The following is a 55,730-nucleotide window of genomic DNA, read 5'->3' as shown; positions in this document are numbered from 1 at the left end:
GGTCGAACTCGCCCAGATTCTGGGAGATCAGCGTCACCATGCCGGTGTCGTGGGGGCGCGGCGAAAGTTCGGAGAAGATCACAGTGTCCCCGGTCACGAAGAACTCGACGCCGAAAATGCCATAGCCGCCCAGATTGTCGACGACGGCCCGGGCCATATCCTGCGCCGCTTTGAGCGCGCAGTCCGCCATTGGCGCGGGCTGCCAGCTTTCCTGATAATCGCCGCGCTCCTGGCGATGGCCGATCGGCGCGCAGAAACGCACGCCTTCGCGGCTCCGTACTGTGAGGAGGGTGATCTCATAGTCGAAAGCGATGAATTCCTCGACAATTACCCGGCTGCGATCGCCGCGCATATTCGCCACGGCATAGCTCCAGGCGCGCTCCAGTTCCCCCTCGGTTTGGACCGTACTCTGGCCCTTGCCGGAAGAGGACATGACCGGCTTGATGACACAGGGCAGGCCGGTATGCGCTGCGGCCGCGCGGACTTCCTCCAGGCTTTCGGCATAGCGATAGCGGGACGTCCGCAATCCAAGCTCGACTGCCGCCACTTCGCGGATGCGATCACGGTTCATGGTCATGATAGTGGCACGCGCTGAAGGCACGACGGTTGCGCCCTGGGCTTCCACGTCCGCCAGCACTTCGGTGCGGATCGCTTCGACTTCAGGAACGATATAGTCCGGCCGGTGCTTTTCGATCGCGTTGCGCAGCATGTCGGCGTCCAGCATCGAGAAGATCTCGTATCCGTCGGCGACCTGCATCGCCGGAGCGTCGGCATAGCTGTCGCAGGCAATAACCAGACACCCCAGGCGCTTGGCCGAGATAGTGAACTCGCGCCCCAGTTCGCCCGATCCGAGTAACAGGATTTTCGCCGTGAATGCCATGTGTCGTCCTTCGATTCGCTGGGCGCAGAGCCGATCTCGGTCAGCGGGCGTCAATTAGGCTTGGGTGGTGCGGGAACCTCATCCGAAGGCTGCGTCGGAACGACACGCGGCGGTGGCGCGCCCGCCGGCGGAGCCGGAGGCTCGTCATCGGGCGCATCGCCGATCGGCATCCGCAACTGATTGGGACCGATGTCGAGTGACATGCCGTTTCGATCGACACCGACGGTCATGTTGCCCAGACCCGCCTCGACCGTGACATTGGCGATCGCATTGACCAGGTCGCTATCCTTTTCTTCGGGCGGTATCTCGGCGGGCTCATTGATGGCGCCCGACATGAAGTTCCGCCAGATCCGGGCCGGAACGCCGCCACCCGCCGCTCCACCCGGAAGCGGTGTGTTATCGTCATTGCCGATCCAGACCGCGGTCACAAGACCGCCGGCATAGCCGACGAATATGGCATCGCGGCTGTCCTGCGTGGTGCCGGTCTTGCCGAAGGTGCTGGTCCGCAGGGCCGCGGCGCTGCCTGTGCCGCGGTTCGCGGCGGACGACAGCAGATCGCGCATCATGTCCAGTTGATCCTGGCTGAAATGACGCTGGCGGCTCAACAGCCTGGCAAACCAGCTCTGCTCCTCAGGCGGAAGGCCGTGAGCAAGCACCGGATAGGCGCCCGCTGCGATCGCGGCATAGGCCTCGGTCAGTTCCACCAGCGGTATTTCCGACGTGCCAAGCGCCAGGCTGAGATCCTCGTTCAGCGGCGCGGTCACGCCCAGATCGCGCGCCACCTTGATGACGTTGTCAACGCCCACTTTCTGCGTCAGCCGGACCGCCGCGACGTTGCTTGACGCGGCAAAAGCCTGGCGGAGGGTGATCCGACCGCGATATTTCCCACCATGATTGGCGGGGCGGTAGCTGCCGGTCGTGATCGGCGTATCCTCCACGAAATCTTCGGGTGTCATGCCGGCGCGGAAAGCCGCGAGATAAACGAAAAGCTTGAAGGTCGAGCCTGGCTGCCGTTTGGCCTGTACCGCGCGATTGAAGCTGCTCGCCCGATAGTCCTTGCCGCCCACCATCGCAACGACGCTGCCGTCCGGCTTCATTGCGACCAGCGCCGCTTCCGCTCCGCCCAACGGCGCGCGGCGGATGGCTGCCTCTGCCAGGCGCTGGATGCGCCAGTCTAGCGTCGTCGAGACCGTCTGCGCCCCGTAGACCGCTCCGGCGCGATCGCGCGCATCTGGCAGCACCCAGTCCGCGAAATAGGTGCCGGTGGTCGGATCGGGCCTCTGTTGCACGGTGAGCCGCGCTGGCGCCAAGCTGTTGCGCTGCGCCTTGCTGATATAGCCTGCCTCCACCATCGCCTGCATCACCAGCGTGGCGCGCTCCCGTGCGCCCTTGAGGTTGGTGGTGGGAGCGAGGCGCGACGGCGCCTTCAAAAGGCCGGCCAGCATGGCCGCCTGGGGTATGGACAGTCGCTCTGGCTGCCGGCCGAAATAGTGCAGGGCTGCCGCGCGCAACCCATAGACGTTGTCGCCGAAATAGACGTTGGAAAGATAGCGTTCGAAAATCTGGTCCTTGGTCAGCCACGCTTCCAGCCAGAAGGCGATGAGTGCCTCTCGCGCCTTGCGACCAAAGGTTCGGTCGCTCGACAGGAACACACCCTTGGCGAGTTGCTGCGTGATCGTGCTGCCGCCCTGTGAAGAGCCGTCGGACCACATATTATGCCAGGCCGCTCGAGCGATACCACGCGGGTCCACGCCCCAGTGGCTGTAGAAGCGTCGGTCCTCGATTGCCATGAAGGCCTGGGGCACATGGGCAGGCAGGTCCCTGATCGCTACCGGCTTGTCAATGATCGCCCCGCGCCGCGCAATCAGGTGGCCGTCGGCGGACATCAGGCTGATGCTGGGTGGCGCGATTGGTTTGAGAGATCGCGACAACGGCGCCGTGACGGCCAACCATGCGATCATGATCATCAGCAGTGCCATCAGTGCCGCGATGACCCAGCCTGCAACGTGCAATCGCCGCCTCCAGGGAGTCGCCGGGGCGAAGGCACTCGGCGGACCGGCCCCGAATTCACGGGATGGCGCAGGGTCGGGTGGGGGGACGGGCAGCGGATCTCTCATCGGTGCAGGCACGCTGTATTATTATCCTGATACAGTCAAGGTCGTCCCAGTGTGGGACGGGTGCCGGTTAACCATGAATGGGGATGGTCCAAAAGGTGAAGAAAGCGTTAACTGCCATCATGCGAACACGCCTTCTCATCCTGACAACTGAATCCGCCCGCCATCCTTTCCGCCAACGGCTGCCGCGCCATGTGCTTGAAGTGAAGCAGGCGGCCGCCGCGGCCGCGTCGGATGATAGCGACTGGAAATTGTTCGTTTTGAGCTTCTGCGCGTTTTTCACTGCCTTCTACAGCTTCATCTACTAAGGCTTCCCTCAATCGCAGGCCTTGTGCAGTTTCCAAGCAAGGCCAGCGCAGGGCAGGCAGAGCGTAGCCACCAGCAGCAGTTGGTTGACGACTGACAGCCCCATGAAGCTCAGCCCCAGCGCCGCCACCGAGCCCAGGACCATGGCGCCGGAATTGACGATGTTGTTCGCCGCGACCGTCCTTGCCGCTTCGCATTTCTCGACCGTCGTGGTCAAAAATGCATAAAGTGGGACGACGAACATGCCGCCGAAAGTCGCCACACCGAGAAGGCAGGCAGACAGCGGAATGGCAAGGGGATGAGCCAGAAATCCGCCCAGCGAAAGCATTTTTCCTTCTGGGGCCGGCGTCCACAGGTCGCAAACGATGTGGAACGCGACTATGCACAGGCCCATGCCGATCACTGCGGCGGGCGCGTATTTTGCCGACACGTGGCCCTTGAGCAGCCGGTTGATCGCGACCGATCCGATCGCGATGCCGATCGAGAAGATGGCAAGGAAGAGGCTGGCCACCGGCTTGTCAGCCGTCAGAACATTTTTCACCAGCGGCGGAAACTGGATGAACAGTACCGACCCGACCGCCCAGAAGAAGCTGATGGCCATAATGGCCAGATAGAGGCGGCGGATGTGCATGGTTCCCCGTACAAGTGCGACGGACGAACGGATGATGTGGAAATCGATCGGTTGTCGATCCAGTGACGAAGGCGCTGGCGGCACTTCCCGGCCCGCGACATAACCGAGCAGCGCGGTCAGGATGATGCCGCACGCCGCCACTTCCACCGGGATCACGCCGGCCAGGATGGTGCCGGCCAGAATCGCGATATAGGTTCCGGCCTCGACCAGTCCGGTCCCGCCCAACACTTCATCGTCATGCAGATGCTGCGGTAGGATTGCATATTTGATGGGGCCGAAAAATGTCGAATGGATGCCCATCGCGCACAGCGCCGCCAGCAGCAGCGGGATGGCGATCGTGTGGACGGCCATCCCGCTCCAGATCAGCGCAAGACCGGTCGCTCCCACGAGCATGATCGCGACTTCCGCCGCCTTCACGATCCGGATGATGGTCGCCTTGTCGCGCTGATCCGCCAATTGCCCCGAAAGCGCCGACAAAAGGAAGAAGGGCAGGATGAAAACCCCCGTCGCCAGTGCGCTGAACCAGGTTTCCGACCGTTCGTCGTTATAGACGCTGTAGACGACGAACAGCACCATCGCGTTCTTGAACAGATTGTCGTTGAAGGCGCCGAGCAACTGGGTGACGAAAAGCGGCAGGAAACGTCGCTTGTTAAGGAGCCTGAGTGAGGCTTGCATAAGGCGGGAAGATCTTCTTCGCTGTGGACGAGCGAGCGGGGTCTAGCCGCTGACAGCCGCTCTGTCCAACCTTCACCGATGCCATCATGCGCGGCTCTGTCGCGTCCGCTTGTGCGACGAGGCGGACTGTGGCAGTCCGCGCCCATGCTGACGCTGCCCAATGTGCTGACGCTTTCGCGCATCCTGACGGTGCCGCTGCTGGTCGCCCTGCTCTGGCCGGGGGAGGTCGGGGCGCGCTGGACGACGGGTTATGCCCTGGCTTTCGCGCTATACTGCCTGATGGGCATCACCGACTATTTCGACGGCTATCTTGCCCGCGCGCAGGGGACAGTGTCGAAGCTCGGCGTCTTTCTTGATCCCATTGCGGACAAGATCATGGTCGGCGCCGTCATCTTGATGCTGGCTGCGACGCGGGATATTGCGGGTATTCACATCGTCGCCGCGATGATCATCCTGCTGCGTGAGATCGCCGTTTCAGGTCTGCGCGAATTCCTTGCCGGCCTTCAGGTATCGGTGCCTGTCTCCCGCCTCGCCAAATGGAAGACCACCTGCCAGTTGATCGCGCTGGGGGCCTTGATTCTGGCTGGCGCGGTGCCGCACCTGGCCGTCGTCCAGATGATTGGCATCGCCACGCTCTGGGCCGCGGCAATCCTGACGCTGGTCACTGGCTGGGATTATCTGCGCGTCGGCATCAAGCATATGGATTGATGATGGCAGCGCTTACTATCCTCTATTTCGCCTGGGTGCGCGAAAGTATCGGCCGCGACGAGGAGCAGGTCGGTCGGCCCGATCCGGCTGAAACCGTCCAGGAATTGATCGTCTCACTGGCCTCGCGAGGCGGCGGTTATGCCGAGGCGCTGGCGGATCCGGCCAGACTGCGGGCTGCGCTCGATCAGCAGTTCGTTCCGCTCGACCGGCCTATCGGCGACGCGAAGGAACTGGCGATCTTCCCGCCGGTCACTGGCGGATGAGCCGTGTCTCGATCCAGGCGGAAGCATTTGACGTCGGCGAGGAACTGGCCGCGCTGGAGGCGGGCGGCGGCGGCGGTATTGCCAGCTTTACCGGAATTGTTCGGGCCGAAGGAGACCTCGTGGCGCTGGAACTGCATCATTATGAGGCGATGACGCGGCCGCAGGTCGAACGGATCGTTGATGAGGCCATGGCGCGCTGGCCCTTGCAGGACGCGCGGGTAATCCACCGCTTTGGGCGGCTCGCTCCGGGCGAGCAGATCGTCTTCGTGGGCACGGCGGCGCGCCATCGCACCGCCGCGCTAGAGGCGTGCGCCTTTCTCATCGACTGGTTGAAGTCGCAGGCGCCATTCTGGAAGAAAGAATATTTTGCCGACGGCTCCATGTCGTGGGTGGAATCGCGCTCCGAGGATGAGGCGAGGGCGCGCGGTTGGCTAAGGCAGATTTGAGAGCGTGGAGAGGGCAGTGTCAGGCTGAGCCGCGATGGCGTTGAGTGGGCCTTCGGCTGCCTCGCGCAGCAACTCCGCCAGCAACCGAAATTCCTTTTCCCGCGGGCTGTTCTTGCGCCAGACCAGAGCGATGTCGCGATAGGAGCGATCCGACCGCAGCGGTCGCGTGGTGATCCGGGTATGATCCAATATCCCGCCGGCGATCGCCATTTCCGGCATGATCGTCATGCCCAGCCCGTTGTCGACCATCTGCACCAGTGTATGCAGTGACGTTCCCATCATCATCGCGCTCGCGCGGATTTCGGGACGATTACAGGCCGCCAGCGCATGATCCTTCAGGCAATGGCCGTCTTCCAGCAGCAGCAGCTTGGTTTCGTCGATCATCTCCGGCGCAATCCATTCTGGTGGGTCGCTGGGGTCATCCTGCGGAAAGGCGACATATAGCCGGTCCTGAAACAGCAGTTCGCTGTCCAGTTCACCGGTGGCGAAGGGCAGGGCGAGCAGCACGCAATCGACGTTGCCGTGGCGGAGCGATTCTATCGCCGCCTGGCTCGTCTCCTCGCGCAGATAGAGTTTAAGTTCTGGTCGATCCGCCCGCAGCCTGGGCAGCAGCCGGGGCAGAAGGAAGGGCGCGATGGTCGGGATGACGCTCATCCGCAGTTCGCCGGTCAATGGCTTGCCTGACGCTTCCGCAATAGCAGCCAGTTCCTCCGCTTCGCGCAGCACGCGGTGCGCTTTTTCGACGATGCGATCGCCTAGGGCCGTGAAACGGACGACTCGGCGAGTCCGCTCCACCAGCGTCACGCCGATAAGTGATTCCAGTTCGCGGATGCCCGCCGACAAGGTGGATTGCGTCACGTAACAACTGTCCGCCGCCTTACCGAAATGCCCGTGCTCCTTGAGCGCAACGAGATATTGCAGCTGTTTGAGCGTGGGCATGTAATTGGACATTGATTGCCTTCCTCGATCAATGGAGGAAATATAAGCGGATTATCCAATATATCCAAGCCATTTGGCGATGCCGAACAGCGATGTGAGGGAAAGGATCGTGCCCACAGCTGTGAACAGCACGTGCGGCGCGACATGTCGCGCCAGCATGGCGCCGAAGGGGGCGGCGATGACCCCGCCGATCAGCAAACCCATCGTGTAGGTGGTGAACGCCTGCGATCCCAGATGAAGGATGAAGGTCAGGCTGATGGCCAGCGTTAGGGCGAATTCCACCGTGTTGACCGTGCCGATCGTATGGCGTGGGCTGGCTCCTTGGATCAGCAGGTTGGACGTGACGATGGGTCCCCAGCCGCCGCCACCGGTCGCGTCCATGAAGCCTCCCACTAAGCCCAGTGGCGCCACCCATTTGGGATCACGTGCGTGATGAGGAAAATGAAAGCCACGCCAGATCAGATAGAGGCCGATGCCGCTCAGATATATCTGCACGAACGGCTTGATGATGGAGCCGTCGATGTTGGACAGGATATAGGCGCCGGCGATTCCGCCGAGCACGCCCGGTATGATGAGACGCGCGAACAGGCGCCAGTCGACATTGCGGTGCGCGATATGACTTAGGGCAGAGACGGCAGTGGTGAATGTTTCCGCTGCATGGACGCTGGCGGAGGCGCGGCTTGGCGGTACGCCCAGCGTCAACAACAGCGTGCTGGATATCACGCCATAGGCCATGCCCAGCGCACCGTCGATCATCTGTGCCCCGAAACCGATGAGAATGAACGGCAATAATTCGCTGAACTGGGCGATAAATATGTCCGACATTCACGGGCCTCTGGGATGATTGTCTACCGCATTGGTGGGTCTATCATGGCGGGCCAAGAAATTTTCTATTTTATCGGGCGAAGGCGAAATAGCCACGCATCTGGAAAACTTATCCCTTTGCGCCTATGTCTGTCGCTGTTCGGCTTTCAGGGGCGGTTCATGCTGCGCAATCTCATTGCTTATCTGGATTCGGTCAAATCGCGTGACCCGGCCCCGCGTTCGCGAGCTGAAATCCTTCTTTATCCCGGCGTTTGGTCACTTGCCTTCCATCGCGTGGCGCATGGGCTTTATGGCGTCCGGCTGTATTTTCTTGCTCGCGCTGTCAACCATCTGTCCCGGTTCCTGACCGGAAATGACATTCATCCCGGCGCGCGGATCGGCAAGCGTTTCTTCATCGATCATGGCTTCACCGTAATCGGCGAGACGGCGGAGATCGGCGATGATGTGACTCTCTACCAGAATGTGACGCTGGGCGGAACGGATCCTGCCAATGGCATTGCGGGCAAGAGGCACCCGACGCTTTACGACGGCGTTATCGTCGGCTCCGGCGCGCAGATTTTGGGACCTGTCCGGGTCGGCGCCCGGGCCCGCATTGGAGCGAATGCCGTAGTGACGAAGGAGGTGCCCGAAGGGGCGACCATGGTCGGCATTCCGGCCCGGCAGATGTTGGTCGATGTCACTGCTTACCAGCGCGAATTCCTTCCCTATGGCACGCCCTGTTCGGATTGTTACGATCCTGAAAAGCAGAAGCTGGAACTGCTGCAGTGTGAGATCGAACAGCTTCAGAAGCGCGTTGCCGCGTTGATGGAAGAACGCGATCGTACGGAGCCGGCCGCATCAGCCGACGATGACATTCCGTTGTTCAGGGAACGCGGTCGCGCCTGATGAACAATGTGACGCCGTTCCCGTCGCAGCAGGGTGCGAAGGGCGGGCAGATCGGCTTCGATCGTCTTGAACTACAGAAGATCATGGATCTGTACGGGCGCATGGTGTCGGCCGGTCATTGGCGCGACTATGCGATCGATCTGGGCAGAGACGCAGCGATCTTTTCGGCTTTCCGCCGTGCCGCCGAGCGACCGGAATTTCGCATCGAAAAGCGCCCCGCACTGCGCCACCGCCAAGGCATGTGGACATTGATTGGCGAGGCTGGACATATATTGAAGCGCGGGCAGGAGTTGCAGGGTATACTTGCGCCTGTTGAACGTAAATTGCTCCGCATCGTCGGGGAATGATATGTCTTACCGATGTGGGCCTGCGCCGATGAACAAGAGCGGTTTGCTGTCCGGCTGATCGCTGCTAACCGTCGCATCGCCTCATCGGAGAAATTTCCATGACCCTGCCGGCACTGCTGGAAAAACGTCTATCTCTGCCGGTCATCGGATCACCGATGTTCATCATCTCCCAGCCCGATCTCGTTATTGCGCAATGCCGCGCTGGCATCGTCGGATCTTTCCCTTCGCTCAATGCCCGGCCGAGTGGGGTGCTGGAACAATGGTTGCAGCGGCTGACCGAGGAACTGACCGATCAGGATGCACCCTTCGCGGTGAACCTGATCGTTCACAAGACCAATTCCCGACTGGAGGAGGATCTCGCTCTGTGCGCTCGCTACCGCGTGCCTATCGTCATCACATCGCTGGGGGCTCGGCCGGAGGTAAACGATGCCGTGCACGGTTATGGTGGTATCGTCCTGCATGATGTCATCAACGACCAGTTCGCCAGGAAGGCGATCGACAAGGGCGCTGACGGCCTGATCGCCGTTGCGGCCGGGGCAGGCGGGCATGCCGGCACGCTTTCGCCTTTCGCGCTGGTCGAAGAGATACGCAGCTGGTTCGACGGCCCGGTCGTATTGTCGGGGGCGATCGCCACCGGACGTTCGATCGCGGCGGCGCAGATGATGGGCGCTGACCTGGCCTATATGGGATCGGCTTTCATCGCGACGTCCGAAGCCAATGCGGAGCAGGCGTACAAGCAGATGATCGTGGAGAGCGGCGCGGGCGATATCGTCTACTCGGACTATTTCACCGGCGTTCATGGCAATTATCTTCGCCCCAGCGTCAGGGCTGCCGGGCTTGACCCGGATCGACTGCCCAAGGCGGGTGGAATGGATTTTTCCAGTGTGGCTGCCGGCGACAAGAAGGCGTGGCGAGACGTGTGGGGGGCGGGGCAGGGAATCGGCGCCGTGCGGCAGGTCCAATCGGCCGCGGCGTTCATTCGACAGCTTCAGGACGAATATCGCACCGCGGTCGCGGCATTCAATTCATAGGAAGCTCATAGAAAGACTCGCAGTTCGGTTATGAATCGTTGGAACTGGTCGTGGTGCACCCAATGCCCTGCGTCCGCGAATTCGACCAGCCGCGCATCCCGGAAATGCGCAGCGCGTCCATCCGCGACGGGGTTTGACGCCCAGCTGTCGAGGCCCAAACAAAGCAGGACTGGGCAGGCGATCCGGCTCCAGAACTCCGGCAAATTTGCATCGTCCGCCGCATGCGGTGGCATGTCCCGGACATAGGGATCGAATTTCCAGCCGAAACTGCCATCTTCATTGCGGTTGACGCCATGCGCTGTCAGGTGGAGCGCCTGTTCGGCGGACAGATGATCGTTGCGCTCCCGCATGCGCGCGACGGCGGATTCCAGCGTGGGATAGCGCGGAGGCGCCTGCCTGGCGCGGGCGCGCCGCTTGTCGATCCAGTCGCGCCATTCATCTGGCGCAGCGCGGGTCACATGTTCCTTCAGCCGCTCGGGCGACAGTCCCAGCCCTTCGATCGCGACGAGTTTTTCGACCTGTTCCGGAAATAGCCCCGCGTAGCGCAGCGCTATCGAACCACCCAGCGAATGACCGATCAACGTCGCCTTCTCGCGCCCGATCTGATCCACAAGTTGGGCGAGGTCATAGACGAAGTCGGCCATCAGATATGTCCCTTCGGCCGACCAGGCGCTGTCGCCATGCCCCCGCAGATCCGGGGCGATTACATGATAATCCCGTGAGAGTGTTCGCGCTGTCCAGTCCCAGCTGCGTGCATGATCGCGGCCGCCGTGGACGAGGATCAGCATCGGTGCCGATCGATTCCCCCAATCGAGATAGTGAAGGCGCGTACGAAGAGAAGTGAAGAAATGGGATGTTGGACCGGTCGTAATGCCATTATCCCAGCGGTCCTGCGGGGTTGCCGAAAAGTTGGAAGGGATATTCATGTCGTTTCGGCGAACTCCGGACTGGAACGAGGCAACGCGATGTGCCTGTTATAGCAGCCACTTCCGGGGCGCTGTCGAGCATATTGCGCCGCCATTCGTGCCAAAACGGGAGACGAACGGGGACTGGCCCGTCACACGCCGCTGGAAGGCTCCGTCAAATGAAAGAGCGCCTCGCTCGGCAGCTCCCGTCGGGCGATCGACACCATCCGTGCAAGGTCGCTCTGCTTGAACGGCTTGTCCAGCCGCAGTCGCTTGGTGGCATGAGGCGGCAGCTCGGCGAAGCCCGTTATGATTACAACTGGAAGGCCAGGGTGGCTCGCTTCCAACGCATTAGCGAGTTCTGCGCCGGTCATCCGGGGCATAGCGTGGTCCGTGATGACAAGATCGACTTTGCCCTCCTGCAGCATCCTCAAGGCATCGGCGGCTGATCCAGCCTGGAACACTGTATGCCCCAGCTCCTCCAGCATGCCGGCGGTGTTCATGAGGACGAGATCGTCGTCATCGACAGCCAAGATTACCAGCGGCGGATCATCGAGGCCAAAGTCGATGTCGGCCGCTGGCTCTCGCTCGGCCACCGCGGCTTCGGTCGTTTCGGTTGCCAGCGGCAACCACAGGGACACGGTCGTGCCGTTCCCCGCTTCGCTCGATATGGCCAGGGACCCGCCACATTGCTGGGCGAAACCATGTACCATCGACAGGCCGAGGCCTGTACCCTTGCCCACGCCCTTGGTCGTGAAGAAGGGCTCTCTTGCTCTGCTCAGCGTGGCCGCATCCATGCCTTCACCCTCGTCGATGACTGACAACCGGACATAGCGGCCCGTCTCCAGGTCCGGCCTCCGGTCTGACAGTACATCGACCTCGGCGCCTTCGATGATCAGCCTGCCACCGTTAGGCATGGCGTCCCGTGCGTTGACCGCCAGGTTCAGTAGCGCCAGTTCCAATTGGGCCGGGTCGGCGTGGGCAGCGCTGAGCGATAGCGGGAAACGGGTTTCTATACTGACGCTGGTGCCCAGAGTGGACTTGAGAAGATCAGCCATATTGCGAACCAGCTGGACGCAATCCACATTGGCGAGCCGCAGCTCCTGCTTGCGGGCGAAGGCAAGCATCCGTTGGGTCAGCGTCGCGCCACGCTCGGCTGCCGTCATCGCATTGTCGATGTAACGAGAGACGTCGGCGCCCGTTGCGAGGCGCTGCCGCGCCAGGTCCAGGCTGCCCACGATCACCGCCAGCAGATTGTTGAAGTCATGCGCGACGCCTCCGGTCAGCTTGCCGATGGCGTCCATCTTCTGCGCCTGGAATATTGCCTCGCGCGCTTCCTCCAGCGCCAGTTGCGCCTCTCGGCGTTCCGTAAGGTCGCGGGTGATCTTGGCAAAGCCGATCAGCCTGCCCATCGGGTCGCGGATGGAATCGATGACCACATTAGCCCAGAATCGGGTGCCGTCCTTGCGAATACGCCAGCCCTCCGCCTCGAACCGGTTTTCGCGCTCAGCCGTTTCCAGCGCACGCGAAGGCACGCCGGCCATGCGGTCCTCCTCGGAATAGAAGCGAGAGAAATTCTGGCCGAGTATCTCGTCGGCGGTATAGCCCTTGAACCGCTCGGCGCCGGCATTCCAACTGGTGATGCATCCGACCGGGTCCAGCATGTAGATGGCATAGTCGGTCACGCTCTGGACTAGCAGGCGGAATCGTTCCTCGCTCGCCCGCAGCGCTTCCTGTGCGGCCCGTCGCTCCGTCAGGTCGCGAGTGACCTTGGCAAAGCCGACCAGCGTGCCATTCGAATCGTGGATGGGGTCGATGACCACATTGGCCCAGAATCGAGTGCCATCCTTGCGAATGCGCCATCCTTCGGCTTCGAACCGACCCTCATGCTCGGCAGTGTACAATGCAAGTGCGGGGATCCCCGCCGCCTGATCCTCCGGCGAATAGAAGCGGGAAAAATGCTCGCCGATGATCTCGTCGGCCTCATAGCCCTTGAACCGGCGCGCTCCTGCATTCCAGCTGATGATATTGCCGTTGGTCGAGAGCATGAAAATGGCGTAATCGGTTACGCTCTGGACAAGCAACTCGAAGCGGTTTCCAGACGCGTCCGGTGCCGCTGTGTTCATAAAATCCCCGCAAATCATTCCATCTTGGCGTAACTTGCAACCCGCCGGCGTGGCGAACGTTCCGGATCCCTCTGCTAATTCTTCGCACAGGGCGGCATGTCATTGAGAGTGCGACATGATTTCTTCCTGACGCCGGCTATCGGGAAGATCGACGGCGCTTACACTACACAGGATAGAACATGCGTTAACCTGCCTTAACGACGGCAGAGTGAGGGGGCGGGCTGACGGGAGTTTGGAGCGGGTGAAGGGAATCGAACCCTCGTCGTAAGCTTGGGAAGCTTCTGCTCTACCATTGAGCTACACCCGCATCGCCGCGCACGGATTAGCGTTAGTGCCGCATCGCGTCAACGCCATCGAGGGCAGTCGGTCGGGCGTCAGTCGCGGTCGCTTCGTTCAACGACATAGTGATCGCCATGTTCGGGCGTGACTGTCAGCCGCGCCGTCCACGGGTGATACGCGTCGATCGATGCGCGGCTCAGGACGACGGGCGCTTGCCCCGGATTGATGGTGGCGCGGGCGGAGGTGTGCAGCTTGGATCCGCCCTGGACATCCAGGACCACAGTGACCGTCGCCGGTTGATCCGACGCGGCCAGGATTGCGATGACCGCCTGCTGCCCCTCCTCGCGTACCTCCATCCAGACGGGGTGAAGCTGCGCGGGTTCGCTGATGGCGGACTGGCTCATGAAGATCCCTGCGAGAAAGAGGAAGAGGGGGTGAGGGCGCATCGTTTGCGTTCAACTTCCGGGATTGGCAGGCAGGATGATGACCGCGCCTTCGCCGCCCTGTGGGATTGGTGTGTGCGCAGTTCCTTCTTCCTTCGGCGCGCTGTAGCTGTCCAGGGCGGAGGGGTCCTGATCCAGGAAGGCGGCAAGTGCGTCTGGCCCGATTTCACGGGCGAGCGCCTCGGGTGTCGGCTGTTGTCCGCGCTGTCGCATCAGTTCCGCGGCTCGGGCGACCTCGGCTGCCAGCGTCTTGCGCTCGTCGCCACGGATGAGCGTGTCTTCGCCCTTGCCATGCTCGGAAGGGGCGTCAAGCGTCGGCGGCAATTGCTGTACCAACGCGGGGTTGGTGCCTTTCGCAGCGGGCGCGACATTGGGAACGACCAGATCGGAGGGAGTTCCGAGCGGCCTGCTGAGCTGCTCTACCTCGGCGCCCTGGGCCCCCGCCGCGCTCTCCGCGGCGCCCTGCAGCAAAAAGACGAAAGCCAGGATTGAAGTCGGCATCATGTCCTCAAGGCGCCGTTTGGGTAACGCTGATGGAGGCGCCGCCCCATTGTGTCAGGGACAGGCCGAGGCCGGTCCCGTTCTGGCTGAGTGTGGCCGAATTGCTGTCGCCATTCTGGGTCAGCGACAGACTGTTGTTGTCACCATTCTGGGCCAGCCCGGCGAAATTGTCATTGCCATTTTGCTGGAGGTAGAGGCTGTTGGCACCGGCAAGAGCGGTCTGCGTGACCTGCGCGCTGTTTCTATCGCCCCATTGGCCGATCGTCATGACATTGCTTCCGCCCGCGAACGCGGACTGGTCGAGGTTGCTGCTGTTGGCGTTGCCTTCGACCCATAGTGCCAGGCTGTTGTCGCCGGGCCCCTGCTGGACCGCCTGGACCTGGTGACCAGCGCCTTCAAGGCGCATGCTCCCGCGCTGGCCTCCGGCGATTTGCTGCAGCGTAATCATATTATTGTCACCGACCTGGTCGATGTCGACCTGCGCGCCATTCGCGGCCGACTGGTCGATCAGGATACGGTTGTAATCGCCCCGACTATCAGCGCTGGCGGCCGATTGCGCCTGCCCGGTCGCAGGCATTGCGGCCATCAGGATCAACGCAGCGATAATCTTTTTCATGGGCGCACCTATTTCAAAGCCTGTAGACAGGCCGAATGGCGGCAGGATGCAAACCATCCCGCCGCCACCCGTGGGGTGATTACTGGCTGACGCTGGCGAAATTGCCGGTGCCGCTTTGCGCGATAACGGAAATGTTCGAGTCGGTGGCCTGCAGCACGACGGCTTCGTTAAGGCTGCCGGACTGGCTGATCAGAGAGCTGTTGGCGTCGCCATTCTGGGTGACGGTGGCCTTCAGGCTCAAACCATCCTGATAGATGGTCGACTGGTTCATTGACCCATCAACAGTCAAGGAAGCGAGGTTGGCGCCGCCTTCCTGTCCAATGGTCGAGGCATTGCCGTTACCAACCATCGCGACATTGGCGACATTGTCGCTGCCGATCTGCTGGATGAACGAGCTGTTGCCATTGCCAGTCTCAGCAACATAGGCACGCTGATCCAGACCACTCTGACCGATCGTCGAGCCATTGTCATTGCCGATCTGATCGACGTTGACGACGCTGAACTGTGTGTCGAAGTCAAGTGCACTCGCCTGACCCACCGTGGACCGATTGCGATCACCCTTCTGATTGATATCGACCAAAGCGGTGGCACCGACCTGGCCCACCTGCGACTGGTTCCGCGCGCCGTCCTGCGTTACGAACACGGCCGCCGCAGCGCCGATCTCCTGCGCGTCGGACGCATTGTCATCGCCCTTCTGGTTGACGTCCACCAGCACGCCGCCACCGGCCTGTCCGACCGTCGCGCTGTTGCGCTTGCCGTCCTGCTTCACATTGACGAGTCCGCCCACAGTCAACTGGCCGACATTGGCATAGTTGGCTTCGCCATCCTGATCGACGGCAACAGCGGAAAGGCCCGCAATCTCGGTCACGAAGGAGCGGTTGTCCTTGCCGTTCTGGTCGATGGCGACCTGCGACGCGGCCGACGCCTGGAGGACCTGGGATCCGTTGCCCTGACCATTCTGCTTCACGTCGACGCCGCTCGATCCGAATGCGGTCTGCCGCACGTCCGAATAGTTGCTGCTGCCGCTTTGATTGACCTTCACGGTCCCGCCGACACCATCCTGGCGGACGGACGATCCGTTGCCGGCGCCGTTCTGGGCGACATCTGCATTGTTGAAGCTGCCATTCTGATCGACCGACGAATAGCTACCATTGCCAGATGTGCCGGGGCCAGACTGCTGATAGACGGTGGCGACATTGCTGGCGCCCGACTGGGTGATGTTGGAGCCGTTATCCTCGCCAAACTGGATCGAAGACGCCGTCGAACCATCTGCCCCGGCCGTCTGCACGATATAGGACGAGCCCCCCTCGCCATTCTGGTCGATCGTCGCGCTTGCGGCACCAGCATCCTGGTCGATCGAAGCGGTATTAAGGCGGTTGGCGGCGCCTACCGTCGGCCGGTTGGCGTTGAGCTGGTTCACGGTAGCCGTCGAACCTGCGCCGGACTGGTCGACATAGGCGGCGTTGCCTTCGCCTGTCTGAGTCACGCCGGCGGCGGCGGCGGCGGACTGCGTTACATGGGCGGCGTTGGTCGGATCGTTGCTCGTCGGCGCGTCGATGCTGCTGTCCTGCCTGACAGCCGCCTTTGCGCCATTTGCCGATTGGGCAATGCTCGACAGGTTATCGGCGCCCTTCTGCACGAGCGTCGCCTTGTTGTTGGCGTTGCTCTGGACGATGGTGGAATCAGAACTGGTCGCTGCCGACTGCGTCACATTCGCGTTCTGGCTGCTGCCGCTCTGGGTGATGCTGCTGGTCGAGGTGTCGGCGTGCGCGCCGCTGGCAAGAGCCATGGCCGACACGGCACACAGAAGTAGCTTTTTCATGGTAACTTACCTTTGAAAGCGTGTCCGGGCCCCGCGGGGAGGCCCGGACTGCACGACTTACTGGGCCACGTATGCGGCGTTGGCGCTTCCCGTCTGGTCGATGAACGAGCTGTTGCCATCGGTGGTCTGGCTGACATTCGCGTAGTTGTTCGACCCGCCCTGCAGGATGGTCGATGCGTTGAGATCGCCCGCCTGGTACGTCACGGCGTCGTTGTTGGTGCCATACTGGTTGACGAACGCGTCGTTATCCTTGCCGGTCTGATCCAGATCGGAATTGCCGCTGTATCCGCCCTGCAGGACGGTCGCGGAGTTGCCCGAGCTGGACTGATTGACGTCCGAATAGCTGCTGCGGTTGATCTGCTCGACATAGGCAATCTGCGTCGAACCCGACTGGGTCACGTAGGACGTGTTGCCAAAGCTGGTGTCCGAGTTGCCCGATTGGGCAACGCCCTGGACGACAGATGCGGAGCTATTGTCGGCCGACTGGTTGACGTTCGAATACTGCCAGTCGTCCTTCTGAGCCACGCTGACGCTGCTGTGGTCGCCGGACTGGTCGACCGTTGAGACGTTGGGAATGATGAAGGTCTGCGCGTTCTGATCGACATAGACGTTGCTGCTGTTGCCCGACTGCGTGATGGTCGAGCGGTTCAGCGGAGGGGTGGAACCATTGCCGTCGTCCGTCTGGTTCACGGAGGCGCCGTTGTTGTTGCCCAGCTGGGTGATGGTCGAGGTGCTGCCCTTGACGCCGCCCTGGGTGGTGTAGGCGCGGTTGCCACCGCCGACCTGATCGATCCACGACGTATTGTCTGCGCCGCTCTGAACCGTGCCGGCAACGTTGTTGTCGCCGCTCTGCTTCACATCGGCAGCCTGGTTGCTGCCGTCCTGGTTCACATAGCTGGTGTTGCGGAAGCCGGTCTGCGAAACAGTCGCTTCATGGCTGCCGGTGCCGCCCTGATAGATGGTCGAGCTGTTTTCATAGCTGGTGTCGCCCGAATTGGCCAAGCCCTGCGAGACCGTGGCGGTGTTACCGTTGCTGGCCTGCTCGATCGACGAGGACTGGCCGTCGTCATTCTGGGTCACATTAGCCACGTTGTTGTCGGCTGACTGCAGGACGGTCGACGCGTTTTTGGTCGAGGGCGGATAGCTGTAGGACGTCTGCAGGGTCTGGTTAACGGTCGCTGCGTTGTTCGATCCCGTCTGCTGAATGTTCGACGTCTGGACCGGCGTGGCACCCGTTCCATCATCTTTCTGGGTCAGCTTGGCATAGTTCGTCGATCCAGTCTGATTGATCGTCGAGGCGCCACCGGTCGAAGCGCCGACCTGATCGACATAAGCCTGGTTGTTCGTGCTTCCCTGGGTGATCGAGCTCGTCGAGCTGTCCGCATGTGCGGCGGTGCTCATCGCAAGGGCCGATACGGCCGTCAAAAGAATCTTCTTCATCCCACATTCTCCCTTAGGGGCGTGACAGCCCCAAATGCCCCCGGAGTGGCGGCACCCTGTTACGGCCGGAAATTGCGGCTGCTCTGCCCGGCCTCAGGGGCAGCCGGCGGAAAAAGGGATGTGGGAGGCAATCCGTCGCGCGCAGCCGGGATTCCAGCCAGAGGCCGATTGCCTCTGCGCGCGCATCTGTGCCACTATCGTGGCGTGGGTTGCTACTCACGATCCGGACGGGTTTTCCGCAAACCTGTCCACCTGGTCCGTCGGCGTCTTGACGCCAATCACTGCCGCTGGCGGACCAGCCCGATTTCTAGTGCATCTTCATCCTCACATTCCTGACTGCGTATGCACGATCCGCGCGTGCAACGTGGGCGTTCCCGCCGGGGCGGGGCTCGCCAGGATCCGGGTATTGATGGTCGCGGTTGCCTGCTGGGGTGACGCGACCCGGCATGCACCGGTCACCTTGGCTCCATCAGCGCGGGTGGGGAGCACAACCTGCTCGGGCTTGATCGAATCGCGCTCGGCCACATAGTCGCGCAGCAGCTTTTCACCATATTCCTCGGTCGTGCCGAAGCACCACAGGTCCTGCAGTGCCCCTTCAGCGATCAGCGCGTAGACCGCCTTTTCCACGGCTTGCTGCACTGCCAGCTGGTCGGGCTCATTATAGGTGACGCCCGCTTCCAGTTCGAGCAGGTCCTTGAAGCCGACATAGCGAAAGGCATTGGCGCCCAGCGCAACCGAAGCGATCGACTTGCGGACATTGACCGACGTCAGGACCTCTCCTGTCTTCACGCTCACTGCGCGCAGATACAACGTTACGGTATCCTCCCGATACTGGCCATTGCCTCCAATGCCCAGAAAGCGCGCACCGGCGCCGCCCGTTTTGACGTTGGAATCATAGCCGATGATCCCGCCTTCGAGCAGTAGTCCCGCGAAGAGCAGGGGAGGCAGCGCCTGCGGATTGACCTGTTTTTCACCGAGATAAGAGGCGCGCATTTCCCGGATCACGGCGCGTTCGCGCAGCACATTGTCCAACCGCTCGCGCTCGATAACCTGGAAGAATTGCCGGTTCCCCGCGTCCTGCAACGCCTTGACCAGGATCGACGTGGCCCCCTGTGTGACCGCGCGCGAAAGCGTCTGGACATTGTCGGTCGGCTTGAACTGGCCGGTCTGGTCGGTAAAGCCATAGACCGCCACCGCGACGCGCTTGCCACTGGAAGGAAGGGCGAGCAGCCTGCTCTGGATCTGCGATGGCTTGGCCATGGCCGGCGGTGTCCAGCTTTTCGCGCTGTAGGCCGCGCAGCTCGACAGCCCCGTCGCGGCCATCATCAGGCCGACGGACCGGAGCAACAATGACAGGGGCATTAGCCGGCTCCCTGAAGGAGGGGGACCACAATCTCGCTCACCGACCCGCTCGCCAGATCGCTGATCGTCAGTGTCACCGAATCAGCGCCACGGACGAAACTGATTTCCTGGTCGCCGAACTTGATGAGACCGGTGTCCTGGGCATGTTCGCCAAAGATGACATCGGTAATCTGGGTTGCCAGTGTTGACAGCAGTCGGCTCTGCAGCGTGCGCAGAAACTGAGCCGCCGGATCGGAACTGGTGGCGGACGCTGGATCCTTATATTTGTTGATCGCGTTCGCAACGCCCAGAAGATGGGCTGAATTGAAAGGGTTTCCGCCAAAGGACGGGTTGTTGGGCGTGTAAACTAGGTCGGATGCCCATGCATTGCCGAAGCCGCCGGTCACCGCGATCGCCGTTGTTATGGCCTTCGCGATTGCCTTCTTCCTTGCTGTTGGCATTGTCCCTCCGTAATCGGCCAAAAAAACTGCGATGCGACCCGCAATTGAGGCTTCGTCAGGACTGGATGATGGTTCTTACTCAGCGATTTGCTCTGAGTTAAGTTCTTCGCCCGTCAAGCTAATCTTCTTAACATTTTGTTCATTTTGTTGTTGGGTGCCTATTACGACCGGCATATATCGATTCGCATCACCAAAATTGGTGAGCCGAGAAGATTTCAGTCGATTAACTATTTTGGGAGAGCGATGGGGGCAGGGGCGGCAGCGAGTTGTTCTAAAATGGGACAGTAAGTTGCCGAAACCTTGCTTTCCGCTGTGGGGGCAAGTTTGGAACTGAGTATTGAAGCGCTGCAACATGCTGCGCTGGAATGGCTGGGCGCGGGGACAACGGCTCGGCTTATCTTCGATTCGGATTTGCGTATCCGCTGGGCGAACCAGCCGGCGCGAGAGGCTCTAGAGGGCCGCGGCTGGATCGAAAGCAAGGATGGCATCCTGACGGTTGTTCAAGGTCCCGGCGCGCCGGCGCTTGGCGCTGAAGTCGCGCGGCTGGGAGGCGGAGACATTTTCGTCGGCTCCTATGCCTCGCCGGTCGACGGGGGTCAGGTGGTCATGGTTGTACGCCAGCTGCCTTCCGGGAATGACGGGCATCGGCTTTACGGTCTGGAACTGCGCCGCCGCAGCGATATCGAATCGGTGCGATACACAGGCTACCGGTCCTGGTTCGGCATCACGCAAGCCGAAGATCGCGTGCTGCAGCAATTGCTCAAGGGGCATAATGTCGAAAAATGTGCCACGAATCTGGACATCAGCGTCGACACGGTGCGCAGCCATGTGCGCCAACTCTACACAAAGATGAACGTGTCCTCTCGCGAGGCGCTCTTCCACGCCATCATGCCGTTCCGCGTGCCCTGACGGAAAGGCGCCGCTCAGCCGACCTGTCGTTTCGCGAGCTTGCGGGCCAGTGTTCGGCGATGCATCCCGAGGCGCCGGGCGGCTTCTGAAATGTTGAAGTCGCTGTCTTTCAGAACCTCGTGAATATGCTCCCATTCCAGCGTTTTGATGGATGTCGGGCGCGGCGCGAGCGGTGCGGAGGGATCGCCGGCGGAGCGCGCGAAGGCGGCCTCGATATCGTCGGTGTTGGATGGCTTGGCCAGATAATGGGATGCGCCCAGCTTGATCGCCTCTACCGCCGTCGCGATGCTGGCGAAGCCGGTCAGCACGACGATCAGGATCGCCGGGTCATGGGCGTGCAGGGTTTGCACGCACACCAGACCTGATTCTGCGCCCAGCTTCAGGTCGACCACGGCATAGCCCGGATCATGGTCGACCAGCAGCGCTTCCAACGCCGCGTGGCTGCCGGCGGACAGCACGTTATAGCCGCGCCGCTCGAATGACCGCTTCAGTGTCCGGGCGAAGGCTTCATCATCCTCAACCAGCACCAGCAGCTTGCCGTCGCTCATCGGCCGGTCCCTTCAAGCGCGAGTGTTCCCAACGGCAATCGCAACAGGATCATCGCGCCGCCATCCGCGCCATTGCTCGCCGACACGCTGCCGCCCAGCTTGCGTACGACATTGACTACCAGGAACAGGCCCAGCCCATGGCCCTCCTTGCCCTTGCTCGATCGATAGGGTTTTCCGAAATCGGCCAGCATCTGCTCGGAAAAGCCGCTGCCATTGTCGCGCACCGCGATATTGATGGAATGGCTGTCGCGCCCTACCAGCAGGTCGACATAGCTGGCGCCCGCCTCCCGCGCATTGTCGAGCAGGTTGCCGATGGCCTGGCGGATCACCGGGTCTGCGATGATGGGCGGATAGTCGTACGGCCCGAACTCGCAGCGCAGCGGCATGCCGGGATTGGCCGCCCGCCAGTTGGCGGCGATGCCGTCGATGAAGTCGCGCAGAGTGGTGACTTCGGGTGCTTCGCCGCGCGCTTCGCCCGCCGACAGAAGGATACCGGTGACGATGCTCTTGCATCGGCGCACCGCCGCCTGCATCTCCTCCACCTCCTCCACCAGGGAGGCGTGGTCAGTGATTTCGGGCATGCGCCGCCAGTCGCCCAGCACAACCGCAAGCTGCGAAAGCGGCGTGCCCAGCTCATGCGCGGCGCCCGACGCGAGCAGGCCCATTCGGACGATATGCTCCTCCTCCGCCGCCTGTTGCCGTAGACGCGCAAGATAGGCTTCGCGCTCCTGCAGGTTGCGGTTGACGCGCCCCATGAACAGAACCAGCAGCACGGCAATCATCGTGAGGCAAATCCATGTGCCCACGATATGCAGGTCGAACAGATGGCCTTCCAGCGCGTCGGTGAGGCCCAGCGGTCGATAGACGAAAGACAGCATTGCCGCACACAGCGCCGACATCGTGACGACGCCCCAAATGCTCCAGCGGTCGAGCAGCACGGCGCCCAGCGCTACCTGCAACAGATAGAGCGAGATGAACGGATTGGTCGCCCCGCCGCTGAGATAAAGTTGTGCAGTCAGCAGCAGCACATCGAACAGAAGCGCCAGCAACAACTCGGCATGGGCGATGTCGGTGCGATAGCGCAAGGCTGCGAAGGTGATGATGTTCACAGCCGCCGCGACGCTTGCCACCAGAAGCATCGCCGCGATCGGAAGGTTGATGCCCATGCCCCAGTGCACGAACAAAATGGTGACAACCTGGCCCGCGATGGCGATCCAGCGCAACTGGACCAGCAGCGCCATGTTCTTGCGCCCCGCCGCGTCAGCCGGCCATTGGCTCGGCAGCCACCGTGCGCTGATCGGGAGACCGCACTTCATAGCCGGCGTTCTTTCCACTCGTAACGCATCAGCATCATGTAGGCGCCTGCGACCATCGCTGCCAGCGCGAACCATGTGAGCGCATAGGAGAGATGATTGTTGGGAAAGGAAAGAACGGTCAGCCCCCCGACCGGCAGTGCGGCGGGCGGGCCGGATTGTTCGGCATCGATGAAATAGTCTGCCAATCCGCCGTCCAGTCGTCTCGCCCGTGCGATGGCGGCCACGTCGCGCGAATACCATCGGTCGGCGGAGGGATCGTTGGCCCGCAGGAGCCCGCCCCTGGGCTCGCTCAGGCGCACGAGGCCGGTTATCTGAACCTTGCCTTCCGGGCGGCCATAGCTCGCTTTCGCCTCAGGGGGCACGAAGCCGCGGTTGATGATCACGGTGAAGCCGCGGTCGGTAGCCAGCGGCGTCATCACCCAATATCCCGCACCCTTGACGGTGGAGGCCTGAACCAGCGTCGCGCGGCTGTTCAGAAAGCGGCCGCTCGCCACGACGCGAAGGTAGGCGGACTTGCCGTCCACGGCGCGCGGGGCGGCTACGGGTGCGGCGTGAACGCGGCTCTCGACCCTGGCGATCAGCGCGCGTTTCCAGGCGAGCCGATGCACTTGCCACATGCCCAGGCTGGCAAAGCCCGTCACCAGCAGCGCCGCTACCATTGAGAGGCTGATCAGGAACCCCGCCGACCGCTGGCGGGGCGTGCCTTGCGTCACGGCATCTGGCTCATGTCATGCGCGCTCATCGCCTGCATCTGCGGCATCATGTTGTGGTTGAGATGATACATGACCCACATCGAACCCGACAGGGTGATGACGACCAGAACGATGGTGAAGATGGCCGCCATCATGGTCCAGCCATTTTCCGACCGGGTGTTCATGTGCAGGAAGAAGATCATGTGGACCACGATCTGCGCGACAGCAAAGCCCATTATGGTGAAGGCGGTCAGTTGTGGATCATGCAGCACACCAGTCATCACCAGCCAGAAGGGAATGGCCGTCAGTATGACCGACAGGCCAAATCCGATCATGTAGCTGCCCATGCTCCCATGCGCGGGCGCTCCGCCATGATGCTCGCCGTGATGACCGTGATTGTCGTGGCTGTGCGCGCTCATCGCAGCATCCCCATGAGATAGACGAAGGTGAAGACGCCGATCCAGACGACATCAAGGAAGTGCCAGAACATGCTGAGGCACATCAACCGCCGCTGATTGGCGAGAATGAGCCCCTTCCTGGCGACCTGCACCATAAGCGTCACCAGCCAGATCGTGCCGAAGGTGACGTGCAGCCCGTGCGTGCCGACCAGTGTGAAGAAGGCTGACAGGAATCCCGACCGCATCGGCGTTGCGCCCTCATGGATGAGGTGCGCGAACTCGTAGAGCTCGATCGACAGGAAGGCGAGGCCGAAAAGGCCTGTGACCGCCAGCCAGCCCTGCGTGGCGCCGACCTTGTTTCTTTCCATCGCCAGCATGGCGAAGCCATAGGTGATGGACGAGAAGAGCAGCATAGCGGTGTTCAACGCCACCAGCGGCAGATCGAAAAGATCCTTGGGACCAGGACCCGCCGCATAGTTGCCGCCCAGCACCGCATAGGTCGCGAACAGCGACGCGAAGATCAGGCAGTCGCTCATCAGGTACAGCCAGAAGCCCAGCGTGGTGCTGGATCCTTCCGGATGATGCGGCTCCTGGTCGAGGTGGAACAGCGGCTTGCCGTCCTTGTCCAGGAAGGCGGGGTCAATGGAAGGTGCGCTAGCCATGATGGTTCAGCCCTGCACTGCGAGCAGGCGGGTGCGCTCGCTTTCGGTGCGTTCGACCACATCCTTGGGAATATGGAAGTCGCGTTTGTAGTTGAAGGTATGGCCGATCGCCACGGCAATGATGCCAACGAAGCTCAGCCCGGCCAGCCACCACATGTACCAGATCATCGCGATGCCAAAGGCCGTCGCCAGTCCCGCCAGGATAATCCCGGTTCCCGTATTGCTGGGCATGTGGATCGGCTGGTAGCCGCCGGTCGGGCGCTGATAACCGCGCTTTTTCATGTCCGCCCACGCGTCGCCGTCATGGATGACGGGGGTGAAGGCGAAATTATAGTCCGGCGGCGGCGAACTGGTGGACCATTCCAGCGTGCGGCCGTCCCACGGATCGCCGGTGAGGTCGCGCAGCTTGTCCCGGTTGAGGATGCTGACGCCGAACTGGATGAACATGCACAGGATCCCGAGCGCGATCAGCACGGCGCCCATCGCCGCGATCACGAACCAGATCTGCAGGCTGGGATCGTCGAACACCCGCATCCGGCGCGTCACGCCCATGAGGCCCAGTATGTAGAGCGGCATGAAGGCGACCCAGAAACCCACGACCCACAGCCAGAAGCTGCGCAGGCCCCAGGTGCGGTCCAGCCTGAAGCCGAACGCCTTGGGCCACCAATAGTTGATCGCCGCAAACATGCCGAACAACACGCCGCCGATGATCACGTTATGGAAATGTGCGATCAGGAACAGCGAGTTGTGCAGCACGAAGTCCGCCGGAGGAACGGCGAGCAGAACGCCGGTCATGCCGCCGACCACGAAGGTCAGCATGAACGCGACCGTCCACATCATCGGCAGTTCAAAACGGATGCGCCCGCGATACATGGTGAACAGCCAGTTGAAGAGCTTTGCGCCCGTGGGAATGGAGATGACCATCGTCGTGATGCCGAAGAAGCTGTTGACGCTGGCGCCCGATCCCATGGTGAAGAAATGATGCAGCCAGACGATATAGCTCAGGATCGCGATCACCACCGTCGCATAGACCATCGACGAATAGCCGAAGAGCCGCTTGCTGGAGAAGGTGGAGGTGACTTCGCTGAACACGCCGAAAAGCGGCAGGATGAGGATATAGACCTCGGGGTGCCCCCAAATCCAGATGAGGTTCACGTACATCATCGGATTGCCGCCGAAATCATTCGTGAAGAAGGCGGTGCCCACATAGCGGTCAAGGCTGAGCAGCGCCAGAACGGCCGTCAGCACAGGGAAGGCGGCGACGATCAGGACGTTGGACAGCAGCGACGTCCATACGAAGATCGGCAGCTTCATCATCGACATGCCGGGCGCGCGCATCTTCACGATGGTCGCTATCAGGTTGATCCCAGACAAGGTGGTGCCGACGCCCGCGACCTGCAGGCCCCAGATATAGTAATCCACGCCGACCCCCGGGCTATAGGCGATGCCGGACAATGGGGGATAGGCGAGCCAGCCGGTCCGCGCGAACTCGCCGACAAACAGGGACATCATGACGATGACCGCACCTGCTGTCGTCATCCAGAAGCTGAAATTGTTGAGGAAAGGAAAGCTGACGTCGCGGGCGCCGATCTGCAACGGCACCATATAGTTCATGATGCCCGTGATCATCGGCATGGCTACGAAGAAGATCATGATGACGCCATGGGCGGTAAAGATCTGGTCATAATGATGGGCGTTCAGATAGCCTTCCGATCCGTTGAACGCCCAAGCCTGCTGCAATCGCATCATCAACGCGTCGGCGAAGCCGCGCACGAACATGATGAGGCCGAGGATCATGTACATGATGCCGATGCGCTTGTGGTCCACCGTCGTGAACCATTCTGTCCACAGATAGCCCCAGAGGCGATATTTGGTGACCACTGCCAGCACGGCGAGGCCGCCGACCACCACCGCCAGAAAGGTGCCGACAACGATCGGCTCGTGGACCGGGACCGCGCTCCAGTCGAGCCGACCAAAGATCAGCTTCCAGATGCCGCTATTTTCGGATGCGGGGGAGGGGGACATGGGAGAAGCCTTCAGCCGAAAGGATAGGAAGTGGGCAGGGACAAACAAAGACCGTCATGCTGAACCTGTTTCAGCGTCCATTTCGCCCTCGGAATCGGAGCCGCTTGGGGATGGACGGACGCTGAAACACCGTCCGGATGACGCGTCAGGAAAGGGATCGTCATCACATCCCCTCATGCCTGGTGTGGACGCCATTTTGAGCAGCCGGCGTCTTCTGTGCCGCCGGAGTCATTCCCGCCGACTGGGCGATTTCGCCCTTCTTCCCCGGCTCGGCCGGATGGAAGCCACCCACATCGATGGTGCCATCATGACGCAAGCCTTCGGTTTCCCGCGCCGATTCCTTGCCAGCGCCGCCCTGCATGTCGGTCATCATGACCTCATCCATGCACCGCTTGCCCGGCTGCACGCACATGTTGAGCGCGGCGTGAAACAATCGCGGCTCGACGCCGGCGAAATACATGGGCGCCACCTTCTCGCTCGGCCGCTCGAGCTTCGCATAGGCCGCCCGGTCCAGCGTCGCGCCGCTCACCTTTACCTTGGTTACCCAGCGGTCGAATCCAGCCTTGTCCATCGCATGGAAGCGGAAGCGCATGTGGGAAAAGCCAGCGCCTGAATAATTGGCGGAAAAGCCTTCGTAATCACCCGGCTTGTTGGCAACGGCGTGCAATACCGTCTGCATGCCCGGCATCGCATAGATCTGCCCGGCAAGGGCCGGCACGAAGAAGCTGTTCATCAGCGAGGCGGAAGTGATCTTGAATTCGATCGGCTGGTCGACGGGCGCGGCCAGTTCATTCACGGTCGCGATGCCCAGTTCCGGGTAGATGAACAGCCATTTCCAGTCCAGCGCCACGACTTCGACCTGCAGTCGCTTGGCCGCAGGCTCGACTTTCCGTTTGGAATCGACGCGCTCGATCGGGCGATAGGGGTCGAGCAGATGGGTGCTGCTCCAGGTGATCGCCCCAAGCATGATGATGATCAGCAGCGGCGCCGACCAGATCAGCAGTTCCAAGCTGGTCGAATGATCCCAATCGGGGTCATAATCCTTCGCCTGCGCTTTTTCCCGATATCGCCACGCAAACCATATCGTCATTGCCATGACCGGCAGGATGATGAGCAGCATCAGCAACGTTGAAACCAGGATCAGGTCGCGTTGCTGCATCGCCACATCGCCCGCAGGCGACATCACCACCCAATTGCAGGCGCTCAGCGGCAACAGCAACAGGGGCGCGAATCGACGCATAGGCGCGGCTGGAGGAAGGGGCAGGCGTAGGTTCATGCCGCAGGAATAAGAGCGCTTCACCGGTATCGACATTGGACCTTTTGTCCTATCCCCTCGCAGATGCGAAATAGGGCATTGGTCTTTCGACCACCGGGACGAATCGCTATGCTGCAACGATGTTGGACATGGCCCGTTCCGCAGCATGAAGGCTAGCCAGACCCGATGAACGCCGCGACCACCACGCCATCCTCGACGTCGCTCGAGCGCGACGCGCGCACTATCACCGCGCGCGACCATCGCATCGCTCCGGCGGAGATCGCGATCGGCGTCATCATCGGTCGCACGTCCGAATTTTTCGACTTCTTCGTCTATGCGATCGCGTCTTGCATCGTCTTTCCAGCCCATGTCTTTCCCTTTCTGAGCCCGCTCGCCGGAACCCTTTGGTCCTTCGCCATTTTCGCGCTCGCATTCATCACGCGTCCCATTGGCTCGTTCATCTTCATGGCGGTGGATCGTGCCTATGGCCGCGGCGTCAAGCTCACCATCGCGCTATTCCTGCTGGGCGGGTCCACGGCCTTCATCGCATTCCTGCCGGGCTATGAGACGATCGGCATATGGTCGGCCGTGCTCCTCGCGATCTTCCGCGCTGGACAGGGCGTTGCGCTAGGCGGGACCTGGGACGGCCTCGCCTCGCTGCTCTCGCTCAACGCTCCGCAAAACAAGCGAGGCTGGTATGCGATGATGCCGCAGCTCGGAGCGCCGCTCGCTTTGCTGGTGGCCAGCGGGCTCTTCGCCTTCTTCCTGTCCTCGCTCTCGCACGCCGACTTTCTCGACTGGGGCTGGCGCTATCCTTTCTTCGTGGCCTTCGCGATCAACGTCGTCGCGCTTTTCGCCCGTTTGCGGATCGTCGTGACGCATGAATTCGAGCGGCTGTTTGAGGCGCGCGAGCTTCAGCCTTCGCCCGTCTTCGATACAATTCAGGCTGATGGTCGCAACATCATCATCGGCGCGTTCGCGCCGCTGGCCAGCTTCGCGCTATTTCATCTCGTGACGGTGTTTCCCCTGTCGTGGATCGCGCTCTTCACGAAGCAGCCGCTCGAACGCTTCCTGGTGATCGAGGCTATCGGCGCCTGTGTCGGAATCCTGGCCATCATCGTTTCAGGTTTCGTCGCCGACATGGTCGGGCGGCGCAAGTTGCTCGCCTGGTCGGCGGTCGGCATCGGCATCTTCAGCATCGCCGCGCCGCTGCTGCTGAACGGCGGGGAACTGGCGGAGATCGCCTTCATGATCCTGGGCTTCATCCTGTTGGGGCTGAGCTTCGGCCAGTCGTCCGGCGTCGTCGCCTCCAACTTCTCCACCGCCTATCGCTACACGGGGTCGGCCTTGACCTCGGATCTTGCGTGGCTTGTGGGCGCTGGTTTCGCGCCGCTGGTCGCACTGGCGCTTTCGGTCACTTTCGGTCTGGCTGCGTCGGGGGTCTATCTGCTCTCCGGCGCGATCGTCACCGGGCTGGCGCTGTTCATCAACAAGGAACTGGCAGGCAGGGATCGTTAATCGGCGGCCTGCCGCATCCGCCGGAGCGCCAGGCCGTCGAACCAGCCGGTCAGCCCGGGCCGCGGCGAAAAGCGGCTGATCCAGTCGGGATAGAGGTCCGCTATCCGGCCCGGCAAGCCGTCTGGCCCATCGCGCTTCATGATGTCCGATATGATACGATTCTGGAAGAAGCGCACCGAATAGTTGATCATCCGCCGATATTGCATCCGCCAACTGGAGGGTTTCCACAGGCGCACGGGCTCACAGAAAAACCCTGCACCTTCGCAGGCGATCACCCGGCGCCGGTCCCACGAATCGTCGGACTGGAGGTCGGTATGGGCCCAGGCCGCGACGAGGCCGTCGTCGCCGACCAGGTCCTCGGGAAGGCGCAAGCCCCGCGCCCTCATCCGCCCGACAAAGCCGCCTGACAGTGCATAAAGGTCGCCGAACAGCCCGCCATCCTCCCGCAACTGGCGTTGATAGCGCTCCGCCATCCGGCCGTTGAGCGGCATACCCGCCACCGCATTGACGCCGGGCTTGCCGGCCAGCGTAGCGGCCAGTGCATCGATCGATCCGGCCGCGATCTCGGCGTCTCCGTCCAGGAAGATGACGGCCTGCTCGCCGCCCGTCAGCAACCCGTGAACAAGATGATTCCACGTCCGCGATTTTCCGCCGGGTTGCAGGTCATGCACGACGACGTTCCGGCGACCCTGCGCCGCAGCGCGCGCGCGTGCCTCGGTGCGGTCACTCGAACCGTTCACCAGAACGTGGAAGACCGTATCTGCCCGGTCCAGCGGCAGCGATGCCAGACAGACGCCGATCCGCTGCTCCTCCTGATGCGCGAAGATACCGACAGCTATCATCGCGCTCAGCGGAAATCCCAGCTCTGCTGACCATGTTGCGATGCGTCCAGCCCGCCCGCTTCGTCCTGGGCTGTCGCCCGCATCGGCAGCACGACAGACAGCAGCAGCGCGATGATCGCCGACCCCAAGGTCGCCCAGATCGCGACTACGCCCACGCCGATCAATTGGCCGAGCACCGCGCCCCGCAGGCCGATCCCCGGATCGAAGCCCGCCCCGCCCAGCGCTGGCTGTACGAGCAGCGGCAGCAGCAGCGCGCCTGCGATCCCGCTCAGCCCGTGAATAACGAACAGGTCGGCCGCATCATCGATCCTCCCCTTCAGCAATGCCTTGCCCAACCGGCTGACGATCGCGCCGATCATGCCAGCCAGTATCGCGCCGCCCGGACCAACCATTCCTGCCGAAGCGGAGATTGCAACCAGTCCCGAAAGCCCGCCGGATATCAGGCCCGTCGCCTTGACGCGCCCGCCGATCAGGCGATCGCCCACCATCCAGGTGAGCACGCCCGCGCAGGCGGCGAAATGCGCATTCAGGATCGCGGTCGCGGCGCCGTCGGTCGCGCCAAGCGACCAACCTCCGACCATCCCCGCCCAGCCGAACCAGAGCATCACGCCGCCCGCCATTGCAAGCAGCGGCGCATGACCTGCCTGTGCCGGGCTTAGCCGTCGGCCCATGATCAGCACCAGCGCGAGCGCGGAGAAGCCGGCCGCGCCATGAATCACCAGCCCGCCCGCGAAATCGATGACGCCAAGATCCGCCAGCCAGCCACCGCCCCAAATCGCGCGCGCTATCGGCGCATAGACGATCAGCAGCCACAGCGGCGCGAAGGCCGCGATCCAGCCCATCCGCGCCCTTTCCGCGACAGCGCCGGGCAGCAGGCAAGCCGCGAAGATGGCAAGCATCATCTGGAACAGGACGAACCCGGATTCCGGCACCGTCAGTCCTTCGCGCACCGCGGCGAGCCGTTCCAGGAACAGGTTCGCCCCGCCGCCGAGCCAAGCGCTGCCCGGGGCATAAATGAGGCTGTAGCCGGCAATCGCCCATGCGAGGGAAACGGTTGCGGCCACCGCCAGGGTCTGCGCGGGCGCTGCCAAAGCACTGCGCGCGCTGACCAGTCCGGCATGCCGCAGCATCAGGCCCGGAAGGGCTGCGAACAGGATCAGCAGCGCACACAGCATCATCCAGCCGGTATCGCCGCTGTCAGCGACGGCTACCTGGGCATGGGCGGTCTGCGGCGCCGCGGCAAAAAGGAACAGGAGCAGCAGGCGAGCGAACATCGGCATATCCGGCAGTCAATATCGCTGCCTTCCTACCGCTCCTGCGGTAAACAACTCGATAAGCAATGGTGGGGAGGGGGGCTGCGCCCTTGAAGCCTGCGCGCCGCTAATAGGCCTCTCCACCACAGGAAATCCGCCCGGTGCCCCTATTGTCGACCTGGCATGCGGCCTTGCCGAGGATGGTCACGTCGCCCGATCCCGATGCGCTTAGCTTTGCGGTCACATCGGCTGTCAGCGTAATGTTGCCGGGTCCGTCATTGCTGACGCTGGCCTGACGCGCGTGCAGGAGTTCGGCCATGACCGCGCCCGGTCCGTTCACGCGCATCGTGGCGACGCCCGCCCGTCCGGCGAGCGTCGCGCGCCCCGCGCCGGCGAGGCCGATATTGAGCTGATCGACATCCACTGCACCCACTGCGACATCGCCATTTCCACCCAGGATGATTTCGCCGCGCAGGCCCTTGAGACGGCTTACCGATACAGATCCGCCCCCGGTCAGCACGATCCGCTGGAGCGCGCCTGTCGACAGGCGCAGCACTGCCCGGCCGCCCGATCTCTCGCCGGGGCGCGCGCGTTCCATAGTGACCGCCATCAGTCGGCCTGACACGTCGACCTTCAGCCGGTCAAGCAGCGCCTGGTCGCCTTCGGCCCGCGCCGACGCGCCCGCCCCGGTGGTGATGGCCACATCGATCGGCGCATCCACCCGGATCGCGTCGAAACTGGTGATGGTGAAACCGCGCGTCGCCGCGCTTGCCGGCGTGGCCATCGCCGCCATGATGAGCGCCGCGATACCCAATCCTGATTCACGCACCGTCCGCACTCACCTCTCCCCACAACCGGCGTTCCCGCCACGGTGATAGCGAGGGCTGTCGCTGCCGCAAGGGCGCGTCGGCAGATGGTGGATCGAAGCCTCTTGTTCGTCGCACCGGATCGGGCAAGAACATGTCCCTGAGTTCGTGAGGAATACCGCATGCGCATCTTCCTGTCGGCCCTGTCTTTCGCCGCTCTCGTCGGTACGGCAGCGCAGGGTGTGGCGCAGGACAGGGCCGCACGATGGTGGTCGCATGTCGAGGCGCTCGCCAGCGACGCCAATGAAGGGCGCGCCACTGGTTCTCCCGGCTATGATCGGGCCGCTGCCTATGTCACGGAGCAATTTCGCGCACTTGGCCTCACCCCGGCGGGCAGCGACGGCTATCGCCAGCCTGTCGCTTTCGTCGAGCAGGCGATCCTTGCCGAAGGCAGCAGCGCCACGCTGATTGGGCCGGAAGGAGGAACCCCGCTCTCAATCCCGGGCGATCTCATCATCTCCGGCAGCGGTGGGCCGATTCCCGCCAGCATTGACGCACCTTTGGTCTTTGCGGGCTACGGCTTGCACCTGCCGGAGATCGGGCATGATGATTTCGCCGGCCTCGACCTGAAGGGCAAGATCGTCGTCACGCTGTCGGGCGGGCCGGCGTCGATCTCGGGCGCGCTCAAATCCCATGCACGGTCGGAGCGAACGGCCTGGCTGGCGCGGCAGGGCGCGCTGGGCATCATCACCCTGGTGACGCCGGCACAGGTGGAAATTCCCTGGACTCGTCGTGTCGCCCTGGCCCCTGCGCCCGCGCTTTATTTCAAGGACGCGAGCCTGCGGGACAGCCGCAAGTCCTTTGTCATGGCGCAACTCGACCCCGCCCGGTCGGGACTGCTGTTTGCGGGGTCGGGCCATGATTTCGCGACCCTGGCCACAGCGGCCGATGCTTCTGCAGCCATACCGTCCTTTCCGCTCACGCTGCGGCTCAAGGCGACGATTGCGGCACGCCGGGCCGACCTTTCCTCCTCGAACGTCCTCGCCATGCTGCCGGGCAGCGATCCCCGGCTGCGGCATGAATATCTGGTCCTCTCCGCGCATCTCGACGGTTATGGGATCGGGTCGCCGATGAAAGGGGATGCGATCTACAATGGCGCTCTGGACAATGCTTCCGGCGTTGCCAGCCTCATCGAGATCGCCCGTGCCCTGCGCGCTGCCCAGATCCCGCCGCGGCGCTCCATCCTCTTCGCCGTTCTCACGGGCGAGGAAAAGGGCCTGCTTGGGTCCCGCTATTTCGTGCAACGCCCCACCGTTCCGCGCGGCTCGATCGTCGCCGACCTCAATTTCGACATGGCGCTTCCCCTCTTTCCACTGACCAGCGTGACCCCAATCGGCTACGATCAGAGCAGCCTGGGCGACGACGCCCGCGCGGTTAGCCGCGCCATGTCGTTGCCGATCACGCCCGATCCCTTTCCCGACCGGAATGTATTCATCCGCTCCGACCAGTATAGTTTCGTGCGGGCAGGCATTCCCGCGCTCTTCTTCAAATTCGGGTTCAAGGCCGGCACGCCCGAAGCGACCCTCGAAAAGGCATGGCGCGCCAATATCTACCATTCGCCCTTCGATGACGTGAAGCAGCCGGTGATGCCGGCCGAATCCGTGAAGCTCAACGACTATGTCGCGGCCGTGGTCCTGCACGTCGCCAACGCGCCGAACCGTCCGACCTGGAACAGCGACAGCTTTTTCCGCCGCTTCGACAAGTGAGGGGAATGAGCGGGGCGCCGACTCATGATAGATCAATGGTGCGAGCCTTGATCCCCGAAGGCCGGCCGCCTAAACCCCGTCCATGAGCTATGCCCCCTATCCGGCGCTTCGCCTGCGCCGCACCCGCGCTGCCGCCTGGAGCCGCGCGATGCACGCCGAAAACCGCCTCCACCCAAGCGACTTCCTCTGGCCGTTGTTCGTGACCGAGGGGCAGGGTGTGGAAGAACCCATCCCGTCGCTGCCAGGCGTGTCCCGGTGGTCAGTCGATGGCATTGTCGCCCGCGCGAAGGATGCGCGCGACGCCGGCATTCCCTGCATCGCGCTCTTCCCTAACACCCAGGCGGATCGGCGCAGCGACGATGGGGCGGAGGCGCTCAATGCCGACAATCTCATGTGCAGGGCCATTCGCGCCATCAAGGACGCGGTGCCCGATATCGGCGTCCTTACCGATGTCGCGCTGGACCCCTATACCGCGCACGGGCAGGACGGGCTGCTGGACCTGGCAGGCTATGTCCTCAACGATGCAACGATCGAGGTGCTGATCGGGCAGTCGCTGAACCAGGCCGCGGCCGGCGCGGACATCATCGCGCCCAGCGACATGATGGACGGCCGGGTCGGCGCGATCCGCGAGGCGCTGGAGGAGGAAGGCCATGCCAATGTGCAGATCATGGCCTATGCCGCCAAATATGCGAGCGCCTTTTACGGACCCTTCCGCGACGCGGTGGGATCGCGCGGCCTGTTGAAGGGCGACAAGAAAGGCTACCAGATGGACCCCGCCAATGGACAGGAAGCGCTCCGCGAGGTCGCGCTCGATCTTGCGGAAGGGGCCGACAGCGTGATGGTGAAGCCGGGGCTTGCCTATCTCGACATTGTCGCGCGGGTGAAAGATGCGTTCGACGTGCCGGTCTTTGCCTATCAGGTGTCGGGTGAATATGCGATGATCGAAGCTGCCGCCGCGGTCGGGGCAGGGGACAGGGACGCCTTGGTGCTGGAAACGCTGATGGCCTTCAAGCGCGCGGGCTGTTCCGGCGTCCTCACCTATCATGCCCTCCACGCCGCCCGACTGCTGGGAGCCTGACGCCATGTCCGATCACCCCCATTCCGCCCATGGCGACCATCCCGGCGCCACCATCCTGCCCTTCAATGGCAAGAACCCGGTCATCCATCCGAGCGCCTTCATCGCGCCGGGTTGCCGCATCATCGGCGACGTGGAAATCGGACCGGACGCCAGCATCTGGTATAATTGCGTGATCCGCGCCGACGTCAACCGCATCCGCATCGGCGCCCGCACCAACGTCCAGGATGGCACCGTCATCCATTGCGACAGTGCGGGCGATCGGGCGGACGGCCGGCCACTCGATGGCTGGCCCGCGATCATCGGCGAAGATGTGCTGATCGGCCATATGGCGATGATTCATGGGTGCGTTCTGAAAGACCGCGCCTTTGTCGGCCTGGGTGCCATTGTCATGAGCGGTTGCACGGTGGAAAGTGACGCCATGCTCGCGGCCGGCGCTCTGCTTTCGCCGGGCAAGACGGTACTTCATCGCCAGCTGTGGACCGGCCGCCCGGCCAAGTATGTCCGCGACCTCAGTGACGAGGCGCTGATCGACATGCGCGAGGGCGTCGACCACTATGTCCATACCGCCAAGGCGCATAAGGGCGCCGTCAGGGCAGCGGAATAGCTGCCGGATCATCGGCCGCCTTCAGGGCGTGGCAAGCCGGCCCTTGAGTGCGTCGATCCGGTCGTTTTGCGAATCCACCGTCGCCAGTACGCCAGCCCGCGCGGCATCGATCTGTTCCGCGCCACCTCTCGCCTGATCCTCAGCGATCGCCTTGTTCCGCTCGACATAGAGCACGTCCAGGCTCGCGAGCGCCGACACACTGTCGTTGCGCGCGCTTTCCAGCGCGCTCACTGCCTGTTGCGCAGTCACCCAGGCCTCGCTTGACACCGCCGATCCCTCGGCCGCACGGCTCGCGCGATCCGCGGCGGGCCAAGCCTTGTCGAACGCCGCGCTGCCCGCTTGCGCCTGGGCGACAAGCGTGTTGAGGTTCGCCTGCAGTGCCGGATCGCTTTCCACCGGGACAGGTGCTGCTGGCTGCCCGCCCATGGGCGCATTCTCGATCGGCCGTTTGGCGAGCGAGGGATAGCCGGTCAGTGTCCCCGCGCAGCCGGAGAGGAACAGGGCAAGGGAAGGCAGCAGGCGGCGCAACATCATAGAGAGCATCTAGGATGCCGCGACGCAACGCGCAATGGCGTCAGCGCACCCGCGTCACCGGGTGAGGGCCGCAGCCTGGCGTGCCAGCGCTTCGATCTTGGCGGGGTCGATCGGTCCCTTTGGCACGACCCAGCTGCCGCCGACGCATTTGACGAACGGTTCGGCGAGCCATGTGGGCGCGCTTTCCGCCGTGATCCCTCCCGTCGGGCAGAAGCGCGCCATGTGCAGCGGCGCGGCGAGAGCCCTGAGCGCAGGGAGTCCGCCCGATGTTTCAGCCGGAAAGAATTTGAAGTGGCCAAGGCCCATGTCCATGCCGCGCATGATGTCGCCCGCGGTCGCGGTTCCGGGCAGGAAGGCCACGTTCGCAGCGATCGCCGCTCTGCCCAGCGGCTCGGTCAGTCCGGGGCTGACGATGAAGCGCGCGCCCGCTTCCATCGCGGCGTCGAGTTGGGCGGGATTGAGCACGGTCCCGGCGCCGACCACCGCGCCTTCGACCTTGCTCATCTCCCGGATCACGTCCAGCGCGGCAGCCGTGCGCAGCGTGACTTCGAGCGCCGGAAGTCCGCCCTTGACCAACGCGAGCGCGATCGGCAGCGCGTCTTCCACCCGGTCGACGACCAGCACGGGGATGACCGGCGCCAGATCCATGACCTGTTCGACGTTCAACGACATTATTTCTTCTCCCGGAAAGCGGCGGCGGCGCCGTAGAGGCCGATCTCGTCATGCACGGCGATGCGGATGGGAATCGTCGCCATCAGACTTTCATACCGTCCCTTGGCGGTGAAGCGCCGATGGAAGCCGGACTGTGGCAGGAAATCGCGCATACGCTGCGTCAGTCCTCCCGCCAGCACCACCGCATGCGGCCCCTGGGCCAGTGCCAGGTCACCCGCGACCGAACCATAGGACAGGCAAAACCGCTCCAGCGCCGCGCGCGCGAAGCCGTCCGTGCCCTCGATCGCCGCCTGCCACAGTTCGGCATCTTCCATCAGCGTGACGCGATCATGACCGATGGTGGCCATCGCCTTGTAGATATTGTTGAGCCCCGGTCCGGACACGACCCGCTCGGTGGACACGCGCAGGAACTTGTCGCGCAGATAGGCGAGGATCTTTTCCTCGAGGGGGTCGAGCGGGGCGAAGTCCAGATGTCCGCCTTCGGTCGCGATGACGTGCGGCTCGCCATCGTCAAAGGCGATCATCGCGACACCCAGGCCCGTGCCCGGACCAAGGATGGTGACCCCGCCGTCACGCGGGAACGGCTTGTCCTCGCCGAACAGCAGGGGCAGATTTTCCCGGGGAAGGCGGGCCACGGCATGGCCCACCGCCTCGAAATCATTGACCAGTCGCAGCTGAGCGAGTCCCAGTTCTTCGTCCAGCGTATCGGGTCGGATCACCCAGCTGCTGTTGGTCAGCTTGATGACCTCCCGGCCAATGGCCGCGGCAAAGGCGATCGAGGCGGCTTGGGGCAGGGTGCCGCCTTCATCCTTGGCGAATGCCGCCCAGCAGGCTTGGAGGCTCGGATAGTCGGCCACCTTGTATTTGCGCACTGTGCCGAGTGTCGGAATGCCGTGCGTGTCCAGCGTCGCGCGGGTGAAGCGGGCATTGGTGCCGCCGATGTCGGCTGCGATAATGTCGGTCATGGAGGCCCTCTCCAAGGCTGTGCTTCTAGATTTCGCTTTCCATCGCAGCGAGGATGGGCGACGCCCCTTGTTCGGCAAGATCGCTATTATGGCGGAACAGGGCGAACAACTCGCGGCCGGTATCATAGGGGGCAGGCGGCGGTGCCGGATGCGCCCGCGCGTTCCATTCCGCCCCATCGACCAGCGCTTCGATCTGCCCGCTCTCGGCACAGATGCGAACCATGTCGCCGTCCCGCAGCTTGCCGATCGGTCCGCCGCCCAGTGCTTCGGGCGACAGATGGATCGCCGCCGGGACCTTGCCGGACGCGCCGGACATGCGCCCATCTGTCACCAAAGCGACGCGGAAGCCCCGATCCTGCAGCACGCCCAGCGCGGGCGTCAGCTTGTGCAGTTCGGGCATCCCGTTCGCGCGCGGCCCCTGGAACCGCACGACAACGACCACGTCGCGCTCCAGTTCGCCCGCCTTGAAGGCGCGCAGCACATCGTCCTGGTCGTGGAAAATCGCGGCCGGCGCCTCGATCGTCCAGCGATCGGGCTCCACTGCGCTCACCTTCATGACGCATCGGCCCAGATTGCCGGCCAGCAACTTCATGCCGCCGTCGGCGCTGAAGGCTTGTCCCACGGGCCGCAGGATCGATTCGTCGCGCGAGGCGGGAACGTCCTTCCAGGCCAGCGCCTCATGCTCCAGCACCGGCTCCGTGCCGTAACCGGTCAGCCCCTGCCGCGCGACCGTCAGGATGTCGCCATGCAGCAGACCATTGTCGAGCAGTTCGCGGATCACGAAGCCGATGCCACCTGCCGCATGGAAATTGTTCACATCACCCGCACCGTTCGGATAGACCCGCGCCAGCAACGGCACCACGTCGGAAATTTCCGCAAAGTCGGTCCAATCGATGGATATGCCAGCCGCTCGCGCGATGGCGGGTAGGTGGATGGCATGGTTTGTGGAACCGCCGGTCGCCATCAGGCCGATGATCGCGTTGACGATCGCCTTTTCATCGACGCAATGGCCCAGCGGCCGATAGTCGTCGCCATCCCAGCCGATGCGCGACAGCTGGTGGACCGCCGCCCGCGTCAGTTCCTGCCGTAGCTTCGTGCCCGGATGGACGAAGGCGGCGGCGGGCATGTGCAGGCCCATCACCTCCATCATCATCTGGTTCGAATTGGCCGTGCCATAGAAGGTGCAGGTGCCCGCGCCATGATAGCTGGCGCTTTCCGATTCCAGCAGTTCCTCCCTGCCGACCTTGCCCTCGGCATAAAGCTGGCGGATGCGGACCTTTTCCTTGTTGGCAAGGCCCGAAGGCATCGGCCCGCCGGGCACCAGGATGGTCGGCAGATGACCAAAGCGCAGCGCGCCGATCAGCAGTCCCGGCACGATCTTGTCGCAGATGCCCAGCAGCAGCGCGCCTTCAAACATGGCGTGGCTCAGCGCCACGGCGGTCCCTAGCGCGATGGTGTCGCGGGAAAAGAGGGACAGGTCCATGCCCGCCTGACCCTGGGTCACGCCATCGCACATCGCGGGGACGCCGCCCGCCACCTGCGCGGTGCAGCCTACCTCGCGCGCCGCGATCTTGATCTGCTCGGGGTAGCGGCCATAGGGCTGATGGGCCGACAGCATGTCGTTATAGGCGGTGACGATGCCGATGTTCATCGCGGCGCCGGCGCGGATCACCGGCTTATCCTCGCCGCTCGCGGCAAAACCATGGGCCAGGTTGCCGCAGCTCAGCTGCATACGGTTGGTGCCCGCGTCCCGGCCCCGCTCGATCAGGTCCAGATATTTGCGGCGCGAAGCCGCGCTCCGCTTCACGATACGGTCGGTGACCTTGGCGATCACCGGATGCAGATCAGTCATGCCAACTCGCTCCATCCCGTTCGATCAGGGCAATGGCCGAAGAGGGCCCCCAGTTCCCTGATGCGTAGGGGGAAGGCTTAACACCCGCCTCCTTCCAACCATCGATGATCGAATCGATCCAGGTCCACTGCGCTTCCACCTCGTCTCGCCGCACGAACAGAGTCTGGTCGCCGGCCAGCAGATCCAGGATCAGTCTTTCATAGGCGATGCGGCGGCGCTGTCCGGCGAAAGCCGCCGTCAGCGACACGTCCAGCGTCACTTCCTCCAGGTGCGTTTCACGTTCGAGCCCCGGTCTTTTGCTCATTATCAGCAGGCGGATATATTCTTCGGGCTGCAGGCGGATGATCATCGTATTGGGGTCCAGCCCCGAACCGCCATTTCGCCCGAAGATGGAATGGCGCACCGGCTTGAACTGGATCTGGATCTCCGACTGGCGTGTGGGCATCCGCTTGCCCGTACGCAGGTAAAAGGGAACGCCCTGCCAGCGCCAATTGTCGATATGGGCCTTGAGCGCCACGAACGTCTCGGTGTCGGAAGCTTTGCCCAGTTCGTCGGCATAACCGGCGACGATCTGGCCGCCCACAGCCCCGGGCGTATATTGGCCGCGCACGCTATGGGTCTTCACTGCCTCGGCGGTCATCGGCCGCAGCGAACGCAGCACCTTCACCTTCTCGTCGCGCACGAAGGTCGGGTCCATCCGGGCCGGAGGCTCCATCGCGATGATCGACAGGATCTGGAGGACATGGTTCTGCACCATATCGCGCAGCGCGCCGACGCCGTCATAATAGGATACGCGACCTTCCAGCCCGACCGTCTCGCCGACGGTTATCTGCACATGGTCGATCGCTGTCGCATTCCACAACGGTTCGAACATGACGTTGCCGAATCGCAGTGCCAGCAGGTTCTGGACGGTTTCCTTGCCCAGATAATGGTCCACGCGGAAAATCTGGCTCTCGTCGAAAAGGGCGCCGATGCCGTCGTTGACCTGCCTGGAAGATGCCAGGTCCTTGCCAATCGGCTTTTCCATGGCGATCCGCGCGGTTGGCGTGATGAGGCCTGCCTCGGCAAGCCCTTGAGCGGTCGGCGCGAACAGGGAAGGAGGAGTGGACAGATAGATGGACAGGCCGCGCTCGGTGCGCCCATCCAGCCTCTTCGCCAGTTTCCCGAACTGCGCCGAGTTGCCAGCTTCCACCGGCTCATAGCCGATCATGGCGCGCAGCCGGTCCGCCACCGCTGCCTCATAGCGGTCAGCGCCGATATATTTCTGCAACGCCTTCTCGATGTCCGCCCGGAATGCCTCGTCGGTCATCTGCGTCCGTCCCGACGCGACAATCATGAAATCGTCGGGCAGCAGGCCATCGGCCAGCAGATTGTAGAGCGAGGGGAAGATCATGCGGTGTGCCAGATCGCCCGTGGCCCCGAAGAGAAGGAATGTTGCAGATGGTTCGGCCAAAGAGAACCCTTTCCGGTGGCATTGTCAGGTCGGCGCGAAACCGGCCCGATGGCGTTCCGGTTTCGTTACGGATTGGCAAGCTATCGGTCCTGTCGCTGCACCGCAACCGGAACACAGGGCAAGCGCGACCGGCGATGCTGATTTTTGGCTGGACGCTGCGCCCCTATTTTGCCATTTGGCGCGGGCAACCATGCATGCGGGCGTGGTGAAACTGGTAGACGCGCCGGACTCAAAATCCGGTTCCGAAAGGAGTGTCGGTTCGATTCCGACCGCCCGCACCACTCATAGTATCAGTCTGGCTTCCTCAATTCGTTCGGCCTGGCTGGCGTTCAGCCCTGAACATGATGGTGTTGCCGCTGGAAAGGACCCGGCAGCCGAAGCCGCCGGGTCAGCAGGCTTCGGTCATTGGAAGCCTTCGGGTCGCAGGACCGCGCCTAACGGAAAATTCGGCGCGATCCACTGAAATGGAATGGTTCACTCCGAAATGGATCAGACAGCTGCGCTCATGCCGCTGTCGCTTGATCAGCGAACCACGGGACCATTCGCGCAATCGCATCTTCGACCCGGTCGGTCGACACGGCGAAACTGAAGCGGATGTGGCGGTGTCCGTCGATCGGATCGAAATCAATTCCTGGTGCCGTGGCTACCCCGGTCTCGCGCAGCAATTTCCGGCAGAAGGACAGGCTGTCGTCGGTAAGATGCCCGACATCGGCGTAGATGTAGAAGGCGCCATCGGGTGGCGCGATCTCTTTCAGGCCCAGGGCGGGCAGGGCGGCCAGCAGCAGTTCGCGATTCCGTCTGTAGGTCGCGACATGCCCCTCCAGTTCTTCGATGCTTTCGAACGCCTTGAGTCCCGCATGCTGCGCCAGCGCGGGGGGTGTCAGGAACAGATTGCCCATACGCGCCCGCGCCGCGTCGATCAGGTCGGCAGGCACCACGACCCACCCCAGGCGCCAACCTGCCATGGAGAAATATTTCGAAAAGCTGTTCACGATGACGGCATCGGCCGCGAACTCCAGCATGGAACGTGCCGGCTCGCCAAAACTCAGGCCGTGATAGATTTCGTCCGATACGATCCGTATCCCGCGTTCGGCGCAAATGTTGGCTATTCGCGCCATCTCGTCGGCCGGGATGATGGTCCCTGTAGGGTTGGCCGGGCTGGCGATGATCGCCCCATCGGGCGCCGGATCGATCGCCGCGAGCGCCGCCGCGCTGATCTGGTAGCGTTCCGCCGGCCCGCAGCCGATTTCGACCGGCTCTAGATACAGCGCCTTCAGCACATTACGATAGGCGACATAGCCTGGCCGCGCTGTCGTGACCCTTGCGCCGGGCGTGAACAGGCATGTCAGGCCCAGCACCAGCCCCGGCGAAGCGCCGCAGGTCAGCAATATACGTTCGGGATCAACTTCGACGCCGTAGCGCTCCCGGTAATGAAGGGCGATCCGCTCCTTGAGCGCCATGCTTTCCCAATAGCCCATCGGGTCCCTGTCGAGGACGTGATGCGCCTCGGCGATGGCGGCGACGGGCGCGCCCGTCGAAGGCTGGCCGAACTCCATGTGCAGGATGGATCGGCCCTCGGCCTCCAGCCTGTGCGCTTCGCGGCTGATGGCGATGGCGTGAAACGGTTCGATCTCGGCTATCATGGCCCTGCTCTTACGCCGGCCGCAACCTTGCCACAATTGCTGCGTTGGGCATATTCGTGAACGAAACCATTCTGGATGCCCTCCAATATTATGGCGCCGGAGCCGCGACAATCGCCGCTCTCGTCGTCTCCCTCAATCTGGGTCGCCGCATAACCGGCTGGGCCTTCGTGCTCTTCGTGACGTCCTCGGTTGCGCTCATCGCCTGGGGGTTCCTGTCGGGGGACGGTGAGGGCATCGGCTTCCAGAATGTGGCGTTGCTCCTCATCAATCTGCTCGGCGTCTGGCGCTACCTGATTTCCAGGCACAAGCCGCGCGGCTGACAGCTACTCCGAAATCCAGACCTCGACGGACACGCCATGCTGGCTCAGCGCCAGGCGGATCGGTAGCTCTTCGACCGGCCCGCCTTCCAGCGCCCGATCATAAACCGCTTTCTTTGCGGCACCGCCAATTTGCAGGAAGATGTGCCGGCTTTTGAGGATCGCCGACGCACTGAGCGACAGGCGTTGGTGCGGCGCTGCAGGCGGCGTGACCGCGATCGTCAGGGCCTTTGTAAAAAGCCCTTCGGCCAGTTCCGCGGCGCCGGGAAACAACGATGCGGTGTGTCCATCCTCGCCCATTCCCAGTATGATTATGTCCAACGGCCAGGGCAGCGTCGCATAGGCAGCTTCGCAGGCCGGCTGGCCGGCACAGGCATCGGCTGCATCATTCTTCATGCCCAGGAACCGTGCGGCGGCAGCCGGCCCCTGCAGCAGCGTCTCGCGCACGAGCCGTTCGTTGCTGTCGGCGTGGTCGGGTGAGACCCAGCGCTCGTCGACCAGGGTGACGACCACCTTGCTCCAGTCGAGCGCGGCGTGCGAAAGCGCCTTCAGCATCGGCCGGGGAGACCGTCCGCCCGAAAGCGCAATCGATCCTACGCCGCGTAGCTCGATCGCCTCTCCCAGGATGGCCGCTATGCGCCGCGCCATGTCCGCCGCCGCCAGCGTGTCATCTATAAAGAGATGTTCCGTCGGCATGGCGTTCAATCCTCTTGCGGAAGCGTGCAGATGTCGATCCAGCGGGCGGCGGTCAGTTCTGCTAGCCGCGCCGGCGTCAGTTCGACCGAACTCGTGCGGGATCCCGCCGCCGGAAATACCGTGTCAAAGTCCTTCAGCGAGACATCGCAATAGATGGGCAGGGGCGATGCCAGACCGAAAGGGCAGACGCCGCCGACCGGGTGACCCGTCACTTCCTCCACCTCATGCGCCCCGAGCATGCGGGGCTTGGCGCCCAGCGCCGCCTTCGCCTTGCCATTGTTCAACCGTGCGTCGCCCCGCGCGACCACCAGCGCCACCTCCGTGCCGATGCGAAGCGACAGCGTCTTGGCGATCCGGGCGGGGGCTACCCCCAGCGCGGCCGCGGCTTCATCCACCGTGGCCGTGCTCGCGCCCTGGTCGATAATCGGCACATCGGGCGCATGGGCAGCGAAGAAGGCGCGAACCGATTCGTGGCTCATTCCGGCCGGATTTCGCTCAGCTTGCGCTCCCATGCGAGCGCGTGGGTCACGATCTGGTCGAGGTCGGCATAGCGCGGCTGCCAGGGAAATTCCGCCATGATGGCGCGGTTGTCGGAGATCAGCGCATCCGGGTCCCCCGCGCGCCGCCCTTCCATTCGCCGGTCGATCTTGATGTTCGTGATCCGGTCGACCGCGTCCAGAACCTCCAGTACGGAAAAGCCCCGCCCATAGCCGCAATTGAGCAGGAAATTCATTTTCGGGTTCGCCATCAAGGCTTCGAGCGCCAACACATGCGCCGCCGCCAGATCGCTGACATGGATATAGTCGCGAACCCCTGTGCCGTCGGGCGTGTCGAAGTCCGTCCCGAACACCGCGACATGGCTGCGCTTGCCCAGTGCCGCCTCGACCGCGACCTTGATGAGGTGGGTCGCCCCCGCCGTCGACTGGCCGGTGCGCCCCTCGGGATCGGCGCCCGCGACATTGAAATAGCGCAGGGCGCAGAAATTCATGGCGTGGGCCGCGCTCACGTCGCGCAGCATATATTCGGTCATCAGCTTCGACATGCCATAGGGGTTGATCGGCCGCTGCGGCGTCGATTCCCGGACCGGGCTTTCCTCCGGAATGCCATAGGTTGCCGCGGTCGAGGAAAAGATGAAGTGCGGCACGCCGACGGTCACGACGCTTTCGATCAGGTCGCGCGTCTTGGCGCTGTTGTTGTGATAATATTTGAGCGGATTTTCGACCGATTCCGGAACCACCACCGAACCGGCGAAATGCATGACCGCCTTGACGTCATGCTCGCGCAACGTCCGTTGCACGAGCGGCTGGTCGGCAATATCGCCTTCGACAAAGGCAACGTCGGCGGGCACGGCCCACCGGAAACCCGTCACCAGATTGTCGATCACCACGACGCCATAGCCTGCGTCGCGCAGCGCCAGGACCGCATGGCTGCCGATATAGCCGGCGCCCCCCGTAACCAGAACCGTCGGCTTGTCGCTCATAGGCGGGATCTCCAGATAGATTTGCCTCACGCTCCCGGATTGTCCGAGGAAGGTGGGACGCTACTGCCATCAGGACTAGATCAGCTTTGCCGCGATTCCCACCCCATTCATGCCGCCTCGCGCGCCGGACGGGGGTGGTAGAAGGTCAGCCCGCTTGCAGCCATGTCCCGTAGCTGCACGGTCGGTTCGAACCGATCGCCATGCTTCGCCGTCAATCGCTCCAGCACAGCCACGACATGGCCGATGCCCACCGTGTCCATGTGGGAGAAGGGGCCTCCCGTCCACGGCGCGAAGCCCCAGCCGAAGATCGCGCCGACATCGCCATCCTCGGGCGTCTCCACCACGCCCTCTTCGAAGCAGCGCGCGCATTCCACCAACTGGCGATAGAGCAGCCGTTCCTTCACATCCTCGACATCAGGTTGCACGGCGGCGCGGGGGAACATCTCGGCAAGGCCGGGCCAGAGCTGCTTCTTTCCGCCTTCGGGATAGTCATACCATCCCTTCGCGCTCTTGCGGCCCAGCCGCCCCAGTTCGACCATGCGTGCCATCACCGCGTCCGACGGCTGCGCGACATAGGCGTCGCCCAGTTCCTTGCGGGCGGCCAGCATGATCTTGTAGCCAAGCTCGATCGACACCTCGTCGCCGACGGCCAGCGGCCCCACCGGCATGCCCAGCTGCCGCCCGGCATTTTCGATCAGTGCCGGATTGACCCCTTCGGCCACCATCTCGACGCCTTCGCGTACATAGGTCGCAAAACAGCGCGATGTGTAGAAACCGGGCGAGTCATTGACGACGATCGGCGTTTTCCGGATCTGCCCGACGAAATCCAGCGCCTTGGCAATGGCGGCAGGCCCGGTTTCCCTGCCCAATATGATCTCGACCAGCGGCATCTTCTCGACCGGCGAAAAGAAGTGGATGCCGATGAAATTGGCCGGCCTGCTCCATGCCGTTGCGAGCCGCGTTATCGGCAGCGTCGAGGTGTTGGAGCCAAAGATCACGTCGGGGCCCAGCACCTCCTCGACCTTCTTCGTCACTTCGGCCTTGATGCCCACATCCTCGAACACGGCCTCGATCACGAAGTCCGATCCGGCAAGCGCGAGATAGTCCGTCGTCGGCGTGACCCGCGCCAGCGTCTCCGCGACCTTATCCGCCGTCATGCCCTTTCCCAGGCGCTTCTTCAGCTGCTGTTCCACATGCGCCTTGCCCTTTTCGGCATAGGCTATGTCGCGGTCGAACAGCGCCACCGCCATGCCTGCCTGCGCCGCCACCGTGGCTATGCCCGCGCCCATCATTCCCGCGCCCAGCACGGCGAGCTTTCTCGTCGGCGCTCTGGGCTCGTCCTTGGGCCGCCGGGCTCCGCGCTCGGCGGCGTTTTTGTTGACGAACAGGCCGCGGATCATGTTTGCCGCCTGCGGATCGGCCGCCACCTTCGCGAAATATTTGCTCTCCACGCGGATCCCCCGGTCGAAAGGCAGTATCGCGCCCTCGTAGACGGCCGACAGCAGCGCGATGGGGGCGTTCATGTTCCGCTGTGTCTGCTTGAGCGTCATCGGCAGCGCGGCTGCCATGGTCTGGACAAAGCCGGGGTTGAACCCGCCCGCACCGCCGGGGAATTTGAAGCCCTTCTGATCCCACGGCTGCACGCAGGCGCTCGGATTGGCCTTTACCCACTCCCTCGCTTTCGCCAGCGCGGTGCCCTGCGGCACCACTTCATCGGCGACCTTCAGCATCGCCGCTTCGGCCGGGCGAAACAGCTTGCCCTGCAGCATGTACATCAAGGCCGCCTGGACGCCCATGATGCGCGGTAGCCGCTGTGATCCGCCACCGCCGGGGAACAGACCGATCAATATCTCCGGCAGGCCTAGTTGTGTCTTCGGATTGTCCCCGACTATGCGTCGATGACAGGCCAGCGCCAGTTCGAACCCACCGCCGACACAGGTGCCCTCGATGGCGCAGGCGACCGGCTTGCCGCATGTCTCCAGCCGACGGAACAGCTGGTTGAGCAGGAACAGCTTGTCGAAAATCGCCGCCGGGGCAGGCCGCTTGCCGCTTTCACTCGCCAGCATGGAACCGAAAAATTTCAGGTCCATCCCCGCCATGAAGCCGCTGTCCTTGCCGGAAGCGATCACCGCGCCCTTGATGCCGTCATGCCCGGCGATGCGGGTGATAGCACTGTCCAGGTCGGCGAGGAATTCGGGCCCGATGACGTTCATGGACTGGCCCGGCACGTCGATCGTCAGGGTGGCGATGCCGTCGCTGTCAGTCTCGAAATTGATGGTCTGCATTGTCGTGACCTTTGCTGTCCGTCTGTCCGCACGGGACCGGGTTCAAATCCGTTCGATGATGATCCCGGTTCCCATCCCCGCGCCCACGCAGAGATTGACCAGCGCCGTACCCTTGCCCGACCGCTCCAGTTCGTCGAGCGCGGTGCCCAGCACCATCGCGCCGGTCGCGCCAAGGGGATGGCCCATGGCGATCGCGCCGCCGTTCACGTTGATGCGGCCATGGTCCAGGTCCATTGCCTGCATGTAGCGCAGCACGACGCTCGCAAAAGCCTCGTTCAGTTCCCAAAGGTCGATATCCGCTTTCGTCATCCCGGCGCGGTCGAGCAGCTTGCCGGCGACGAATTCTGGCCCGGTCAGCATGATCAGCGGCTCCGACCCAATCGATGCCATCGCCCTGATCCGCGCTCGGGGAGTGAGGCCATATTTCTCGCCCATCTCCCGGTTGCCGACCAGCACGGCCGCCGCGCCATCGACGATGCCGCTGCTGTTGCCGGCATGGTGGATATGGTTGACCCGCTCCAGTTCCGGATAACGCAGCAGCGCGATGGTATCGAAGCCCGGCATCTCCTCGCCCAGCGTCGCGAAGCTCGGCTTCAGGCTGGCGAGCGACTGCATGGTTGCGTCCGGCCGCATATTCTCGTCATGATCCAGCGCAACCTCGTCCATGACATCCTTCACCGGCACGATCGAACGGGCGAAGCGTCCTTCGTCCCAGGCGGCCTTGGCTCGGCGCTGGCTTTCGACGGCATAGGCGTCGGCGTCCTCGCGGCTGATGCCGAACTTGGTGGCGATCACATCGGCGCCAATGCCCTGGGGCGCGAAATAGGTCTTGTAGGCGACGGAGGGATCCATCGCCCAGGCGCCGCCGTCCGACGCCATCGGCACGCGGCTCATGGATTCGACACCGCCACCGATGGCCAGCCCCGCTTCGCCCGAATAGACCTTGGCCGCCGCCATGTTCACCGCCTCTAGGCCGGACGCGCAGAAGCGGTTGACCTGCACCCCCGGCACGGTCTGCGCATAATCGGCATTCAGAACGGCGACCCGCGCGATGTCCGCACCCTGTTCGCCCACCGGGCTGACGCAGCCCAGGATGACGTCATCCACGTCGGCTGTGTCGATGGCGTTACGGTCCCGCACCGCCTGCAGCATCTGGGTTACAAGCTGGATAGGGGTGATCTCGTGCAGCGATCCGTCCGGCTTGCCGCGGCCGCGCGGCGTCCTGACGGCGTCGTAAATGAAGGCTTCCATTCCGCTGATCCTCTCCGCTGCTCGGCCCGCTAAATGTATTTACGTTTACGTAAAGTGCAAGCAACAAAGTGGGCGGTACTGAAACCGTCGTCAACCCCGTGCATTTGACGCTGTTCCCGAATTGAGCTTCATGGATTTCAGTGTCCGAAGCCGATTCCCTTCCGTCGACCGCTTCGCCTGTCGTGGCGTCGCCCATGAAGATTCCGATCTTCCGCGCCGTGTGGATGGCCAGCCTTGCTTCCAATTTCGGCGGGCTGATCCAGTCGGTTGGTGCGGCGTGGATGATGACGTCGCTTTCCGGTTCGCTCCAGATGGTGGCGCTGGTCCCGGCCTCGACTACGCTGCCGATCATGCTGCTTTCGCTTTGGGCCGGCGCGATAGCCGACAATATGGACCGGCAGTGGGTCATGCTGGCCTGCCAGCTCTTCATGCTGCTGGTCTCGGCTCTTCTCGCCCTGTTTGCCTGGTATGGCTGGCTGACACCCTGGTCCTTGCTGGCCTTCACCTTCCTCATCGGCTGCGCGACCGCCATAAACGGGCCCGCCTGGCAGGCTGCGGTGGGCGACATGGTGCCCCGCTCGGCTCTCCCCAGCGCGGTCTCGCTCAACAGCATGGGGTTCAACCTCGCCCGCAGCGTCGGCCCGGCGCTGGGCGGCGTCATTGTCGCAGCGGGTGGCGCGGCAACGGCATTCCTCGCCAATGCGCTCAGCTATGTCGGCTTAGCCTTCGTTCTTGCCCGATGGCGGCCAGAACTGGCGCCGCAACTTCTTCCCCGCGAGCGGCTGGCTGAGGCGATGCGCGCAGGTGTGCGCTATGTCGCCATGTCGCCGAAGATACAGCTTGTGCTGCTGCGCGGCGCGGCATTCGGCATCGGTGCGAGCGCGGTCTCGGCGTTGATGCCGCTGGTGGCTCGCGACGTGCTGGGCGGCGGCGCCCTGACCTTCGGGCTGCTCAGCGGCGCGTTCGGCGTTGGCGCTGTGCTGGGTGCCATGGCAACTGGCCGCCTGCGCCAGCGCTTTTCCATCGAAACCATCGTCCGATCCGCAGCGCTGGCGCTCGCATTGGGTACGATCATTACCGGATCGAGCAACTGGGCGGCGATGGCCGTTCTGGGCTATATGCTCTGTGGCGCTGGCTGGGTGCTGGCGCTTGCGACATTCAACGTGTCGGTCCAGATGTCAGCGCCGCGATGGGTCGTGGCACGTGCGGTATCGCTCTACCAGATGACCGCGTTCGGCGGAATGGCTCTGGGGGCCTGGCTTTTTGGCGCCCTGGCCGAACATCATGGGATCACTGTGGCGCTCCACGCTGCTGCCGGGGCTCAGCTTGCGGCGGCACTGATCGGCTATCTGCGCCCGCTGCCCCAAACCGGGGACGACAATCTCGACCTTCTGAACAGTTGGCGGGAACCCCAGACCGTGGTTCCTATCGAACCGCGCAGCGGTCCAGTGGTGGTGACGATAGAATATCGCATTCCCGCCGGTTCGGTCGTCCCTTTCCTGACCGCGATGAGCGAGCGACGCAGGATACGTCGGCGGGACGGAGCACATGGCTGGTCGCTTCTCCGCGATTTGAGTGATCCGGAACTTTGGATCGAACGCTATCATGTATCGACCTGGCTGGACTATGTTCGCCATAACAGCCGCCGGACGATGGCCGACACCGCCAATAGCGAAGCCATTCACGAACTGCACAGCGGCCCGCAACCGCCGGTGGTCCACCGGATGATAGAGCGGCAGACGGGATCGCTGCCCTTTGGCCGTGGGCCGGATCCGCTGACCATAGCTGATCCGATGACGGATCCCAATCGGTCGAACTGAGCGAACGGCCTATTCGCCGGCCAGATCCTCTACCGTGTCGATGTCTCTCAGAAAGCTGCCCATGGTTTCGATCTGAAGGCCCCGGCTAAGGAGGGCGCGGGCGCCTTGATCCCCGCGCAATGCCAGAAGTTCAGGGAAGTGCCCGCGCCCGATAAAGGCGGGAGGGGTGGAGGAGAAGCCGTCAGTGCTCGCGACGACCGATCTGACATCCTGCGCCGCCAGGCAGAGCCTGACATAGTGCGACTGCGGCACATAGGGCATATCAGCCAGGCAAATCAGCAGGCCGCGGCATTTCCTGTTCGGCAACAGGTGGCTGACGGCACGCACAATGCTGCCGGAAATACCTTCCTCCGGGCGGTCGTTCGTCAGGATGGTATAGCCGCGTCGCTCCAGCCTGCGATGAATGACCGGCGCCTCCACTGCGGGACGCGCAACGGCCACCAGTTCAGCGAAGGGCATGGATGCGACCGTTTCCATGGCATGGGAAATGACCGGCTTTCCGGCCAGTTCAGCCATCAGCTTGTCGTCCTCACCAAAACGCGAAGACGTGCCGGCGGCCAGAAGAACGGCGGCTATCTGATCGGTACGCACAGGTCAGCGCCGCAAAGGACGGGAAAGAAAGGGCAGCACGGGCATGGCGGAGGGGCGACCTTTTTAAATTTTGGTTGGTCTGCCACCGCCGAAATGCCGTGTCCAGACGCGGAAACAGGACTGGCGCTCGGGTCGCTTAGGAGTCATATGCGCGCGACGAGGAAAGGAGTAGCAGGCTCGATGGAATATGATCCGGACGCGGAAACCGTCGGCGAAGCGGTGAAGGAACCTGTTCCGGCGGAAGTCGCGGAGGCCGTGCGCACGCTGATCCGCTGGTCGGGTGATGATCCCGACCGGGAAGGGTTGCTGGAAACGCCGCAGCGCGTTGCGCGGGCCTGGCGGGAATATTGCCGGGGATATGGTGACGACCCGGCCTATCATCTCTCCCGCATCTTCCATGAAGTCGGCGGCTATGACGACGTCGTGTTGCTGAAGGACATTCCGTTCCAGTCGCATTGCGAACATCACATGGCGCCCATCGTGGGCCGCGCTCATATTGCCTACCTGCCAGATCAATATGTTGTCGGCATTTCGAAGCTGGCGCGCGTTCTCCATGCCTTCGCGAACCGTCTACAGGTACAGGAACGACTGACATCGGAAGTCGCGAACTGCATCTGGGAGCATTTGAAGCCCCAAGGGGTTGCCGTCGTCATCGAAGCCACTCATGGGTGCATGACGGGGCGCGGTGTCCGCACGCCCAACGTCCTCATGAAAACCAGCCGCATGCTCGGCGTCTTCCGCGACGATGTTAAGAGTCGCGAGGAAGTCCTGAAGCTCATCGGATCGTGAGCGAAGAAGAAGCGCCCGCCTATCGGCCCCTGGGTGGCGGCCGGACCCGCGCCGACGGGTCCGGATCGCTGCCGCTCGCGCAGAAGCGGCTGGCGCTGATCACGGGTGGTCATCGCCGGCTGGGCGGAGTGATTGCCGCCGGCTTCGCGCGCGCGGGCTATTCGCTCGCCATTCATGGCAGCCACGATACCCGGCTCGATTCTCCCCTGGCCTTGACGCTGGAGGAATGTGGCACCGAATGGGACGGCTTCACGGCTGATTTTTCAGATCCGGAAAGTGCGGAGGAACTCGTTGCGAAGGTGGCCGAGCGGTTTGGACGTCCGCCCGACATATTGGTGAACAGCGCCGCCATTTTTGGTCAGGATCGGCTGGATACGGTACTCGCCGACGATCTGATGCGCCATTATGCCGTCAACTGCGCCGCTCCGGCCTTGCTGACGAAAGCCTTTGCGACGGTTCCGGCAGGATCGGTGGACCGCTGCATCGTCAATATCCTCGACCAGCGGATCGATCACCCGCACGCGGATCAACTGGCCTATACGCTGTCCAAGGCGGCGCTGGCCGGTCTTACCCGGCTTGCCGCGTCCAGCCTGGCGCCTCAGGTGCGGGTCAACGCTGTCGCGCCGGGCCTTACCATCGCGACGTCCGACTATGACCATGCGCAGATCGACCGGCTGGAGGGGATGATGCCGCTCAGCCGGCTCCCGGCTGCCGAGCAGATCGCCGATGCCGTGCTCTACCTGGTGCAGGCGACCGCCGTCACTGGCCAGATCCTCTATGTGGACGGCGGCGCGCATATGCGCAGCTATGATCGCGACTTCATGCATATGGGCCGCTGAGGACGTTTTCCTGCTGCCGGTCGGGGCAAAAAAATAGTCGCACTTATCCACAGATTTAGTCTTACCACTTCATCGCGGTGTCAGATTCCGCTTTGAACGACTCGCGATTGGTGAGACCATCCAGTTATCGGAAAGAACAGCGAGGCGGAGAAATCCGGATCGACAAAATCTTGGGAAATCAGGGTTTTGAGGTTTTTTTCGGGCGTCAGGTGATGTTGGTTCCGAAAGGATCGAACAAAGCCGGATGGTCTTCAGAAGACGGTGCCGGGTACGCGCGAAAGTGAACGTCGGGTATCGGAATATGAAGACAGGTTGCGTGAACACAGCCGTTCGGCTGGACTAGCGGAACCACACACGATGCAACAGCCTTCCAGGCAACAGCATCGCGCGCCGGGTCCGATGATCGCATCCTGAAAGGGAAGCGGATCGAGAGACGCGACGGAAGTGGGGACCGGCAGTAATGCCGGCCCCCATTTTGCTTCTGGAGCTTTGGGGTCGGTTGAATCCGCACCGCGCGAACGACGATCGGTCGGGAACTGGTGCCGGCTGAGGGATTCGAACCCCCGACCTTCGGTTTACAAAACCGCTGCACTACCACTGTGCTAAGCCGGCCCGTTCCTGACGCGCGAAGCGCCATACTATCAGATGACGCCGAACGTCCAGCCCTCCGTTGCGGCTATCCGCGGATTGAGCGGGCGGGGCCTCCAGAGGCCTGGGCGCGTCGCGGCCTTGCGCATCCAGGCCGCCGCAACGATCGCGTCCGCGCCATGATCATCGGGCGGCAGCCCCTGATGCGGTGCGGAGCCGAGCGCGAACAGCGCGTCGTTGAGCGCATCGATGTCGCGCATCTTGGTCCGCCCCTTGGGCCGGCCAGCGGCCCGTGCGGCAATGCTTGTGTAAATCTCCACGACCAGCGATCCTCGCGTCGGCGCCGGATCAAACGGCCAGACCGGCACGTCCTTTCGCACATGGTGGAGCAGGCGCATGCCGGCAAAGCTCGCCTTCGCCACCTGCGCCGCGCCGATGGCGTCATAGACGGTGGACGGCTTGCCGCCGCCGCCGGCATTATAATGGGCCTCGCACATGCGGTGGTGCATGAAGGCCGCCTTTTCGCCGTCCGCCTTGCCGAAATAGAAGTGCCGCCGGTGGGTCTGTTCCAGCAGGCTGGCAGCGCCGAGGTCAGGATCCTCGCAGATCCGATCCACATAGGCCCAGAAGTCCGGGCCGCTCGCGGGCGCCTCGTCGCCCGGCAGATACGCCCCCCGCGCCACGAAGGGGGGCGCGAAGCTGAAATCGAAGCCGAACAGCGTTGGCGCCTCCGCGGCGGCAGCGACCAGCCACCGCGCGACAGCCGCGCGCGACCAGAAGCCTCCACCAGGGGGACGGACGAGGCGCGGCGCAGCATCGCCCGGCTCGCACAGCGCGATGGCGATGCCCTTGTGGCGTGTTCCTTTCGCGCCCGACCAGTCGATCGCGGCGTAACGGTTGAAGCGCGGCGTCATGACTATGTCCGGCGTTCCGCCCGCAGTCTGTTCCAATGAGCTATGCGTTCGGCCACCCGTGCTTCGAAGCCCCGATCGGTCGGCGTGTAGAAGGTCTGCGGCGCCATTTCCTCCGGCCAGTAATTGTCGCCTGAAAAGCCATCCGCCGCATCATGATCATATTGATAGCCCTTGCCATAGCCGATGGTCTTCATCAGCCGGGTAGGGGCATTCAGGATATTGGCCGGCGGCATCAGCGACCCGGTCTCCCGCGCCGATTTCCAGGCCCCCTTCATCGCAGCATAGGCGGCGTTCGACTTGGGTGCGGTCGCGCAATAGAGGCAGGCCTGGACGATCGCCAGCTCGCCTTCCGGGCTGCCCAGAAAGTCATAGGCATCCTTGGCTGCCAGGCACTGCACCACCGCCTGCGGATCGGCGAGGCCGATATCCTCGGTCGCGAAACGCACCAGCCGCCGCAGGAGATAGAGCGGCTCTTCCCCGGCCGTCAGCATCCGCGCGAGATAATAGAGCGCCGCCTGCGGATCAGACCCGCGCAGCGATTTGTGGAGAGCCGAAATGAGGTTGTAATGGCCCTCCCGGTCCTTGTCATAAACCGCGACGCGCCGGTGGAGCAGGGCGGACAGGCCAGCAGGATCAAGCGGTTCGGGAACGTCGATCGAAAAGAGTGTTTCCACCTGGTTGAGCAGGAAGCGCCCGTCGCCATCGGCGCTCGCAACCAGTGCTTCCCGCGCATGCGCTGTCAGCGGAAGTGGCCGCTCCATCAGCGCTTCCGCGCGGTCGAGCAGATGATCGAGCGCTGCGGCGTCAAGGCGGCGCAGGATCAGCACCTGCGCGCGCGACAGCAACGCGGCATTGAGTTCGAAGCTCGGATTTTCGGTCGTCGCGCCGACCAGCGTCACGGTCCCATCCTCGACGAAGGGGAGGAAGCTGTCCTGCTGGGCGCGGTTGAAGCGATGGATCTCGTCCACGAACAGCAGCGTCTTGGCCCCCTGCCGGGCATGTTCTCTGGCAGCGGCGAAGACTTTCTTGAGGTCCGCGACGCCGGAAAAAACGGCTGATACCGGCTCGAATCGCACGCCCACGGCGTCCGCCAGCAGCCTGGCGATGGTTGTCTTGCCGGTCCCGGGCGGCCCCCAGAGGATCATGGAGGACAGCCGCCCAGCCGCGACCATGCGGCCGATCGCGCCGTCCGGCCCGGTCAGGTGCCCCTGTCCGACCACATCGTCCAGGCTCTGCGGCCGCAGTCGGTCGGCAAGCGGCGCCCTGGCGGGCATATCGGGACGATCGGAAGCGAAAAGATCAGCCATGGGCCAGATATAGGCAGGCGCGGACGATCAGGGAACCGGGCTGGATCGCGGCAGCGTGCCGTGGGCGCGCTGCCGCAC

General features: G+C 63.2%; 55 protein-coding genes and 3 tRNA genes (2 of these 58 cut by a window edge). 17 read left to right on the top strand and 41 right to left on the bottom strand.

Annotated elements, in window-relative coordinates; translation table 11 throughout:
- Positions 1-880, bottom strand: the 5' portion of a protein-coding gene (gene purT, locus AAC640_RS05195) for a formate-dependent phosphoribosylglycinamide formyltransferase (RefSeq protein WP_340265043.1). 290 nt of this gene lie to the left of the window's left edge; the window shows 880 of its 1,170 coding nt (coding positions 1-880); its start codon is at positions 878-880; the stop codon falls past the left edge of the window.
- Between the two features lie 50 nt (positions 881-930).
- The gene (locus tag AAC640_RS05190; protein ID WP_422794955.1) at positions 931-3,009 is read right to left on the bottom strand and encodes a transglycosylase domain-containing protein; all 2,079 of its coding nucleotides are present in this window, start codon (positions 3,007-3,009) and stop codon (positions 931-933) included.
- 107 nt (positions 3,010-3,116) lie between these two features.
- Here AAC640_RS05190 and AAC640_RS05185 point away from each other — a divergent pair, with 107 nt between their 5' ends.
- A complete protein-coding gene (locus AAC640_RS05185; RefSeq protein ID WP_340265346.1) occupies positions 3,117-3,302 on the top strand; it encodes a hypothetical protein in 186 nt (61 codons plus the stop codon).
- A gap of 8 nt (positions 3,303-3,310) precedes the next feature.
- On the opposite strand, the gene AAC640_RS05180 is transcribed toward AAC640_RS05185, so the two are convergent.
- Positions 3,311-4,606: an MFS transporter gene (locus tag AAC640_RS05180; protein ID WP_340265042.1), complete on the bottom strand. Its 1,296-nt coding sequence runs from the start codon at positions 4,604-4,606 to the stop codon at positions 3,311-3,313.
- A 144-nt stretch (positions 4,607-4,750) separates the two neighbouring features.
- Here AAC640_RS05180 and pgsA point away from each other — a divergent pair, with 144 nt between their 5' ends.
- Genes pgsA through AAC640_RS05165 form a run of 3 tightly spaced genes read left to right on the top strand, consistent with a single transcriptional unit; the run spans position 4,751 to position 6,023 of the window.
- Positions 4,751-5,314 carry a CDP-diacylglycerol--glycerol-3-phosphate 3-phosphatidyltransferase gene (gene pgsA / locus AAC640_RS05175; protein ID WP_340265041.1) on the top strand — a complete coding sequence of 188 codons (564 nt, stop codon included), beginning with the start codon at positions 4,751-4,753 and terminating at the stop codon, positions 5,312-5,314.
- Between the two features lie 2 nt (positions 5,315-5,316).
- Positions 5,317-5,577 (top strand): molybdopterin converting factor subunit 1, encoded by a 261-nt coding sequence (gene moaD / locus AAC640_RS05170; protein WP_340265040.1) that lies wholly within the window; start codon positions 5,317-5,319, stop codon positions 5,575-5,577.
- On the top strand, positions 5,574-6,023 hold the full coding sequence (locus AAC640_RS05165; protein WP_340265039.1) for a molybdenum cofactor biosynthesis protein MoaE: 450 nt from the start codon (positions 5,574-5,576) through the stop codon (positions 6,021-6,023). The genes moaD and AAC640_RS05165 overlap by 4 nt, the downstream gene beginning before the upstream one ends.
- On the opposite strand, the gene AAC640_RS05160 is transcribed toward AAC640_RS05165, so the two are convergent.
- Together AAC640_RS05160 and AAC640_RS05155 are read right to left on the bottom strand one after the other, a co-directional pair.
- A complete protein-coding gene (locus AAC640_RS05160) occupies positions 6,009-6,974 on the bottom strand; it encodes a hydrogen peroxide-inducible genes activator (RefSeq protein ID WP_340265038.1) in 966 nt (321 codons plus the stop codon). The two genes, AAC640_RS05165 and AAC640_RS05160, sit on opposite strands and share 15 nt — an antisense overlap.
- A 39-nt stretch (positions 6,975-7,013) precedes the next feature.
- Positions 7,014-7,787, bottom strand: coding sequence for a sulfite exporter TauE/SafE family protein (locus AAC640_RS05155; RefSeq protein ID WP_340265037.1), 774 nt, complete (start codon positions 7,785-7,787; stop codon positions 7,014-7,016).
- Positions 7,788-7,946: 159 nt separating this feature from the next.
- On the opposite strand from AAC640_RS05155, the gene epsC reads away from it, so the two are divergent.
- From epsC to AAC640_RS05140, 3 genes are all read left to right on the top strand, one after another.
- Positions 7,947-8,672, top strand: a complete 726-nt coding sequence (epsC, locus tag AAC640_RS05150) for a serine O-acetyltransferase EpsC (protein WP_340265036.1) — start codon at positions 7,947-7,949, stop codon at positions 8,670-8,672.
- Positions 8,672-9,019 carry a DUF2794 domain-containing protein gene (locus AAC640_RS05145; RefSeq protein WP_340265035.1) on the top strand — a complete coding sequence of 116 codons (348 nt, stop codon included), beginning with the start codon at positions 8,672-8,674 and terminating at the stop codon, positions 9,017-9,019. Before epsC ends, AAC640_RS05145 begins: the two co-directional genes overlap by 1 nt.
- Before the next feature lie 98 nt (positions 9,020-9,117).
- Positions 9,118-10,050, top strand: a complete 933-nt coding sequence (locus AAC640_RS05140) for an NAD(P)H-dependent flavin oxidoreductase (RefSeq protein ID WP_340265034.1) — start codon at positions 9,118-9,120, stop codon at positions 10,048-10,050.
- Positions 10,051-10,055: 5 nt separating this feature from the next.
- Here the strand turns inward: AAC640_RS05140 and AAC640_RS05135 are convergent, their stop codons facing one another.
- The 10 genes from AAC640_RS05135 to AAC640_RS05090 form a co-directional block, all read right to left on the bottom strand.
- Positions 10,056-10,976 (bottom strand): alpha/beta fold hydrolase, encoded by a 921-nt coding sequence (locus AAC640_RS05135; protein ID WP_340265033.1) that lies wholly within the window; start codon positions 10,974-10,976, stop codon positions 10,056-10,058.
- Between the two features lie 131 nt (positions 10,977-11,107).
- On the bottom strand, positions 11,108-13,081 hold the full coding sequence (locus AAC640_RS05130) for a hybrid sensor histidine kinase/response regulator (protein ID WP_340265032.1): 1,974 nt from the start codon (positions 13,079-13,081) through the stop codon (positions 11,108-11,110).
- Positions 13,082-13,314: 233 nt separating this feature from the next.
- Positions 13,315-13,388 (bottom strand) — tRNA-Gly (locus AAC640_RS05125).
- 67 nt (positions 13,389-13,455) lie between these two features.
- Positions 13,456-13,764: a hypothetical protein gene (locus AAC640_RS05120; protein ID WP_340265031.1), complete on the bottom strand. Its 309-nt coding sequence runs from the start codon at positions 13,762-13,764 to the stop codon at positions 13,456-13,458.
- A 51-nt stretch (positions 13,765-13,815) separates the two neighbouring features.
- Positions 13,816-14,307: a hypothetical protein gene (locus AAC640_RS05115; RefSeq protein WP_340265030.1), complete on the bottom strand. Its 492-nt coding sequence runs from the start codon at positions 14,305-14,307 to the stop codon at positions 13,816-13,818.
- Positions 14,308-14,311: 4 nt separating this feature from the next.
- Entirely contained in the window at positions 14,312-14,920 is a 609-nt protein-coding gene (locus AAC640_RS05110) for a hypothetical protein (RefSeq protein ID WP_340265029.1), read from the bottom strand.
- Positions 14,921-14,999: 79 nt separating this feature from the next.
- Entirely contained in the window at positions 15,000-16,742 is a 1,743-nt protein-coding gene (locus AAC640_RS05105) for a beta strand repeat-containing protein (RefSeq protein WP_340265028.1), read from the bottom strand.
- A gap of 57 nt (positions 16,743-16,799) precedes the next feature.
- Positions 16,800-18,182 carry a hypothetical protein gene (locus AAC640_RS05100; RefSeq protein WP_340265027.1) on the bottom strand — a complete coding sequence of 461 codons (1,383 nt, stop codon included), beginning with the start codon at positions 18,180-18,182 and terminating at the stop codon, positions 16,800-16,802.
- A gap of 324 nt (positions 18,183-18,506) precedes the next feature.
- Positions 18,507-19,544: a CsgG/HfaB family protein gene (locus tag AAC640_RS05095; RefSeq protein WP_340265026.1), complete on the bottom strand. Its 1,038-nt coding sequence runs from the start codon at positions 19,542-19,544 to the stop codon at positions 18,507-18,509.
- Positions 19,544-19,984 carry a curli assembly protein CsgF gene (locus AAC640_RS05090; RefSeq protein ID WP_340265025.1) on the bottom strand — a complete coding sequence of 147 codons (441 nt, stop codon included), beginning with the start codon at positions 19,982-19,984 and terminating at the stop codon, positions 19,544-19,546. The genes AAC640_RS05095 and AAC640_RS05090 overlap by 1 nt, the downstream gene beginning before the upstream one ends.
- 324 nt (positions 19,985-20,308) lie before the next feature.
- On the opposite strand from AAC640_RS05090, the gene AAC640_RS05085 reads away from it, so the two are divergent.
- Positions 20,309-20,893 carry a helix-turn-helix transcriptional regulator gene (locus tag AAC640_RS05085; protein WP_340265024.1) on the top strand — a complete coding sequence of 195 codons (585 nt, stop codon included), beginning with the start codon at positions 20,309-20,311 and terminating at the stop codon, positions 20,891-20,893.
- A gap of 14 nt (positions 20,894-20,907) precedes the next feature.
- Here AAC640_RS05085 and AAC640_RS05080 read toward each other — a convergent pair whose 3' ends face one another.
- The 7 genes from AAC640_RS05080 to cyoA all read right to left on the bottom strand — a co-directional run bounded on the left by AAC640_RS05080 (position 20,908) and on the right by cyoA (position 27,774).
- Entirely contained in the window at positions 20,908-21,441 is a 534-nt protein-coding gene (locus AAC640_RS05080) for a response regulator transcription factor (protein ID WP_340265023.1), read from the bottom strand.
- Positions 21,438-22,757 (bottom strand): ATP-binding protein, encoded by a 1,320-nt coding sequence (locus AAC640_RS05075; protein ID WP_340265022.1) that lies wholly within the window; start codon positions 22,755-22,757, stop codon positions 21,438-21,440. Before AAC640_RS05075 ends, AAC640_RS05080 begins: the two co-directional genes overlap by 4 nt.
- The gene (locus tag AAC640_RS05070) at positions 22,754-23,416 is read right to left on the bottom strand and encodes an SURF1 family protein (protein WP_340265345.1); all 663 of its coding nucleotides are present in this window, start codon (positions 23,414-23,416) and stop codon (positions 22,754-22,756) included. The genes AAC640_RS05075 and AAC640_RS05070 overlap by 4 nt, the downstream gene beginning before the upstream one ends.
- A gap of 50 nt (positions 23,417-23,466) precedes the next feature.
- Entirely contained in the window at positions 23,467-23,868 is a 402-nt protein-coding gene (gene cyoD / locus AAC640_RS05065; RefSeq protein WP_340265021.1) for a cytochrome o ubiquinol oxidase subunit IV, read from the bottom strand.
- A complete protein-coding gene (cyoC, locus tag AAC640_RS05060) occupies positions 23,865-24,509 on the bottom strand; it encodes a cytochrome o ubiquinol oxidase subunit III (RefSeq protein WP_340265020.1) in 645 nt (214 codons plus the stop codon). The genes cyoD and cyoC overlap by 4 nt, the downstream gene beginning before the upstream one ends.
- Positions 24,510-24,515: 6 nt before the next feature.
- Positions 24,516-26,534: a cytochrome o ubiquinol oxidase subunit I gene (gene cyoB / locus AAC640_RS05055; RefSeq protein WP_340265019.1), complete on the bottom strand. Its 2,019-nt coding sequence runs from the start codon at positions 26,532-26,534 to the stop codon at positions 24,516-24,518.
- A gap of 163 nt (positions 26,535-26,697) precedes the next feature.
- Positions 26,698-27,774 (bottom strand): ubiquinol oxidase subunit II, encoded by a 1,077-nt coding sequence (gene cyoA / locus AAC640_RS05050; protein WP_340265018.1) that lies wholly within the window; start codon positions 27,772-27,774, stop codon positions 26,698-26,700.
- Positions 27,775-27,975: 201 nt separating this feature from the next.
- On the opposite strand from cyoA, the gene AAC640_RS05045 reads away from it, so the two are divergent.
- Positions 27,976-29,307, top strand: a complete 1,332-nt coding sequence (locus AAC640_RS05045) for an MFS transporter (RefSeq protein WP_340265017.1) — start codon at positions 27,976-27,978, stop codon at positions 29,305-29,307.
- On the opposite strand, the gene AAC640_RS05040 is transcribed toward AAC640_RS05045, so the two are convergent.
- The 3 genes from AAC640_RS05040 to AAC640_RS05030 form a co-directional block, all read right to left on the bottom strand.
- On the bottom strand, positions 29,304-30,149 hold the full coding sequence (locus AAC640_RS05040) for a glycosyltransferase family A protein (protein WP_340265016.1): 846 nt from the start codon (positions 30,147-30,149) through the stop codon (positions 29,304-29,306). The genes AAC640_RS05045 and AAC640_RS05040 overlap by 4 nt on opposite strands.
- A gap of 5 nt (positions 30,150-30,154) precedes the next feature.
- Positions 30,155-31,423 (bottom strand): ammonium transporter, encoded by a 1,269-nt coding sequence (locus AAC640_RS05035; RefSeq protein WP_340265015.1) that lies wholly within the window; start codon positions 31,421-31,423, stop codon positions 30,155-30,157.
- Between the two features lie 106 nt (positions 31,424-31,529).
- On the bottom strand, positions 31,530-32,195 hold the full coding sequence (locus AAC640_RS05030) for a GIN domain-containing protein (RefSeq protein ID WP_340265344.1): 666 nt from the start codon (positions 32,193-32,195) through the stop codon (positions 31,530-31,532).
- 195 nt (positions 32,196-32,390) lie between these two features.
- On the opposite strand from AAC640_RS05030, the gene AAC640_RS05025 reads away from it, so the two are divergent.
- The 3 genes from AAC640_RS05025 (at position 32,391) to AAC640_RS05015 (ending at position 35,656) form a co-directional block, all read left to right on the top strand.
- Positions 32,391-33,974: a M28 family metallopeptidase gene (locus tag AAC640_RS05025; protein WP_340265014.1), complete on the top strand. Its 1,584-nt coding sequence runs from the start codon at positions 32,391-32,393 to the stop codon at positions 33,972-33,974.
- A gap of 82 nt (positions 33,975-34,056) precedes the next feature.
- Positions 34,057-35,052 carry a porphobilinogen synthase gene (gene hemB / locus AAC640_RS05020; RefSeq protein ID WP_340265013.1) on the top strand — a complete coding sequence of 332 codons (996 nt, stop codon included), beginning with the start codon at positions 34,057-34,059 and terminating at the stop codon, positions 35,050-35,052.
- Positions 35,053-35,056: 4 nt separating this feature from the next.
- Positions 35,057-35,656: a gamma carbonic anhydrase family protein gene (locus tag AAC640_RS05015; RefSeq protein WP_340265012.1), complete on the top strand. Its 600-nt coding sequence runs from the start codon at positions 35,057-35,059 to the stop codon at positions 35,654-35,656.
- 21 nt (positions 35,657-35,677) lie between these two features.
- Here AAC640_RS05015 and AAC640_RS05010 read toward each other — a convergent pair whose 3' ends face one another.
- Genes AAC640_RS05010 through zwf form a run of 5 tightly spaced genes read right to left on the bottom strand, consistent with a single transcriptional unit; the run spans position 35,678 to position 41,132 of the window.
- The gene (locus AAC640_RS05010; RefSeq protein WP_340265011.1) at positions 35,678-36,190 is read right to left on the bottom strand and encodes a hypothetical protein; all 513 of its coding nucleotides are present in this window, start codon (positions 36,188-36,190) and stop codon (positions 35,678-35,680) included.
- Between the two features lie 54 nt (positions 36,191-36,244).
- Complete coding sequence (gene eda, locus AAC640_RS05005) at positions 36,245-36,862, bottom strand: bifunctional 4-hydroxy-2-oxoglutarate aldolase/2-dehydro-3-deoxy-phosphogluconate aldolase (RefSeq protein WP_340265010.1); 618 nt, start codon at positions 36,860-36,862, stop codon at positions 36,245-36,247.
- A complete protein-coding gene (glk, locus tag AAC640_RS05000; protein ID WP_340265009.1) occupies positions 36,862-37,953 on the bottom strand; it encodes a glucokinase in 1,092 nt (363 codons plus the stop codon). The genes eda and glk overlap by 1 nt, the downstream gene beginning before the upstream one ends.
- Positions 37,853-39,679: a phosphogluconate dehydratase gene (gene edd, locus AAC640_RS04995; RefSeq protein ID WP_340265008.1), complete on the bottom strand. Its 1,827-nt coding sequence runs from the start codon at positions 39,677-39,679 to the stop codon at positions 37,853-37,855. Before edd ends, glk begins: the two co-directional genes overlap by 101 nt.
- Positions 39,672-41,132, bottom strand: coding sequence for a glucose-6-phosphate dehydrogenase (gene zwf, locus AAC640_RS04990; RefSeq protein ID WP_340265007.1), 1,461 nt, complete (start codon positions 41,130-41,132; stop codon positions 39,672-39,674). The genes edd and zwf overlap by 8 nt, the downstream gene beginning before the upstream one ends.
- A 196-nt stretch (positions 41,133-41,328) precedes the next feature.
- On the opposite strand from zwf, the gene AAC640_RS04985 reads away from it, so the two are divergent.
- Positions 41,329-41,413: transfer RNA gene (locus tag AAC640_RS04985), tRNA-Leu, on the top strand.
- Between the two features lie 222 nt (positions 41,414-41,635).
- On the opposite strand, the gene AAC640_RS04980 is transcribed toward AAC640_RS04985, so the two are convergent.
- Positions 41,636-42,775 carry an aminotransferase class I/II-fold pyridoxal phosphate-dependent enzyme gene (locus AAC640_RS04980; RefSeq protein ID WP_340265006.1) on the bottom strand — a complete coding sequence of 380 codons (1,140 nt, stop codon included), beginning with the start codon at positions 42,773-42,775 and terminating at the stop codon, positions 41,636-41,638.
- Positions 42,776-42,831: 56 nt separating this feature from the next.
- On the opposite strand from AAC640_RS04980, the gene AAC640_RS04975 reads away from it, so the two are divergent.
- Complete coding sequence (locus AAC640_RS04975) at positions 42,832-43,095, top strand: hypothetical protein (protein WP_340265005.1); 264 nt, start codon at positions 42,832-42,834, stop codon at positions 43,093-43,095.
- A gap of 3 nt (positions 43,096-43,098) precedes the next feature.
- Here AAC640_RS04975 and pgl read toward each other — a convergent pair whose 3' ends face one another.
- From pgl to AAC640_RS04950, 5 genes are all read right to left on the bottom strand, one after another.
- Entirely contained in the window at positions 43,099-43,788 is a 690-nt protein-coding gene (gene pgl / locus AAC640_RS04970) for a 6-phosphogluconolactonase (RefSeq protein WP_340265004.1), read from the bottom strand.
- 5 nt (positions 43,789-43,793) lie between these two features.
- Positions 43,794-44,267: a YbaK/EbsC family protein gene (locus AAC640_RS04965; RefSeq protein ID WP_340265003.1), complete on the bottom strand. Its 474-nt coding sequence runs from the start codon at positions 44,265-44,267 to the stop codon at positions 43,794-43,796.
- Positions 44,264-45,268: a UDP-glucose 4-epimerase GalE gene (gene galE, locus AAC640_RS04960; protein WP_340265002.1), complete on the bottom strand. Its 1,005-nt coding sequence runs from the start codon at positions 45,266-45,268 to the stop codon at positions 44,264-44,266. The genes AAC640_RS04965 and galE overlap by 4 nt, the downstream gene beginning before the upstream one ends.
- A 107-nt stretch (positions 45,269-45,375) precedes the next feature.
- Positions 45,376-47,553: a 3-hydroxyacyl-CoA dehydrogenase NAD-binding domain-containing protein gene (locus AAC640_RS04955; RefSeq protein ID WP_340265001.1), complete on the bottom strand. Its 2,178-nt coding sequence runs from the start codon at positions 47,551-47,553 to the stop codon at positions 45,376-45,378.
- 42 nt (positions 47,554-47,595) lie between these two features.
- Positions 47,596-48,804 carry an acetyl-CoA C-acetyltransferase gene (locus AAC640_RS04950; protein WP_340265000.1) on the bottom strand — a complete coding sequence of 403 codons (1,209 nt, stop codon included), beginning with the start codon at positions 48,802-48,804 and terminating at the stop codon, positions 47,596-47,598.
- Between the two features lie 194 nt (positions 48,805-48,998).
- On the opposite strand from AAC640_RS04950, the gene AAC640_RS04945 reads away from it, so the two are divergent.
- Positions 48,999-50,624 (top strand): MFS transporter, encoded by a 1,626-nt coding sequence (locus tag AAC640_RS04945; RefSeq protein WP_340264999.1) that lies wholly within the window; start codon positions 48,999-49,001, stop codon positions 50,622-50,624.
- A gap of 9 nt (positions 50,625-50,633) precedes the next feature.
- Here AAC640_RS04945 and AAC640_RS04940 read toward each other — a convergent pair whose 3' ends face one another.
- Positions 50,634-51,215 carry a nucleotidyltransferase family protein gene (locus AAC640_RS04940; protein WP_340264998.1) on the bottom strand — a complete coding sequence of 194 codons (582 nt, stop codon included), beginning with the start codon at positions 51,213-51,215 and terminating at the stop codon, positions 50,634-50,636.
- Positions 51,216-51,395: 180 nt separating this feature from the next.
- On the opposite strand from AAC640_RS04940, the gene folE reads away from it, so the two are divergent.
- Positions 51,396-52,004 carry a GTP cyclohydrolase I FolE gene (gene folE, locus AAC640_RS04935; protein ID WP_340264997.1) on the top strand — a complete coding sequence of 203 codons (609 nt, stop codon included), beginning with the start codon at positions 51,396-51,398 and terminating at the stop codon, positions 52,002-52,004.
- On the top strand, positions 52,001-52,843 hold the full coding sequence (locus AAC640_RS04930; RefSeq protein ID WP_340264996.1) for an SDR family oxidoreductase: 843 nt from the start codon (positions 52,001-52,003) through the stop codon (positions 52,841-52,843). The genes folE and AAC640_RS04930 overlap by 4 nt, the downstream gene beginning before the upstream one ends.
- Before the next feature lie 537 nt (positions 52,844-53,380).
- Here the strand turns inward: AAC640_RS04930 and AAC640_RS04925 are convergent.
- The 4 genes from AAC640_RS04925 to AAC640_RS04910 form a co-directional block, all read right to left on the bottom strand.
- Positions 53,381-53,455, bottom strand: a tRNA-Thr gene (locus AAC640_RS04925).
- Positions 53,456-53,484: 29 nt separating this feature from the next.
- Positions 53,485-54,345, bottom strand: a complete 861-nt coding sequence (locus AAC640_RS04920; protein ID WP_340264995.1) for a hypothetical protein — start codon at positions 54,343-54,345, stop codon at positions 53,485-53,487.
- A 2-nt stretch (positions 54,346-54,347) separates the two neighbouring features.
- Complete coding sequence (locus tag AAC640_RS04915) at positions 54,348-55,652, bottom strand: replication-associated recombination protein A (protein ID WP_340264994.1); 1,305 nt, start codon at positions 55,650-55,652, stop codon at positions 54,348-54,350.
- A 27-nt stretch (positions 55,653-55,679) separates the two neighbouring features.
- Positions 55,680-55,730, bottom strand: the 3' end of a protein-coding gene (locus AAC640_RS04910) for a glycosyltransferase family 4 protein (RefSeq protein WP_340264993.1). Its footprint extends 1,128 nt past the window's final position; the window shows 51 of its 1,179 coding nt (coding positions 1,129-1,179); its start codon lies beyond the right edge, outside the window; its stop codon occupies positions 55,680-55,682.

It is taken from the genome of Sphingobium mellinum (assembly GCF_037860795.1).
In the GTDB taxonomy this organism is placed as follows: domain Bacteria; phylum Pseudomonadota; class Alphaproteobacteria; order Sphingomonadales; family Sphingomonadaceae; genus Sphingobium; species Sphingobium mellinum.
The sequence above is the reverse complement of the archived record's forward strand: the minus strand, read 5'-3'. Positions and strand labels throughout refer to the sequence as shown.

Coding starts and splice junctions, on each gene's coding strand:
- AAC640_RS05185 (WP_340265346.1), top strand. CDS start 3,117: ATGCGAACACGCCTTCTCATCCTGACAACTGAATCCGCCCGCCATCCT.
- AAC640_RS05180 (WP_340265042.1), bottom strand. CDS start 4,606: ATGCAAGCCTCACTCAGGCTCCTTAACAAGCGACGTTTCCTGCCGCTT.
- pgsA (WP_340265041.1), top strand. CDS start 4,751: ATGCTGACGCTGCCCAATGTGCTGACGCTTTCGCGCATCCTGACGGTG.
- moaD (WP_340265040.1), top strand. CDS start 5,317: ATGGCAGCGCTTACTATCCTCTATTTCGCCTGGGTGCGCGAAAGTATC.
- AAC640_RS05165 (WP_340265039.1), top strand. CDS start 5,574: ATGAGCCGTGTCTCGATCCAGGCGGAAGCATTTGACGTCGGCGAGGAA.
- AAC640_RS05160 (WP_340265038.1), bottom strand. CDS start 6,974: ATGTCCAATTACATGCCCACGCTCAAACAGCTGCAATATCTCGTTGCG.
- AAC640_RS05155 (WP_340265037.1), bottom strand. CDS start 7,787: ATGTCGGACATATTTATCGCCCAGTTCAGCGAATTATTGCCGTTCATT.
- epsC (WP_340265036.1), top strand. CDS start 7,947: ATGCTGCGCAATCTCATTGCTTATCTGGATTCGGTCAAATCGCGTGAC.
- AAC640_RS05145 (WP_340265035.1), top strand. CDS start 8,672: ATGAACAATGTGACGCCGTTCCCGTCGCAGCAGGGTGCGAAGGGCGGG.
- AAC640_RS05140 (WP_340265034.1), top strand. CDS start 9,118: ATGACCCTGCCGGCACTGCTGGAAAAACGTCTATCTCTGCCGGTCATC.
- AAC640_RS05135 (WP_340265033.1), bottom strand. CDS start 10,976: ATGAATATCCCTTCCAACTTTTCGGCAACCCCGCAGGACCGCTGGGAT.
- AAC640_RS05130 (WP_340265032.1), bottom strand. CDS start 13,081: ATGAACACAGCGGCACCGGACGCGTCTGGAAACCGCTTCGAGTTGCTT.
- AAC640_RS05120 (WP_340265031.1), bottom strand. CDS start 13,764: ATGAGCCAGTCCGCCATCAGCGAACCCGCGCAGCTTCACCCCGTCTGG.
- AAC640_RS05115 (WP_340265030.1), bottom strand. CDS start 14,307: ATGATGCCGACTTCAATCCTGGCTTTCGTCTTTTTGCTGCAGGGCGCC.
- AAC640_RS05110 (WP_340265029.1), bottom strand. CDS start 14,920: ATGAAAAAGATTATCGCTGCGTTGATCCTGATGGCCGCAATGCCTGCG.
- AAC640_RS05105 (WP_340265028.1), bottom strand. CDS start 16,742: ATGAAAAAGCTACTTCTGTGTGCCGTGTCGGCCATGGCTCTTGCCAGC.
- AAC640_RS05100 (WP_340265027.1), bottom strand. CDS start 18,182: ATGAAGAAGATTCTTTTGACGGCCGTATCGGCCCTTGCGATGAGCACC.
- AAC640_RS05095 (WP_340265026.1), bottom strand. CDS start 19,544: ATGCCCCTGTCATTGTTGCTCCGGTCCGTCGGCCTGATGATGGCCGCG.
- AAC640_RS05090 (WP_340265025.1), bottom strand. CDS start 19,984: ATGCCAACAGCAAGGAAGAAGGCAATCGCGAAGGCCATAACAACGGCG.
- AAC640_RS05080 (WP_340265023.1), bottom strand. CDS start 21,441: ATGAGCGACGGCAAGCTGCTGGTGCTGGTTGAGGATGATGAAGCCTTC.
- AAC640_RS05075 (WP_340265022.1), bottom strand. CDS start 22,757: ATGAAGTGCGGTCTCCCGATCAGCGCACGGTGGCTGCCGAGCCAATGG.
- AAC640_RS05070 (WP_340265345.1), bottom strand. CDS start 23,416: ATGGTAGCGGCGCTGCTGGTGACGGGCTTTGCCAGCCTGGGCATGTGG.
- cyoD (WP_340265021.1), bottom strand. CDS start 23,868: ATGAGCGCGCACAGCCACGACAATCACGGTCATCACGGCGAGCATCAT.
- cyoC (WP_340265020.1), bottom strand. CDS start 24,509: ATGGCTAGCGCACCTTCCATTGACCCCGCCTTCCTGGACAAGGACGGC.
- cyoB (WP_340265019.1), bottom strand. CDS start 26,534: ATGTCCCCCTCCCCCGCATCCGAAAATAGCGGCATCTGGAAGCTGATC.
- cyoA (WP_340265018.1), bottom strand. CDS start 27,774: ATGCGTCGATTCGCGCCCCTGTTGCTGTTGCCGCTGAGCGCCTGCAAT.
- AAC640_RS05045 (WP_340265017.1), top strand. CDS start 27,976: ATGAACGCCGCGACCACCACGCCATCCTCGACGTCGCTCGAGCGCGAC.
- AAC640_RS05040 (WP_340265016.1), bottom strand. CDS start 30,149: ATGATAGCTGTCGGTATCTTCGCGCATCAGGAGGAGCAGCGGATCGGC.
- AAC640_RS05035 (WP_340265015.1), bottom strand. CDS start 31,423: ATGTTCGCTCGCCTGCTGCTCCTGTTCCTTTTTGCCGCGGCGCCGCAG.
- AAC640_RS05030 (WP_340265344.1), bottom strand. CDS start 32,195: ATGGCGGCGATGGCCACGCCGGCAAGCGCGGCGACGCGCGGTTTCACC.
- AAC640_RS05025 (WP_340265014.1), top strand. CDS start 32,391: ATGCGCATCTTCCTGTCGGCCCTGTCTTTCGCCGCTCTCGTCGGTACG.
- hemB (WP_340265013.1), top strand. CDS start 34,057: ATGAGCTATGCCCCCTATCCGGCGCTTCGCCTGCGCCGCACCCGCGCT.
- AAC640_RS05015 (WP_340265012.1), top strand. CDS start 35,057: ATGTCCGATCACCCCCATTCCGCCCATGGCGACCATCCCGGCGCCACC.
- AAC640_RS05010 (WP_340265011.1), bottom strand. CDS start 36,190: ATGATGTTGCGCCGCCTGCTGCCTTCCCTTGCCCTGTTCCTCTCCGGC.
- eda (WP_340265010.1), bottom strand. CDS start 36,862: ATGTCGTTGAACGTCGAACAGGTCATGGATCTGGCGCCGGTCATCCCC.
- glk (WP_340265009.1), bottom strand. CDS start 37,953: ATGATACCGGCCGCGAGTTGTTCGCCCTGTTCCGCCATAATAGCGATC.
- edd (WP_340265008.1), bottom strand. CDS start 39,679: ATGACTGATCTGCATCCGGTGATCGCCAAGGTCACCGACCGTATCGTG.
- AAC640_RS04980 (WP_340265006.1), bottom strand. CDS start 42,775: ATGATAGCCGAGATCGAACCGTTTCACGCCATCGCCATCAGCCGCGAA.
- pgl (WP_340265004.1), bottom strand. CDS start 43,788: ATGCCGACGGAACATCTCTTTATAGATGACACGCTGGCGGCGGCGGAC.
- AAC640_RS04965 (WP_340265003.1), bottom strand. CDS start 44,267: ATGAGCCACGAATCGGTTCGCGCCTTCTTCGCTGCCCATGCGCCCGAT.
- galE (WP_340265002.1), bottom strand. CDS start 45,268: ATGAGCGACAAGCCGACGGTTCTGGTTACGGGGGGCGCCGGCTATATC.
- AAC640_RS04955 (WP_340265001.1), bottom strand. CDS start 47,553: ATGCAGACCATCAATTTCGAGACTGACAGCGACGGCATCGCCACCCTG.
- AAC640_RS04950 (WP_340265000.1), bottom strand. CDS start 48,804: ATGGAAGCCTTCATTTACGACGCCGTCAGGACGCCGCGCGGCCGCGGC.
- AAC640_RS04945 (WP_340264999.1), top strand. CDS start 48,999: ATGAAGATTCCGATCTTCCGCGCCGTGTGGATGGCCAGCCTTGCTTCC.
- folE (WP_340264997.1), top strand. CDS start 51,396: ATGGAATATGATCCGGACGCGGAAACCGTCGGCGAAGCGGTGAAGGAA.
- AAC640_RS04920 (WP_340264995.1), bottom strand. CDS start 54,345: ATGACGCCGCGCTTCAACCGTTACGCCGCGATCGACTGGTCGGGCGCG.
- AAC640_RS04915 (WP_340264994.1), bottom strand. CDS start 55,652: ATGGCTGATCTTTTCGCTTCCGATCGTCCCGATATGCCCGCCAGGGCG.